The sequence below is a fragment of the Thermobifida cellulosilytica TB100 genome (genome assembly GCF_001517975.1).
In the GTDB taxonomy this organism is placed as follows: domain Bacteria; phylum Actinomycetota; class Actinomycetes; order Streptosporangiales; family Streptosporangiaceae; genus Thermobifida; species Thermobifida cellulosilytica.
In genome coordinates, this window is the sequence record NZ_KQ950183.1 from 83,282 (window position 1) to 140,952 (window position 57,671).

The 57,671-nt window shown below is 71.7% G+C and carries 47 protein-coding genes (1 of these 47 cut by a window edge); 32 read left to right on the top strand and 15 right to left on the bottom strand.

Features of this window, described 5'->3' with window-relative positions; all coding sequences use genetic code 11:
- The 16 genes from AC529_RS13080 to AC529_RS13155 all read left to right on the top strand — a co-directional run.
- Positions 1-1,079, top strand: a 1,079-nt coding sequence (locus AC529_RS13080) for a peptidoglycan D,D-transpeptidase FtsI family protein (RefSeq protein WP_198156416.1), incomplete at its 5' end; no start/stop codon positions are given.
- A 239-nt stretch (positions 1,080-1,318) separates the two neighbouring features.
- Positions 1,319-2,923 (top strand): UDP-N-acetylmuramoyl-L-alanyl-D-glutamate--2,6-diaminopimelate ligase, encoded by a 1,605-nt coding sequence (locus AC529_RS13085; protein WP_068757061.1) that lies wholly within the window; start codon positions 1,319-1,321, stop codon positions 2,921-2,923.
- 362 nt (positions 2,924-3,285) lie between these two features.
- Complete coding sequence (locus tag AC529_RS13090; RefSeq protein ID WP_068757063.1) at positions 3,286-4,698, top strand: UDP-N-acetylmuramoyl-tripeptide--D-alanyl-D-alanine ligase; 1,413 nt, start codon at positions 3,286-3,288, stop codon at positions 4,696-4,698.
- Entirely contained in the window at positions 4,695-5,750 is a 1,056-nt protein-coding gene (mraY, locus tag AC529_RS13095; RefSeq protein ID WP_068757065.1) for a phospho-N-acetylmuramoyl-pentapeptide-transferase, read from the top strand. Before AC529_RS13090 ends, mraY begins: the two co-directional genes overlap by 4 nt.
- A 3-nt stretch (positions 5,751-5,753) precedes the next feature.
- The gene (gene murD, locus AC529_RS13100) at positions 5,754-7,166 is read left to right on the top strand and encodes a UDP-N-acetylmuramoyl-L-alanine--D-glutamate ligase (protein WP_068757067.1); all 1,413 of its coding nucleotides are present in this window, start codon (positions 5,754-5,756) and stop codon (positions 7,164-7,166) included.
- A gap of 205 nt (positions 7,167-7,371) precedes the next feature.
- The gene (gene ftsW / locus AC529_RS13105; RefSeq protein WP_068757069.1) at positions 7,372-8,748 is read left to right on the top strand and encodes a putative lipid II flippase FtsW; all 1,377 of its coding nucleotides are present in this window, start codon (positions 7,372-7,374) and stop codon (positions 8,746-8,748) included.
- Positions 8,745-9,884, top strand: coding sequence for an undecaprenyldiphospho-muramoylpentapeptide beta-N-acetylglucosaminyltransferase (murG, locus tag AC529_RS13110; protein ID WP_068757071.1), 1,140 nt, complete (start codon positions 8,745-8,747; stop codon positions 9,882-9,884). The genes ftsW and murG overlap by 4 nt, the downstream gene beginning before the upstream one ends.
- Positions 9,881-11,299 carry a UDP-N-acetylmuramate--L-alanine ligase gene (murC, locus tag AC529_RS13115; RefSeq protein ID WP_068757073.1) on the top strand — a complete coding sequence of 473 codons (1,419 nt, stop codon included), beginning with the start codon at positions 9,881-9,883 and terminating at the stop codon, positions 11,297-11,299. The genes murG and murC overlap by 4 nt, the downstream gene beginning before the upstream one ends.
- 61 nt (positions 11,300-11,360) lie before the next feature.
- Positions 11,361-12,089 carry a cell division protein FtsQ/DivIB gene (locus AC529_RS13120; protein WP_068757075.1) on the top strand — a complete coding sequence of 243 codons (729 nt, stop codon included), beginning with the start codon at positions 11,361-11,363 and terminating at the stop codon, positions 12,087-12,089.
- Between the two features lie 352 nt (positions 12,090-12,441).
- On the top strand, positions 12,442-13,809 hold the full coding sequence (gene ftsZ / locus AC529_RS13125; RefSeq protein WP_068757077.1) for a cell division protein FtsZ: 1,368 nt from the start codon (positions 12,442-12,444) through the stop codon (positions 13,807-13,809).
- Positions 13,810-13,877: 68 nt separating this feature from the next.
- Positions 13,878-14,600, top strand: coding sequence for a peptidoglycan editing factor PgeF (gene pgeF / locus AC529_RS13130; protein ID WP_068757079.1), 723 nt, complete (start codon positions 13,878-13,880; stop codon positions 14,598-14,600).
- Positions 14,597-15,319 (top strand): YggS family pyridoxal phosphate-dependent enzyme, encoded by a 723-nt coding sequence (locus AC529_RS13135; RefSeq protein ID WP_068757081.1) that lies wholly within the window; start codon positions 14,597-14,599, stop codon positions 15,317-15,319. The genes pgeF and AC529_RS13135 overlap by 4 nt, the downstream gene beginning before the upstream one ends.
- A 119-nt stretch (positions 15,320-15,438) precedes the next feature.
- Positions 15,439-15,951, top strand: coding sequence for a cell division protein SepF (locus AC529_RS13140; RefSeq protein ID WP_068757083.1), 513 nt, complete (start codon positions 15,439-15,441; stop codon positions 15,949-15,951).
- A gap of 39 nt (positions 15,952-15,990) precedes the next feature.
- A complete protein-coding gene (locus AC529_RS13145; RefSeq protein ID WP_068757086.1) occupies positions 15,991-16,296 on the top strand; it encodes a YggT family protein in 306 nt (101 codons plus the stop codon).
- Positions 16,297-16,427: 131 nt separating this feature from the next.
- A complete protein-coding gene (locus AC529_RS13150; RefSeq protein ID WP_068757088.1) occupies positions 16,428-17,279 on the top strand; it encodes a DivIVA domain-containing protein in 852 nt (283 codons plus the stop codon).
- Between the two features lie 62 nt (positions 17,280-17,341).
- Positions 17,342-18,715 carry a hypothetical protein gene (locus AC529_RS13155; RefSeq protein WP_068757090.1) on the top strand — a complete coding sequence of 458 codons (1,374 nt, stop codon included), beginning with the start codon at positions 17,342-17,344 and terminating at the stop codon, positions 18,713-18,715.
- Positions 18,716-19,004: 289 nt separating this feature from the next.
- On the opposite strand, the gene ileS is transcribed toward AC529_RS13155, so the two are convergent.
- Positions 19,005-22,184 carry an isoleucine--tRNA ligase gene (ileS, locus tag AC529_RS13160; protein WP_068757092.1) on the bottom strand — a complete coding sequence of 1,060 codons (3,180 nt, stop codon included), beginning with the start codon at positions 22,182-22,184 and terminating at the stop codon, positions 19,005-19,007.
- Between the two features lie 372 nt (positions 22,185-22,556).
- On the opposite strand from ileS, the gene AC529_RS13165 reads away from it, so the two are divergent.
- The 5 genes from AC529_RS13165 to AC529_RS21180 all read left to right on the top strand — a co-directional run bounded on the left by AC529_RS13165 (position 22,557) and on the right by AC529_RS21180 (position 27,098).
- Complete coding sequence (locus tag AC529_RS13165; protein ID WP_068757093.1) at positions 22,557-22,823, top strand: hypothetical protein; 267 nt, start codon at positions 22,557-22,559, stop codon at positions 22,821-22,823.
- 229 nt (positions 22,824-23,052) lie between these two features.
- Complete coding sequence (locus AC529_RS13170) at positions 23,053-23,622, top strand: signal peptidase II (RefSeq protein WP_232306728.1); 570 nt, start codon at positions 23,053-23,055, stop codon at positions 23,620-23,622.
- On the top strand, positions 23,619-24,548 hold the full coding sequence (locus AC529_RS13175) for an RluA family pseudouridine synthase (protein WP_068757095.1): 930 nt from the start codon (positions 23,619-23,621) through the stop codon (positions 24,546-24,548). Before AC529_RS13170 ends, AC529_RS13175 begins: the two co-directional genes overlap by 4 nt.
- A gap of 92 nt (positions 24,549-24,640) precedes the next feature.
- Entirely contained in the window at positions 24,641-25,216 is a 576-nt protein-coding gene (locus AC529_RS13180; RefSeq protein ID WP_068757097.1) for a TetR/AcrR family transcriptional regulator, read from the top strand.
- Positions 25,217-25,295: 79 nt separating this feature from the next.
- The gene (locus tag AC529_RS21180) at positions 25,296-27,098 is read left to right on the top strand and encodes an alpha/beta fold hydrolase (RefSeq protein ID WP_068757099.1); all 1,803 of its coding nucleotides are present in this window, start codon (positions 25,296-25,298) and stop codon (positions 27,096-27,098) included.
- A gap of 67 nt (positions 27,099-27,165) precedes the next feature.
- On the opposite strand, the gene AC529_RS13190 is transcribed toward AC529_RS21180, so the two are convergent.
- The 6 genes from AC529_RS13190 to AC529_RS13215 form a co-directional block, all read right to left on the bottom strand.
- On the bottom strand, positions 27,166-31,902 hold the full coding sequence (locus AC529_RS13190; RefSeq protein ID WP_068757101.1) for a DEAD/DEAH box helicase: 4,737 nt from the start codon (positions 31,900-31,902) through the stop codon (positions 27,166-27,168).
- Complete coding sequence (locus AC529_RS13195; protein ID WP_068757104.1) at positions 31,899-35,303, bottom strand: hypothetical protein; 3,405 nt, start codon at positions 35,301-35,303, stop codon at positions 31,899-31,901. The genes AC529_RS13190 and AC529_RS13195 overlap by 4 nt, the downstream gene beginning before the upstream one ends.
- A gap of 272 nt (positions 35,304-35,575) precedes the next feature.
- Positions 35,576-35,908 carry a hypothetical protein gene (locus AC529_RS13200; RefSeq protein WP_068757106.1) on the bottom strand — a complete coding sequence of 111 codons (333 nt, stop codon included), beginning with the start codon at positions 35,906-35,908 and terminating at the stop codon, positions 35,576-35,578.
- Positions 35,909-35,978: 70 nt separating this feature from the next.
- A complete protein-coding gene (locus AC529_RS13205) occupies positions 35,979-36,305 on the bottom strand; it encodes a hypothetical protein (protein ID WP_016188499.1) in 327 nt (108 codons plus the stop codon).
- Entirely contained in the window at positions 36,302-36,553 is a 252-nt protein-coding gene (locus tag AC529_RS13210) for a hypothetical protein (RefSeq protein ID WP_068757108.1), read from the bottom strand. Before AC529_RS13210 ends, AC529_RS13205 begins: the two co-directional genes overlap by 4 nt.
- Positions 36,554-37,099: 546 nt before the next feature.
- Complete coding sequence (locus tag AC529_RS13215) at positions 37,100-37,528, bottom strand: ATP-binding protein (protein WP_068757110.1); 429 nt, start codon at positions 37,526-37,528, stop codon at positions 37,100-37,102.
- 224 nt (positions 37,529-37,752) lie between these two features.
- Between AC529_RS13215 and AC529_RS19680 the strand changes: the two genes are divergently transcribed.
- From AC529_RS19680 to AC529_RS13235, 7 genes are all read left to right on the top strand, one after another.
- Positions 37,753-37,998: a GntR family transcriptional regulator gene (locus tag AC529_RS19680; protein WP_083948197.1), complete on the top strand. Its 246-nt coding sequence runs from the start codon at positions 37,753-37,755 to the stop codon at positions 37,996-37,998.
- A 409-nt stretch (positions 37,999-38,407) separates the two neighbouring features.
- Positions 38,408-39,217 carry a helix-turn-helix domain-containing protein gene (locus AC529_RS13220; RefSeq protein WP_068757112.1) on the top strand — a complete coding sequence of 270 codons (810 nt, stop codon included), beginning with the start codon at positions 38,408-38,410 and terminating at the stop codon, positions 39,215-39,217.
- Positions 39,214-39,405 (top strand): DUF397 domain-containing protein, encoded by a 192-nt coding sequence (locus AC529_RS13225; protein ID WP_068757114.1) that lies wholly within the window; start codon positions 39,214-39,216, stop codon positions 39,403-39,405. The genes AC529_RS13220 and AC529_RS13225 overlap by 4 nt, the downstream gene beginning before the upstream one ends.
- Before the next feature lie 94 nt (positions 39,406-39,499).
- Complete coding sequence (locus tag AC529_RS19685; RefSeq protein ID WP_083948199.1) at positions 39,500-39,748, top strand: DUF397 domain-containing protein; 249 nt, start codon at positions 39,500-39,502, stop codon at positions 39,746-39,748.
- A 696-nt stretch (positions 39,749-40,444) separates the two neighbouring features.
- Positions 40,445-42,448, top strand: coding sequence for a type I restriction-modification system subunit M (locus AC529_RS13230; RefSeq protein ID WP_068757116.1), 2,004 nt, complete (start codon positions 40,445-40,447; stop codon positions 42,446-42,448).
- A complete protein-coding gene (locus tag AC529_RS19690) occupies positions 42,445-43,668 on the top strand; it encodes a restriction endonuclease subunit S (RefSeq protein WP_083948201.1) in 1,224 nt (407 codons plus the stop codon). The genes AC529_RS13230 and AC529_RS19690 overlap by 4 nt, the downstream gene beginning before the upstream one ends.
- Positions 43,665-46,829, top strand: a complete 3,165-nt coding sequence (locus AC529_RS13235; RefSeq protein ID WP_068757119.1) for a type I restriction endonuclease subunit R — start codon at positions 43,665-43,667, stop codon at positions 46,827-46,829. The genes AC529_RS19690 and AC529_RS13235 overlap by 4 nt, the downstream gene beginning before the upstream one ends.
- An 84-nt stretch (positions 46,830-46,913) precedes the next feature.
- On the opposite strand, the gene AC529_RS13240 is transcribed toward AC529_RS13235, so the two are convergent.
- The 5 genes from AC529_RS13240 to AC529_RS13260 form a co-directional block, all read right to left on the bottom strand.
- On the bottom strand, positions 46,914-47,468 hold the full coding sequence (locus AC529_RS13240) for an NUDIX hydrolase (protein ID WP_068757122.1): 555 nt from the start codon (positions 47,466-47,468) through the stop codon (positions 46,914-46,916).
- Entirely contained in the window at positions 47,465-48,595 is a 1,131-nt protein-coding gene (locus AC529_RS13245; RefSeq protein WP_198156418.1) for an adenosylhomocysteinase, read from the bottom strand. The genes AC529_RS13240 and AC529_RS13245 overlap by 4 nt, the downstream gene beginning before the upstream one ends.
- A 112-nt stretch (positions 48,596-48,707) precedes the next feature.
- Positions 48,708-49,469, bottom strand: a complete 762-nt coding sequence (locus AC529_RS13250) for a GntR family transcriptional regulator (RefSeq protein WP_068757126.1) — start codon at positions 49,467-49,469, stop codon at positions 48,708-48,710.
- Between the two features lie 3 nt (positions 49,470-49,472).
- Entirely contained in the window at positions 49,473-49,991 is a 519-nt protein-coding gene (locus AC529_RS13255; RefSeq protein ID WP_157080206.1) for a GntR family transcriptional regulator, read from the bottom strand.
- Positions 49,992-50,103: 112 nt separating this feature from the next.
- Positions 50,104-50,682: an NUDIX hydrolase gene (locus AC529_RS13260; protein WP_068757130.1), complete on the bottom strand. Its 579-nt coding sequence runs from the start codon at positions 50,680-50,682 to the stop codon at positions 50,104-50,106.
- Between the two features lie 207 nt (positions 50,683-50,889).
- Here AC529_RS13260 and AC529_RS13265 point away from each other — a divergent pair, with 207 nt between their 5' ends.
- On the top strand, positions 50,890-51,090 hold the full coding sequence (locus AC529_RS13265) for a hypothetical protein (RefSeq protein ID WP_068757133.1): 201 nt from the start codon (positions 50,890-50,892) through the stop codon (positions 51,088-51,090).
- A gap of 179 nt (positions 51,091-51,269) precedes the next feature.
- Here AC529_RS13265 and AC529_RS13270 read toward each other — a convergent pair whose 3' ends face one another.
- Positions 51,270-51,569 carry an NIPSNAP family protein gene (locus AC529_RS13270; RefSeq protein WP_068757135.1) on the bottom strand — a complete coding sequence of 100 codons (300 nt, stop codon included), beginning with the start codon at positions 51,567-51,569 and terminating at the stop codon, positions 51,270-51,272.
- 401 nt (positions 51,570-51,970) lie between these two features.
- On the opposite strand from AC529_RS13270, the gene AC529_RS13275 reads away from it, so the two are divergent.
- Positions 51,971-52,822: an SAM-dependent methyltransferase gene (locus AC529_RS13275; RefSeq protein ID WP_068757137.1), complete on the top strand. Its 852-nt coding sequence runs from the start codon at positions 51,971-51,973 to the stop codon at positions 52,820-52,822.
- 27 nt (positions 52,823-52,849) lie between these two features.
- Here the strand turns inward: AC529_RS13275 and AC529_RS13280 are convergent, their stop codons facing one another.
- Positions 52,850-53,566 carry a DUF5710 domain-containing protein gene (locus AC529_RS13280; RefSeq protein ID WP_068757139.1) on the bottom strand — a complete coding sequence of 239 codons (717 nt, stop codon included), beginning with the start codon at positions 53,564-53,566 and terminating at the stop codon, positions 52,850-52,852.
- A 115-nt stretch (positions 53,567-53,681) separates the two neighbouring features.
- Complete coding sequence (locus AC529_RS13285) at positions 53,682-54,188, bottom strand: DinB family protein (RefSeq protein WP_068757140.1); 507 nt, start codon at positions 54,186-54,188, stop codon at positions 53,682-53,684.
- 205 nt (positions 54,189-54,393) lie between these two features.
- On the opposite strand from AC529_RS13285, the gene AC529_RS13290 reads away from it, so the two are divergent.
- Complete coding sequence (locus AC529_RS13290) at positions 54,394-55,992, top strand: serine/threonine-protein kinase (RefSeq protein ID WP_068757142.1); 1,599 nt, start codon at positions 54,394-54,396, stop codon at positions 55,990-55,992.
- 854 nt (positions 55,993-56,846) lie between these two features.
- Positions 56,847-57,671, top strand: the 5' portion of a protein-coding gene (locus AC529_RS13295; protein ID WP_068757143.1) for a hypothetical protein. Its footprint extends 138 nt past the window's final position; the window shows 825 of its 963 coding nt (coding positions 1-825); its start codon is at positions 56,847-56,849; the stop codon falls past the right edge of the window.

Sequence of the window (57,671 nt, forward strand, 5' to 3'; positions counted from 1 at the left end):
TCCGGCTCACCCTCGACCTGGACTTGCAGTGGTACGCCCAGCAGGCCCTCACCGAGCGGGTCGAGCAACTGGACGCCGAGGCGGGCACGGTCGTCGTGATGACCCGCGACGGCCAGATCAGGGCGATGGCCAACTACCCCACCTACGACCAGGCCGACTTCGCCTCGGTCAGCGCCGAGCAGCGCCGCAACGGCGCGGTCGCCGACGCCTTCGAGCCGGGCAGCACCAGCAAGGTCGTCACCGTCGCCGCGGCGCTGGAGGAGGACCTGGTCACCCCCGACACCGTCTTCACGGTCCCCAGCTCCGTCCGCCGCTACGACCAGGTGTTCCGCGACTCCTCCCCGCACCCGACCCAGCGGCTCACCGTCAACGGGATCATGGCCACCTCCAGCAACGTCGGGGCCATCCAGATCGGCGAGCAGGTGGGCGCCGAGCGGATGTACGACTACCTGCGCCGGTTCGGGTTCGGCCGCCCCACAGGGCTGGACCTGCCCGGCGAGAACACGGGAATCCTCACCGAGCCGCAGGGGTGGTCCGGCACCGACCTGCCGTCCGTCTCCTTCGGCCACAGCCTCTCGGTCAACGCCGTGCAACTGGCCGCCGCCTACGCCGCCATCGCCAACGACGGCGTCCGGGTGGAGCCCACGCTCGTGGCGGGCACGGTGGACGCCGACGGCGAGTTCGAGCCCGCGCCCCGGCCCGCGAGCGAACGGGTGGTCAGCGCCGAGACCGCCGCCGAGATCCGGCTGATGCTGGAGGCCGTCACCGGCGACATGGGCACCGCCGGCCAGGCCCGCATCGACGGCTACCGGGTCGGCGGCAAGACCGGCACCGCCAACCGGATCGACCCCGACACCGGCCGCTACGAGGGCGGCGGCTACGTCAGCTCCTTCGTCGGCCTCGCCCCGGTCGACGACCCCGAGCTGGTCGTCCTGGTGGTGCTGCACGGCCCGCAGGACGAGTACTACGGCGGCGAGGCGGCCACCCCGGTCTTCACCGACGTGATGTCGTTCGCGCTGAAGACCCTCCAGGTGCCGCCGACCGGCACCCGGCCGCCCGCGCTGCGCCTGGTGGAGTGAGCGGCGGGACGGCCGAACCGGTGCCGGACACACCGGCCGGGATCGCTTGCCAGGCGACGGCGCGGTGCCCGATGCTTGCGGACGTCCCCGACGCCTGACGCCGCCGGTCCCGGAGCGGAGCCGGCCGCACCGCGCCCGCGACGGACCGGGCGGGCACGGCGCTCCCCGAGCCGAACGTCTCCGCGGAGAATTGACCTCCACCAGCGGTGAACCGATAACCTCACGAGGTGTCACCCGTAATGCGACCCGAACACGTCCAGCCCCGTCCGCTGTCCGAACTCGTCCCGCTGCTCGGCCCGGACGCCTTCGTCACCTGCGTCGACCCCCTGGAGCCTCCGCTGGGCAGCGCGGCCGCCCCGCAGGCCGCGGAGCCGGAGCAGCCCCACGACGTCGCCTCCGTCCTCGTCAGCGGCATCACGCACGACTCCCGCGCGGTGCGCCCCGGGGACCTCTACGCGGCCCTGCCGGGGCAGCGCGTCCACGGCGCCAAGTTCGCCGAGCAGGCCGCCCGGGCCGGGGCCGTGGCCGTGCTCACCGACCCCGCCGGCTACGACCGCGCCGCGGCCACCAGGCTGCCGGTGATCACCGTGCCCGACCCGCGGGCCCTGCTGGGGGACGTGGCCGCCTGGATCTACGGCCGCCCGGCCGGGGAGCTGCTGCTGATCGGCATCACCGGCACCAGCGGCAAGACCACGGTCAGCTACCTGGTGGAGTCGGGGCTGCGTGCCGCGGGCCTGCGCAGCGGCCTGGTGGGCACCGTGGAGATCCGGGTGGACGACGAGCGCGTCGCCTCCTCCCTCACCACCCCCGAGGCCACCGACCTGCACGGGCTGTTCGCCCTCATGCGCGAACGCGAGGTCGACGGCGTGGCCATGGAGGTCTCCAGCCACGCCCTGGCGCTGGGCCGGGTCGACGGCGTGCGCTACGACGTCGCGGTGTTCACCAACCTCTCCCAGGACCACCTGGACTTCCACTCCGACCTGCGCGACTACTTCGACACCAAGGCGCGGCTGTTCACCCCCGAGTTCGCCAAGGTCGCCGTGGTCAACCGGGACGACACCTTCGGACGGGAGCTCGTCGACCGGATCACCGAACAGGGCGCGATCCCGGTCACCACGTTCTCCGCCGCGGGCGACGCCGAGGCGGACTGGTACGCCACCGACGTCGTGCTCGGACCGGAGGGCAGCCGGTTCCGGGTGGTCGGCCCCGGCGGGATGGAGATGGACGCCTCGGTGCGGCTGCCCGGCCCGTTCAACGTCTCCAACGCCCTGGCCGCGATCGTCGCCCTCATCGAGGCGGGCGTGCAGTTGCCCACCGCCCTGGACGGGGTCGCGGCGGCGCCCGGCGTGCCCGGCCGCATGGAGCGGATCGACGAGGGGCAGAACTTCACCGCCGTCGTCGACTACTCGCACAAGCCCGGCGCCATCGAGGCGGTCCTCACCTCGCTGCGGTCGATCACCAAGGGGCGGCTGACCATCGTGGTGGGCTGCGGCGGGGACCGCGACCGGGGCAAGCGCCCGCTCATGGGGGAGGCGGCGGCCCGGCTCGCCGACGCGGTCGTCCTCACCGACGACAACCCCCGCAGCGAGGACCCGATCACCATCGTCACCAGCATGCTGGAGGGCGTGGCGAAGGTCCCCGTGGACCAGCGCGCCCGCATCACGGTCGAACCGGACCGGCGCACCGCGATCGAGCTGGCGGTGGAGCGCGCCAAGCCCGGAGACGTGCTCGTGGTGGCCGGCAAGGGGCACGAGCGCGGCCAGTACGTGGGCGACCGGGTGCTGCCCTTCGACGACCGCGAGGTGCTGCGCGAGGCGCTGCGCTGGCGGGTGGGCGGGGAGTGACCCGCCGCCCGGCGCCGCCCCGCGGAGGCCGGGCCCGCCCGCTCCCCGGGGCACGGCGGCCGCGGGACGGCGGTCCGGCCACCGGTCCGGGCTGGTAGGGGACAGGTGCATATCCATCGCCCGGAGGGCCGGTTTTCGGACATCGGGTCCACAACGGGTCTCACTCGTGCCACATTCGGGTCTGAGCGCAACCCGGGTCGTCGATCTTGTTCTAAGGTTAGGTGCGGCAATCTCAGCCCGGCACCGTGGCGTCCGCATGCCGCTTCGCGGCTTTTGTGCAGCATCCCCGTTTCTCGCACGCTGTTCACTGTCAATCACGACGCTTCGAGCGTGGTGGACCGGGCCCGACTTGAGGAGTGGATTTGATCGCGCTGACGCTCGATCGGATCGCCGAGATCACCCGATCACGACTATGCGGATCGGCGCAGCCCGCAGCCATCGTCGACGGCCCGGTGGTGGTCGACTCGCGGCAGGCCGCTCCCGGTTCGCTGTTCGTCGCCCTGCGCGGCGCCCGGGTCGACGGCCACGACTTCGCCGAGGCCGCGGTCGCGGCCGGAGCGACAGCCGTCCTGTGCTCCCGCCCGGTGGACGTCCCCCACCTGCTGGTCGACGGCGGCGACGACGAGGTCGTGGCGGCGCTGGCCGAGCTGGCGCGCGCGGTCGTGGCGGAGCTCCCCGGCGCCGACGTCATCGGAGTCACCGGCTCGTCCGGGAAGACCACGACGAAGGACCTGCTGGCCCAGGTGCTGGGACGGATCGGCCCCACCGTCGCTCCCCCGGGGTCGTTCAACAACGAGATCGGCCATCCGCTCACCGTCCTGCGCGCGGACGAGACCACCCGCTTCATCGCGCTGGAGGTCGCCGCGCGCGGCGTGGGGCACATCGCGCACCTGTGCCGGATCGCGCCGCCGCGCATCGGCGTCGTGCTCAACGTCGGCAGCGCCCACATGGGCGAGTTCGGCGACCGCGAGACCATCGCCCGCGCCAAGGGCGAGCTCGTCGAGGCACTGCCCCCCGCCGAGCAGGGCGGCGTGGCCGTCCTCAACGCCGACGACGCCGCGGTGGCCGCCATGGCCGGGCGCACGGCGGCCCGGGTCGTCACCTACGGCCTGGCCGCGACCGCCGACGTCCGGGCCGAGGGAGTCGACCTGGACGAGACGGGGCGCCCCCGCTTCACCCTCGTCGTCGGCGGCGCCTCCGCCCCGGTGCACCTGCGCCTGGTCGGCGCCCACCAGGTGCACAACGCCCTGGCCGCCGCCGCGGTCCTGCACGAACTGGGCAGGGACGCCGCCGACATCGCCGAGGCCCTGGGCGAGGCCGGGCCGGTGAGCCGCTGGCGCATGGAGGTCACCGAGCGGCCGGACGGGGTGACCGTCGTCAACGACGCCTACAACGCCAACCCCGAGTCCATGGCGGCGGCCCTGCGCACGCTGGCCGCGCTGGCCACGGGCCGCCGCTCCTTCGCGGTACTGGGCCACATGGCCGAACTCGGCCCCGCGCACCGCACCGAGCACGAGCGGGTGGGACGCCTGGCGGCCGAGAGCGGAGTGGACGTCCTCGTCACCGTGGGCGACCAGGCGGCGGGCATCGCGGACGGGGCCGCCTCGGTCGCCGACTGGAAAGGGGAGACCGTGGCGGTCGCCGACGTGGCGGAGGCGGTCGCGGTGCTCGGGGAGCGTCTCAGACCCAAGGACATCGTCATGCTGAAGGGATCACGAGTGGCCGGTCTGGAACAGGTAGCCGAGCAGCTCATGGGTGTGGAGGCCGCCGAATGACCGGTATCATCGCGGCCGCGGGGATCTCCCTGCTGGTCTCCTTCCTCCTCATGCCCCCGCTGATCAAGATCCTGTACCGCTTCAAGTTCGGGCAGGAGATCCGCGACGACGGCCCGCAGGGCCACAAGACCAAGCAGGGCACGCCCACCATGGGCGGCATCGCCATCATCTTCGGCTCGGTCGTCGGCTACTTCGGCGCGCACGGGGTGACGATGACCCCGCCGACCGTCTCCGGCGTACTGGTGATCTTCCTGTTCGTCGGACTGGGCTGCGTCGGCTTCCTCGACGACTTCATCAAGATCTACAAGCGCCGCAGCCTGGGCCTGCGCAGCGGCGCGAAGATGCTCGGCCAGGTCATCGTGGGCGTGGGCTTCGCCGTCGGCGTCACGATGTTCCCCAACTCCTACACCTACACGCCGGGCTCCACCCACCTGTCGCTGCTGCGCGATTTCGGCCCGCCCATGGCGGTGTGGCTGTTCGTGATCTGGGCGCTGCTGCTGATCGTGGCCACCTCCAACGCGGTCAACCTCACCGACGGCCTGGACGGACTGGCCACCGGGGCGACCATCCTCTCCCTCGTCGCCTACGTCATCATCGGCAACTGGCAGTTGCGGCAGAGCTGCATCAACGCGCTGGAGCCCAACTGCTACACCGTGCGCGACCCCCTGGACCTGGCCGTCGTGGCCGCCGCCGCGCTGGGCGGCTGTATCGCGTTCCTCTGGTTCAACGCTCCCCCCGCCAAGATCTTCATGGGCGACACCGGGTCCCTGGCGCTGGGCGGCCTGCTGGTGGGCCTGGCCATCACCACCCGCACCCAGTTGCTGCTGCTGGTCATCGGCGGCCTGTTCGTCCTGATCACCGCCTCGGTGATCATCCAGGTCGGCTCGTTCCGCCTCACCGGCAAGCGGGTGTTCCGCATGGCCCCCCTCCAGCACCACTTCGAGCTGAAGGGGTGGGCCGAGACCACCATCGTGATCCGCTTCTGGATCATCCAGGGGCTGTTCGTGGCCGCCGCGATCGCCCTGTTCTACCTGGAATGGATGCCACGGTAAGCGATGACTGACACCACGACGGAGCTGGGAGGACGTCGGGTCTGCGTGACCGGGCTGGGGGTCTCCGGACCCCCGGTCGCCCGGGCGCTGCTGGAGCGGGGCGCCCGCGTCACGGTCGTGGAGGGCCGCGACGACGAGGCGAACCGGGAACGCGCCCGGCAGTTGCGCGACCTCGGCGCCACCGTGGAACTCGGCGAGGTCGGCCTGCCCGAGGGCACCGAGCTCGTGGTCACCTCGCCCGGCTGGCGGCCCGACGCGCCCGTGCTGGCCGCGGCCGCCGACGCCGGGATCGAGGTGATCGGCGACGTCGAACTGGCCTGGCGGCTGCGCCCCGCCGACCAGGTCTGGCTCGCCGTGACCGGCACCAACGGCAAGACCACCACGGTCCGCATGCTGGAGGCGATGCTGCGCGCCGACGGGCGCCGCGCCCTGGCCGTCGGCAACGTCGGCACCCCCGTCATCGAGGCGGTGCTCGCCACCGGCGAGGAGCGCTACGACGTGCTCGCCGTGGAACTGTCCAGCTTCCAGTTGCACTGGTCGTCCACGCTGCGCCCGCACGCCGCCGCGATCCTCAACATCGCCCCCGACCACCTGGACTGGCACGGCGGCATGGAGGCCTACGCCGCGGCCAAGGCCAGGATCTACGGTCCGGGGACCGTGCGCGTGGTCAACGCCGCCGACCCGCTCATCCGCACGCTCGCCGAGACCCACGGCGACCCCGCGGCCCCGCTGGTCGGCTTCGGCACGGGCGTGCCGCGCGCGGGCGAGCTCGGCCTGGTCGAGGACCTGCTGGTGGACCGCGCCTTCGTGCCCGACCCGCGCACCGGCGCGGTGGAGCTGGCCACGCTGGCCGACGTGGTCCCGGCCGCGCCGCACAACGTCGCCAACGCGCTGGCCGCCGCCGCGCTGGCCCGCTCGGCCGGAGCGGCCCCCGAGGCGGTCCGCGCGGGCCTGCACGCCTTCCGCCCCGAACCGCACCGCATCGCCCACGTGGCCACCGTCGACGGCGTCGACTACGTCGACGACTCCAAGGCCACCAACGCGCACGCCGCCGCCGCGTCCCTGGCCGCCTACCCCTCCGTGGTGTGGGTGGCCGGCGGGCTGCTCAAGGGCGCCGACGTCACCGACCTGGTGCGGGACGCGGCCGGGCGGCTGCGCGGCGTGGTGCTGCTGGGCGCGGACCGCGAGCAGTTGCGCGAGGCGCTGGAGAAGTACGCGCCGCACGTGCCCGTCGTGGACGTGGCGCGCACCGACGAGGGCGCGATGGCCGAGGTGGTCGCCGCGGCGGCACGGCTCGCGCAGAAGGGCGACACGGTGCTGCTCGCCCCCGCGGCGGCCTCCATGGACATGTTCCCCAACTACTCCGAGCGCGGCAACGCGTTCGCCCGGGAGGTCCGCGCACTGGCCTCCTCCTGAACCGGACCGCGACCGAATCGGTGCCGTATCGACGCCGGGGGCGCGTGAACCTTCTGGCGAGTTGCGCGTCCCCCGCCCGGTCCTGTCAGAAAAAACCCCAACACGCCGGTTATGTGCGCGTCCCCGCCGCCCTCAGCCGTCAGACTGGTGCACCGGGTGCACTGTGCACCGAGGGTCACCAGCAGGCGTGGGCGGGAGGAAGTACATGGCGGCCACGACATCGGTCCCCCCTGCCGCCGGGGGCGGCGCAGCCCGGGCGCGGCGCGCGCCGCGGACCGGGACGGCCGACAGAGCCGTGCTCGGCCGCGCCCGCGAGTTCACCCGGCTCCTGGACCGTCCGCTGACCTCCTACTACCTGCTGTTCGGCAGCGGCGCCCTGCTCATCGGGTTCGGCCTGGTCATGGTGCTGTCCTCCTCCATGGTCGACTCCTACACCGAGACCGGGTCGGCGTTCTCCCTCTTCCTCAAGCAGGCGTTCGCCGCGCTCATCGGCATCCCGCTGATGCTGCTCGCCTCCCGCCTGCCGGTGCGGGCGCTGCGGCAACTGGGCGGGCCGCTGATGCTGGTCTCCGTCCTGCTGCTGGTCCTCACCGTCTTCCAGGGGGTCGAGTACTACGGCGCCAGCCGGTGGCTGGAGATCGGCGGGATCACCGTCCAGGCGTCCGAGCCCGCCAAGCTCGCCTTCGCGCTGTGGGGCGCCAACGTGCTCGCCCGCAAGGAGGAGCTGCGGGAGCTGAGCGAGTGGCGGCACCTGCTGGTGCCGCTGCTGCCCGGCTGCGGCGTCCTGGTGCTGCTCGTCCTCATGGGCAGCGACCTGGGCACCTCGTTCGTCCTCATGGCGGTGCTGGTGGCGCTGCTGTGGATCATCGGCGTGCCGGGACGCCTGTTCCTCGGCGTGGTCGGCCTGGTCGGGCTGCTGGTCGTCATCATGATCGCCGTCGAGCCCTACCGGCTCAAGCGCCTGACCGCCTTCCTCAACCCCGAGGCCGACCCGTTCAACAGCGGCTACCAACTGCTGCACGGCCTCTACGCGATGGGCACCGGCGGACTGCTGGGGCTGGGCATCGGCGCGAGCCGGGAGAAGTGGGGGCACCTGCCGCACCCGGAGAGCGACTTCATCTTCGCGATCATCGGCGAGGAGTTCGGCCTGCTCGGCACTCTCCTGGTGATCGGGCTGTTCGGGGTGCTCGGCTACTCGGGGCTGCGCGTGGCCGCCCGGGCCGCCGACCCCTTCGTGCGGCTGACCGCGGTGGCGGTCACCACGTGGATCTGCGTCCAGGCGATGGTCAACATCGGCACCGTCATCGGAGTGCTCCCGGTCACCGGCATTCCGCTGCCCTTCGTCTCGGCCGGGGGCTCCGCCCTCATCCCCACGATGCTGGGCATGGGCGTGCTGCTGACGCTGGCCAGGAACGAGCCCGCCGCACGCCAGGCGTTGGCGGCTCGGGGTCCGACATATACGCAAAGGGCTCTAAGCTGGCTGGGCCTGGGTAACGGCGCGGGCCGTGAGTCCGCACGCGCCGACCGGGCTCCCAAGACACGCCCGACGCAGGTTCAAGCGAGGAGGAATCGGCGACGATGAGGGTAGTCCTCGCCGGAGGCGGCACGGCCGGACACGTGGAACCCGCACTGGCCCTGGCCGATGCACTGCGGCGCATCAACCCTGACACCCAGGTGCTGTGCCTGGGCACCGAGCGGGGACTGGAGCAGCGCCTCGTCCCCATGCGGGGCTACGAACTGGCGCTGATCCCCGCGGTGCCGCTGCCCCGCAAGCTCACCCCCCAGTTGCTGTCGGTCCCCGGTCGGCTGGCCAACGCGATCAGCACCGCGGCCAAGCACCTGGAGCGCATCCAGGCCGACGTCCTCGTCGGCTTCGGCGGCTACGTGGCCACCCCCGGCTACCTGGCAGCGCGCAGCCGCCGCATCCCGATCGTGGTGCACGAGGCCAACCCGCTGCCCGGTCTGGCCAACCGGCTCGGCGCGCGGCTCACCCCGCACGTGTTCACCGGGCACCCCCACACCGAGATCCGCAACGGCCGCTACATCGGCATCCCCCTGCGCACCCGGATCTCCACCCTGGACCGGCTGGCCGCGGGCGACCGGGCCCGCGCCAAGCTCGGCCTCCGCCCCGACCTGCCGACCCTGCTGATCTTCGGCGGCTCCCAGGGAGCCCAGGTCATCAACCAGACCGCCTTCGAGTGCGCCGAGGACTTCCACCAGGCCGGCATCCAGGTGCTGCACGTGGTCGGCCCCAAGAACGCCGACGGCCCCGAGGACCGCACCCGCGGCGGAGTCCCCTACGTGGTGGTGCCCTACGTCGACGAGATGGAGCTGGCCTACGCCGCCGCCGACGTGGCCATGTGCCGCTCCGGCGCGCTCACCTGCGCCGAGCTGACCGCGGTGGGCCTGCCCGGCGCGTTCGTCCCGCTGGCCATCGGCAACGGCGAGCAGCGGCTCAACGCCGAGCCGATCGTGCAGGCCGGGGGCGGCATCATGGTGGCCAACTCGGAGCTGAGCCCGCAGTGGATCCGCGAGCAGCTGATCCCGCTGCTCCTCGACACCGACCGGCTCGTGGCGATGTCGGAGGCCGCGTCGCGGCTGGGCCGCCGCGACGCCGACATGGCGCTGGCCCGCGAGGTCATCGCGGTGGCCAACGGCGACCGGTCCGGGGTGGACATGCCCATCGACTACTCAGAGGAACCGGGAGACGCCCGATGAGCCTGGTCGAACCGACCGAGCCGGTCGAGGTCGACAAACTGGGACGGGTCCACTTCGTCGGGATCGGCGGGGCCGGCATGTCCGGGATCGCCCGCGTGCTGCTGCAACGCGGCGTCGAGGTGTCCGGCAGCGACGCGCGCGACAGCGCCCTGCTGCGCGAGCTGGAGGAGCTGGGCGCGACCGTGCACGTCGGCCACGCCGCCGAGCACGTGGGCACCGCCGACACCGTGGTGGTCTCCTCCGCGGTCCGCGACACCAACCCGGAGCTGGTCGAGGCGCGCTCCCGCGGCCTGCGCGTGCTGCCGCGCGCCGCCGCGCTCGGCGCGCTGCTGCTGGACCGGCACGGGGTGGCGGTCGCGGGCACCCACGGCAAGACCACCACCACGTCCATGATCACCGTGGTGCTGCAACACCTGGGCGCCGAGCCCGGCTACGTCATCGGCGGGCAGTTGGTGACCACCGGGCTGGGCGCCGACGCGGGCGCGGGCGACGTCATCGTGGTGGAGGCCGACGAGAGCGACGGCTCCTTCCTCATGCTGTCGCCCAGGATCGCGGTGGTCACCAACGTCGAGGCCGACCACCTGGACAACTACGGCGGCCTGGAGGAGATCCACGCCAACTTCGCCGCGTTCGTCGACCGGGTCTCCGACACCCTCGTGGTGGGCGTGGACGACCCGGGGGCGCGCCGGGTCGCCGACGTCGCCCGCGAACGCGGCCGCAAGGTGCTCACCTACGGCGAGTCCGAGACCGCCGACTACCGGGTCTCCGACATCGCGGCCGCCGGGTTCACCACCGAGTTCACCCTGCACCCGCCCTCCGGCGACCCGGTGCACTGCACCCTCGCCGTGCCCGGGCGGCACAACGTGCTCAACGCCGCGGCGGCCGTCGCCGTCGCCGACGAGCTCGGCCACGACCCCGAGGTCGCGGTCGAAGGGCTCGCCGAGTTCGCGGGCACGGCGCGCCGCTTCGAGTTCAAGGGCGAGGCGGGCGGGGTGCGCGTCTACGACAGCTACGCCCACCACCCCACCGAGATCGCCGCGGACCTGGACGCCGCGCGCGCCGCACTCCGGTCGCGCGCCGCGGCCGGCGGCCCGGAGGGACGGGTCGTGGTGCTGTTCCAGCCCCACCTGTTCAGCCGCACCCGCATCTTCGCCGCCGAGTTCGCCGCGGCGCTCACCAAGGCCGACGAGGTCGTCGTCCTGGGGATCTACGCCGCCCGCGAGGACCCCGAGCCCGGGGTCACCTCCGAGCTGATCACCGACCGCGTCGGCCACGACCGGGTCTGCTACCAGCCCGACCGGGCGGAGGCCGTCCGGCGCGTGGCGTCGGTGGCGCGACCGGGCGACATCGTGCTGACGATGGGCGCCGGGGACGTCACCGAGCTCGGTCCGGAGATCGTCGCCGCACTGGGGTGAGGCGGTGCGCCGCGGACGGCCTCGCGGTGCACCGCCGACCGCAGGCACCGGAAGGAGGAGGGTGACGGCCGAGGAGCAGCGGGAGACGGACGCCCCCGTCGCGCGCCGCCAGTCCGACCCCTGGCAGGTCGCCTTCGTCGTCCTGCTCCTGGCGGGCCTGGTCGGCGCCGTGCTCTGGCTGCTGTTCGGCTCGCGGCTGCTCGTCGTCCGCCAGATCGAGGTCAGCGGAGTGGAGCGGCTCACCGAGGCCGAGGTGGCGGCCGCGGCGGACGTGGCCACCGGCACCCCGCTGGCCCGGGTCGACACCGAGGAGGTCGCGGCGCGCGTGGCCGCACTGCGCCTGGTCGAGTCCGTGGAGGTCCACCGCGGCTGGCCCGCCACGCTCCGCCTGGAGGTGACCGAGCGCGTCCCCGTGCTCGGCATCGCGGTGGAGGGCGGCTACCTCCTGGTGGACCGCGAGGGGGTGCGGATCACGGAGTCCGACGCCCGCCCCGAGGACTACCCCCTGGTCCGGGTCGCCGGAGAGGTCCACGGCAACCCCGCGGTCACGGAGAGCGCCGACATCGTCGGCCACCTGCCCCGGGAGCTGGCCGAGCGGGTCGACACCGTGGTGGCCACCGACCGCGCCCGCATCACCCTGGAGCTGGCCGACGGCACCACGGTGATGTGGGGCGACGCGGAGCGGGGCGCGGACAAGGCCCGGACGCTGGAGGTGCTCATGGCCCAGCACCCGCCCGAGCCGGGCCGCCACTACGACGTGAGCGCCGAGGGCGTCGCCGTCGTCCGGTAGCCGCGCTGTTGCGGCGGTGCCTGGCATTCGGCCGTGCGACACGCCGATAGGCTGAGGACGGTGGTTAGTTGCCCCTCACCAGGGTGGCGGCTTACTGTCGGAAAGCACAGTCTTTAGTTGACATAACTACGAGTACTGCCGTGTCACCCTGTGGCACGGACGGGGAGCGGACGTGCCCGCACGGTCCGTCCCCCGGCCCCCGGACGCCTCCCCGGAGACGCCCGGAACCACCGAAGCAAGCAGAACCGGACAGCTTTCGCGTCGATCCGGTCCCGGGAGGGACGCCCCCCACGGTCGCTCTTCCCGGGGGATCGGCGGAGTTGGCAAGAAGCGAGCGGAAAGGCCCCTCGTCGTGGCAGCACCGCAGAACTACCTCGCGGTCATCAAAGTCGTCGGAATCGGCGGCGGCGGCGTCAACGCCGTCAACCGCATGATCGAAGAGGGTCTCAAGGGCGTCGAATTCATCGCCATCAACACCGACGCTCAGGCGCTGCTCATGAGCGACGCCGACGTCAAGCTCGACGTCGGCCGCGAACTCACCCGCGGTCTGGGCGCGGGCGCCAACCCCGACGTGGGACGCAAGGCGGCCGAGGACCACCGCGAGGAGATCGAGGAGGTCCTCAAGGGCGCCGACATGGTCTTCGTGACCGCGGGCGAGGGCGGCGGCACGGGAACCGGGGGCGCCCCGGTGGTCGCCAACATCGCCCGCTCGCTGGGGGCGCTCACCATCGGCGTGGTCACCCGACCCTTCAGCTTCGAGGGCAAGCGGCGCGCCACCCAGGCCGAGTCGGGCATCGCGATGCTGCGTGAGGAGGTCGACACGCTCATCGTCATCCCCAACGACCGGCTCCTGTCGATCTCGGACCGCCAGGTCAGCGTCCTGGACGCGTTCAAGGCCGCCGACCAGGTGCTGCTGTCCGGTGTGCAGGGCATCACCGACCTGATCACCACTCCCGGCCTGATCAACCTCGACTTCGCCGACGTCAAGTCGGTCATGTCCGGCGCAGGGTCGGCGCTCATGGGGATCGGCTCGGCCCGGGGCGACGACCGCGCCGTCGCGGCGGCCGAGATGGCGATCTCCTCGCCGCTGCTGGAGGCCAGCATCGACGGCGCCCACGGGGTGCTGCTGTCCATCCAGGGCGGCTCCGACCTGGGCCTGTTCGAGATCAACGAAGCCGCCCAACTGGTGGCCAACTCCGCGGCCCCGGAGGCCAACATCATCTTCGGCGCGGTCATCGACGACGCGCTCGGCGACGAGGTGCGGGTCACGGTCATCGCGGCCGGGTTCGACGAGCCCCAGGTGGAGGCGCCGCCCCCGGCCCGCACGACGGCCGCGCCGACCCCGCCGCAGCCGGAGCGGCGGCCCGAACCGTCCGCCGCGGCCCGCACCGCGGAGCCTCCCCGGCCCGTGAAGCCCTCCCTGCCGGAGGCCGTGACGCGCCCCGATCCGGAACCGGGCCGCGAGGCCGGGGCCTCCGCCGAGACGCCGAAGACGGAGCAGGCCAAGTCCGAGGACCCGGCGTCCGGGGAGGCCAAGGAGTCCCGGGACGAGGACCGCCCCTACCGCCCGGGCGCCATCCACCCGGTGGGCGACAGCAGCTACAGCCGTCCCCGCCCCTCCGACAGCCCGTTCTCCCGAACCAGCGAGATCCCCACGCCGCGGCGCCGGGTGGTCTTCGACGAGGGCGACGATCTCGACGTCCCGGACTTCCTCAAGTAGCCGTCCCCCTGGCCCCTCCGCCCGGAGCGGCCAGGCTGCCCCCCGAACGATGAGGAGGTGCTCGCGTCATGGGCGCCGTGGTCGAGTTGGCCCCGGGTGTGCGCGCCGGGTTCACCGGGCGCGCCGGCGGGGTCAGCCGGGAGCCGTACGCGACCCTGAACCTGGGCGACCACGTCGGGGACGATCCCGAGGCGGTCGCCGAGAACCGAAGACGGGCCGCGGCCGGTTTCGGCCTCTCGCCGGACCGTGTGGTGTGGATGAACCAGGTCCACGGCGCCGACGCGGTGACCGTGACCGCTTCCGGCCGGGCCGGGGACGTCGACGCCGTGGTCACCACGGAGCCCGGGCTCGCCCTGGCGGTGCTGGTGGCCGACTGCCTGCCGCTGCTGGTGGCCGACCCCGAGGCCGGGGTCGTCGGCGCGGCCCACTCGGGCCGTCCGGGCATGGTGGCCGGGGTGGTGTCCTCCCTGCTCGCGGAGATGGAGCGCAACGGCGCCCGCCCGGAGCGGTGCACCGCGCTGCTCGGCCCGGTGATCTGCGGACGCTGCTACGAGGTGCCCCGGCAGATGCAGGACGAGGTGGCCCGCGCCGTGCCGGAGGCGAGATGCACCACACAGGAGGGCACTCCGGGGGTGGACATCCGGGCGGGTGTCACGGCACAGTTGAAACGCCTGGGTGTGGCGAATGTCACCCATGATGCTCGGTGCACCCGGGAGAGCCCCGACCTGTTCTCGTACCGTCGCGACTCGACCACCGGCCGGTTCGCCGGGTACATCTGGAGGCTCCCGTGAGCGGGGACGCGCGGCGCGCCCAGCTCGCCGCGAACCTGGAACGGGTCCGGGAACGGGTGGCCGCCGCCTGCGCGGCGGCCGGGCGCGCGGTCGAGGAGGTCCGGGTGATCGCGGTGACGAAGCACTTTCCGGCCTCTGACGTGCGCATTCTCGCCGAGCTGGGCCTGCGCGACGTGGGCGAGAACCGGGACCAGGAGGCCGCCCCGAAGGCCGCCGAATGCCGTGATCTCGATCTCACCTGGCACTTCGTCGGACAGTTGCAGACCAACAAGGCCCGTTCGGTGGTGCGCTACGCCGACGTGGTCCACTCCGTGGACCGCGCCCGGCTGGTCACGGAGCTGGGCCGCAGGGTCCGCGCCGCGGGGCGCACCCTGACCTGCCTGGTGCAGGTCAACCTCGATCCCGACTCCGAGAAGGGGGTGATCGGCCCCCGTGGCGGAGCCGACCCCGCGGACGTCCCGGCCCTGGCAGAGGCGGTCGAGGCGGAGGAGGGGCTCACTCTGGGCGGTGTGATGGCCGTCGCACCCCGCGAGGGGGATCCGAGAGCCGCGTTCGACCAGCTTAAAGCAGTCGCCGACGACCTTCGGGCTCGCTACCCTCATGCCACGACGATCTCCGCCGGCATGAGCGGGGACCTGGAGGCCGCGGTGGAGCGGGGAACGACACATCTGAGAATAGGTGCGGCGTTGCTTGGCGATCGGAGGTTGATCGTGGGGTAATGTCCCCAGATGGACCCTGGGGGCACACGCTGTTCCCTCCGCTCAGGGGGTGGATGGGGACCGAATCCATCGACAAGTCATCTGCGGTGAATCACCACAGGGACGACGGAGGACAAGAGATGGCCGGCGCGATGCGCAAGATGGCGGTCTACCTCGGCCTCGTGGAGGACGACCGTTACGATCACCGTTATGCCGACGACTACGATGACTTCGAGGACTTCGACGAGGCCGTCGACGAGCGGCCCGTCCGGAAGCGCGGTCCCCGTGACGAAGCCCGAGACGACTCCGTAGCGGATTCGGTTGATCACCCCTCGTCGCGAAACGAGCGTCGTTCCGCCCCGGCCACCGCAGATCTCGCCCGAATCACGACACTCCATCCCCGGACCTACAACGAAGCGCGTACTATCGGAGAGCATTTCCGTGAAGGCATCCCGGTGATCATGAACCTCACCGAGATGGTTGACAGTGACGCCAAGCGGCTGGTCGACTTCGCGGCGGGGTTGATCTTCGGCCTCCACGGGAGCATCGAACGGGTGACCAACAAGGTGTTCCTGTTGTCTCCGGCTAATGTTGAGGTGACCGCTGAAGACAAAGCACGTATCGCTGAGCGAGGGTTCTTCAATCAGAGTTAGAGCAGCAGACACGTTGAGCGAGGCAGCCGGAGTACGGGAGTGAACATCGTCCAAGTCGTGCTCGGCAACGTTCTGATCTTCGTCCTATACCTCTTCCTGTTCGCGCTGATCGGACGGTTGGTGTTCGACCTGGTTCAGATGTATGCCAGATCATGGCGGCCCGCCGGATTGGTCCTGGTTCTGGCCGAGACGACCTACACGATCACGGACCCGCCGCTCAAGTTCCTGCGTCGCTTCATCAAACCCATCAGGTTGGGGAGTGTCGCGCTCGACTTGAGCTTCATGATCCTGTTCCTTGTGGTGTCGATCCTCCTCCAGGTCGTGACGTCTGTCCTGACCATGTAGCGAGACCCGAGACGGCAGAAAGGTAGGCTCCGGTTCCGATACATGAGTCTTGGTCATGATCTGGAGTGCCATAAGGTCACGATCAGGTAGCGTCCCTACGGACGGAGTCCAAGCGCGCCAAGGAGACGAACATGCCGCTGACACCTGCGGATGTACGCAATAAACAGTTCAGTACGACCCGGTTGCGTCCGGGATACGACGAAGAAGAGGTCGACGCCTTCCTCGACGAGGTCGAAGCCGAGCTCGATCGTCTGATCCAGGAGAACGAGGAGCTGCGCGGCAAGCTCGCAGAGTGCCTGCGCGGCAAGGTTCCCCCCGCGGGAATGAACGACTTCCAGCCCCAGGAGCCCCCCGTTCCCCAGGAAGCCCCCAAGGCCGAGATGCCCATGCGGCAGCCCGAGCCGATGCGTCCGCCCGAGCCGGCCCCCGCTCCCACCATGGGACTGCCCGGCGGCGAGGACAACATGGACACCGCCGCCCGGGTGCTGGCCCTCGCCCAGCAGACCGCCGACCAGGCCATCTCCGACGCCCGTCGCGAGGCCGACGAGACGCTGGGCCGCGCCCGCCACGAGGCCGAGGACATCCTCGGCAAGGCGCGCCGCCAGGCCGAGCAGATCATCAACGAGGCCCGTGCCCGGTCGGAGAACCTGGACCGCGACGCCCAGGAGCGGCACCGCCAGGTCATGGGGTCGCTCGTGCAGCAGCGCGACGAGCTGGAGCACAAGGTCGCCGCTCTCAAGGACTTCGAGCGCGAGTACCGCAGCCGTCTCAAGGACTACTTCGAGCGCCAACTGCGTGAGCTCAACGAGGGAGCGCCCGACTACGGCAACCCGAACACCACGGGTGGCTTCCAGACCATGTCGCCTCCCACCGGGGGCAGCCCGTCGCTCCAGCACACCAGCCCGGGGACCCCGAACCCGTTCGCTTCGCCCGAGCCGGCGCCGCACGGCTACCACCCGGGTGATCCGCACGACCGTCACTGAGCGGACGGTCCGCAGAACACACGGTCCAACTCGCCCCTGAACCCTGAGAAGGCATTCACCCGGTGATCATCGTCTGCCTGGTGCTGGTCGTAGCGGCCTTCGTCGTGATCGGCGTGGCACTGGCGCTCGCAGAGCTGACTCTGGTCAACATCGCGCTGGCGCTCGGCGGCCTGTCCGCCGTGCTGCTCGCGGTGGAGTTCGTCCGCAACAGGAAGACCCTGTTCGGGCCGGGCCGTGCAGCGGCACTGCCCGATCACCGGAATGCCCGACTCCACGGGGCCATGACGGGACAGGCACGGACGGACGGTTTGGGGAAGGCGTCCGTCCCGCCTCCGAGCATGGTGGCGGCCACCGGCCAGGTGGCTCCGGTCGCCGACGTCGGCGGCCTCCCCGTGGCGGTCCAGGGGACCGGGGACCCCGACACCACCGTCCCCGCGCCGGTCGCCGAACCGGTGCGGGAGGCGTTCTCCCCGGCCTCTCCCGGGGCCTCCGGCGCGGTCGGGTCCGATGCGGCGGAGCCGCACGGATCGACCGCGGCCGACGGCCCCGAGGCCGACCACTCCGACGACGCCATTCCGCAGCGCACCGCGGCCGCGGCCGAGGACGCCGGAACCGACGGCTCCGGTGCGCCCGACGAGGCCGCGGAGCACTCCCGGGACGGGGACGTCGACGACACGGGCGCCGCGGAGGCGGACACCGAGGCCGAGGAGGCCGCGGACGACGACGCGGATCCCGACGCCACGATGACGATGCCGGTTCCCGTGGGCCTGCACGGGGCCACCGCCGTCAGGACCGAGGAGGCCGCGGACGACGAGGCCGCGGAGGCCGCCGCGGAACCGGACGGCGGCGCGGACACCGCGCCCTCCGCCGACACCGGCTCCTCCGAGGCGGACCGCCCCGACGGCTCCGACGGCGACAGCGGGGCCGCGCGCGACTCTGCCGACACCGACTCTGCCGACACCGACTCTGCCGACGAGGGCTCCAACGACACGGGCGCCGCGGAGGCGGACACCGGGGCCGAGGAGGCCGCGGACGACGACGCGGATCCCGACGCCACGATGACGATGCCGGTTCCCGTGGGCCTGCACGGGGCCACCGCCGTCGACGCCGACGAGACCGCCTCCGCAGACGACGACACCGACCCCGGCAGCTCCGACGACGCGGAGGACCTCGGCGAGATCACCTTCCGGGAACCCGCCGAGTGGAGCCCGCCCTTCGCCCTGCCCACCCGGGAGCAGAGCGAGAGCAAGAACGTCTCCGCCGCGGCGATCGCCGCGCTCGCCGCCCGCTGGACCCCCACCGGCGCGGACCTGGACTCCCCCGGCACGGACGCCGACGCGGCCGAGGAGCCCGACGGCGGCCGGCCCACCGGCTCCGCCGGGACCGACACCTCCCGCGACGGCACCGCGGCCAAGGACCCCGACGCCGCGGACTGACGACGCCCGCGCGCCCCGCCCGCTTCCCAGGGCGCAGCATCCGCCCCTCACGGGGGCGTCCCGGCCCCCTCCTCGCGCCGCCGCACGCCCGCCGCTGCGGGCGGACCCGCGGGACGCACCAGCCGCCGTGTCCCGCACCCCGGGCGCGGCCCGACGGCCGCAGACCACCCCCGGAACCGTCCTGCTGTCCTCCGGACCGGGCCCCGCAGCGGCTCCGCCGTCCCGGACAGCCCGACAACAGCGGCGGGGCCGCGGACCGGTCCCGGTCCGCGGCCCCGCTCCGGTCGGATCAGGCCTTGCGCAGCCGCAGGGTGATGCCGAACTCCTCCGAGACCACCTCGTAGGCGTCGTCGGCGCCGGGACCCTCGGTGAGGGAGACCGCCAGCACCTCGCCGCCGATCGTCTCGGCGTGCTCGGCCATCGCCTGCGCCACCGTCTCGTCGGCGGACGACCACCACAGCTCGATGCGGTCGGAGATGTCCAGCCCGCTGGACTTGCGGGCGTCCTGCACCAGGCGGACGACCTCGCGGGCCAGCCCGGCGCGGCGCAGCTCCGGCGTCAGCTCCAGGTCCAGCGCCACCGTCTCACCGGACTCCGAGGCCACCGCCCAGCCCTCCCGGGGCTGCTCGGTGACCAGCACCTCGTCGGCGGAGAGCACGACCTGCTCGCCGTCGACCTCCACGGTCGCCGAGCCCTCGGCGCGCAGCCGCTCCACCAGCGCCTTGGCGTCGGCGCCCTGGATGGCCTGGGCGACCCGCGGGGTGCCCTTGCCGAACCGCTTGCCCAGCGCGCGGAAGTTCGGCTTGACCGAGTAGTCCACCAGGTCGCCGACCACCGACAGCGGGTCGAGCTGCACCACGTTCAGCTCTTCGGAGATCTGCGCCCGCAACTGCTCCGGCAGCGCCTCGAAGCCCCTGGCGCCCACGAGCGCCCGCGCCAGCGGCTGGCGGACCCGCTGTCCGGAGTCCACGCGGGCGGCCCGCCCCAGCTCCACCAGGCGGCGCACCAGCGCCATCTGCTCCGACAGCTCCGGGTCGATCAGCGACTCGTCGGCCTTCGGCCAGGAGGCCAGGTGCACCGACTCCGGGGCGTCGGGGCGGCGCAGCGCCTGCCAGACGTGGTCGGTGATGAACGGCACGATCGGAGCCATCAGCAGGGTGAGGGTCTCCAGGCACTCGAACAGCGTCGCGAACGCCGACGCCCCCTCGGGGGTGTCGGGGCCCGCCCAGAAGCGGCGGCGCGACCGGCGCACGTACCAGTTCGACAGGTCGTCGATGAACGCGGTGAGCGCGCGGCCCGCGATCGCCGGGTCGAACCGCTCCAGCGCGTCGTCGACCGTCTTGACCAGCGAGTTCAGCTCCGACAGCAGCCAGCGGTCCAGCAGCGGCCGGTCCTTGGGGGCGGGGGCGTCGGCGAGCCGGTCGTGGCTCCACCCCTGGCCCGCGCCCGCGTACAGGGTGAAGAAGGACGCCGAGTTGTAGTAGGTCAGCAGGACCTTGCGGACGATCTCCTCCAGCACGGTGTGCCCGACCCGGCGCGGCATCCACGGGGAGCCGCTGGCCGCCATGAACCAGCGCAGGGCGTCGGCGCCGTGCCGGTCCATCACCGGGATCGGCTCCAGGATGTTGCCCAGGTGCTTGCTCATCTTGCGGCCGTCCTCGGCGAGGATGTGGCCCAGGCAGACCACGTTCTCGTAGGAGGACCTGCCGAACACCAGGGTGCTGACCGCCATCAGCGAGTAGAACCAGCCGCGGGTCTGGTCGATGGCCTCGCAGATGTACTGGGCGGGGAAGTTCGCCTCGAACTTCTCCTGGTTGCGGTGCGGGGCGCCCCACTGCGCGAACGGCATCGCGCCCGAGTCGAACCACACGTCGATGACCTCCGGCACCCGGCGGGCCACCCGCTGCTCCAGCGGCAGCGACGGGTCGGCGTCGGGGTCGGGGATGACGATGTCGTCCACGTAGGGGCGGTGCGGGTCCAGGTCGGACAGGTCCTGCCCGCTCAGCTCGCTCAGCTCCTTGAGGGAGCCCACGCAGATCCGCCGCCCGTCGGGGAACTCCCAGATCGGCAGCGGGGTGCCCCAGTAGCGGCTGCGCGACAGCGCCCAGTCGACGTTGTTGCGCAGCCACTCGCCGTAGCGGCCGTCCTTGACGTTGCCGGGCACCCAGTTCGTCTTCTCGTTCTCGGCGAGCAACTGGTCCTTGATCGCGGTGGTCCGGATGTACCAGGACGGCACCGCGTAGTACAGCAGCGGCGTGTGGCAGCGCCAGCAGTGCGGGTAGCTGTGCTCGTAGGCCAGGTGCGCGAAGAGCAGGCCGCGCTCCTTCAGGTCGGCGACGAGCGCCTTGTCCGCGGTCTTGAAGAACACGCCGCCCACGAGGTCCAGGTGCTCCTCGAAGGTGCCGTCGGCGCGCACCGGGTTGACCACGGGCAGCCCGTAGGCGCGGCAGACCTGCATGTCGTCGGCGCCGAAGGCGGGCGCCTGGTGGACCAGGCCGGTGCCGTCCTCGACGGTGACGTAGTCGCCGAGCACCACGAAGTGCGCGGGCGTGTCGAACTCCACCAGCTCGAAGGGGCGCCGGTAGGTCCAGCGCTCCATCTCGGCGCCGGTGAACCGCTGCCCGGTGGGCTCCCAGCCCTCGCCGAGCGCGGCGCCCAGCAGCGGCTCGGCCACGACCAGCCGCTCGGAGCCGTCGGTGGCCACCACGTACTCCACCTCCGGGTGCACCGCCACGGCGGTGTTGGACACCAGCGTCCACGGGGTGGTGGTCCACACCAGCAGCGCCGCCTCGCCGGCCAGCGGGCCGGAGGTCAGCGGGAAGCGCACGTACACCGACGGGTCGGTGACGGTCTCGTAGCCCTGCGCCAGCTCGTGGTCGGACAGCGTGGTGCCGCAGCGCGGGCAGTAGGGGCTGATCCGGTAGTCCTGCACCAGCAGGCCCTTGTCCCAGATCTGCTTGAGCGCCCACCACACCGACTCCACGTACTCGCGGTCCATGGTGCGGTAGGCCTCGTCCATGTTCACCCAGTAGCCCATGCGCCGCGTCATCTCGGTGAACGCGTCCACGTTGCGCAGCACCGACTCGCGGCAGCGGGCGTTGAACTCGGCGACGCCGAAAGCCTCGATGTCCTTCTTGCCGGAGAGCCCCAGCTCCTTCTCCACGGCGACCTCGACGGGCAGGCCGTGGCAGTCCCACCCGGCCTTGCGGTCGACGTGGAAGCCCTTCATCGTCTTGAAGCGGGGAAAGACGTCCTTGAACACGCGCGCCTCGACGTGGTGCACGCCGGGGGTGCCGTTCGCGGTGGGGGGACCCTCGTAGAACACCCAGCTCGGGCCGCCCTGTGTCTGCTCCAGGGACCGTTCGAAGATCTTCTGCTCCGTCCAGCGCCGCAGCACCTCGTGCTCCATCGAGGGCAGGTCGATCTGGGCGGGCAGCGCGGGGAACGGTCGGGTCGACTCCTTCGACACGTGGCGTACCTTTCCATCAGGGGTGTCGGTCACCTGACGGAGGGACGAGGCGGCAGGCCCCGCGGTACCACCCTCCTTGGCCGCGCGGCCGGGCGCCGCGCGTCCCACTTCGTTCCTGACGCTGCCGGTTCTACTGGGCGCCTTCGGGCGCCGTTCTTCCGGCGGCTCCGGGGTGATCTTCCCGTGCGGGCATACCCCCGGGCTTCCACCGTCCCCGGGTCGCTCACGGCTGTGTCCGCCGGTACTCGTCCCCATCAACGCCTTGCTGGCTCGAGGATAACCCACCCCGGGAGGGCCGCCCGCGCCGTTTTCCGACCGTGACGCGGCCGGTGCATACTGACGCGGAAACCCACGAGACCGAGGAGGAAACAGGTGACACGAGCGTCCCACGAGGGGGCCGTGCTGGTGACGCTGGCGGAGCGCGACGCCGCCGAGGAGCTGGCCGGCCAACTGCTGGAGCAGGGCTACGCGCCGTGCACGGTGCACCGGGACATGTACGCGGGCGAGGACGACGCCGAGGACGTCGACTGGGTGGTGGAGGTCCGCACCGGGCCGGGCGGCGCCCCCGCGGCCCTGGACGAGGACGGCCTGGCCGCGCTGGCCGAGGAGTACGGCGGGTTCGCGCACGTCGAGCGGTAGCGGGCGGCGCGCGGCCCCGCAGGGGGCGGGCGCGCGGGTGCATACAATGAGGCAGGCCCGCACGCCGTGCGGACGGACCGACAACGGCCGCGAGAGTACGGGAGCGGCGCCGCACCGCACCCCACGTTGAGGAGTTCCGCTGAGCGACGTCGACCCCGCCCGGGGCACCCAGGACACCCAGGACGTTTCCCCGCCGGTCCGGCCGCGCCGGATCGGCCTGCTGCTGGCCGTGGCGGCCCTCCCCCTGGTCGCCGACTTCGCCACCAAGGAGCTGGCGCTGGCGTACTTCTCGCCGCAGGACCCGGTGGTGCTGCTGGGCGGCCTGCTCAAGCTGACCCTGGTGTTCAACCCCGGCGCGGCGTTCTCCATCGGCACCGGCATGACCTGGGTGTTCAGCCTGATCATGGTGGGCGTCATCGGCTACATCCTGTGGACGGCGCCCCGGCTGCGCAGCGTCGGCTGGGCGGTGGCGCTCGGACTGATCCTCAGCGGCGCCGCCGGCAACTTCATCGACCGCGTGTGGCGGCCCGCCACCCGCGAGATCCCCTCGGCGCTGGTGGGACCGGACGCGCCGGGCACGTGGGCGGAGCGGCTGTTCCAGCCGCCGTCCCCGCTCCACGGCCACGTGGTGGACTGGATCCAACTGCCCTACTGGCCGGTGTTCAACATCGCCGACTCGGCGATCGTCTGCGGCGGCGTGCTCGCCGTGCTGCTGGCCTTCCGCGGGGTCAACATCGACGGCACCCGCGAGACGAAGGCCGACCGGACGGAGAACACCGAGCGAGGAGGGGGAGCGTGAGCGACCACCGGAGCATGCCGGTGCCCGACGGGCTGGAGGGCGAGCGGCTGGACGCGGCGATCGCCCGCCTGTTCGGCCTGTCGCGCACCCGCGCCGCCGACCTGATCGCCGAGGGCAACGTGCTGGTCGACGGCGCGACCGCCGCCAAGTCCGACCGGGTGAGCGCGGGCGCGTGGCTGGACGTCACGCTGCCCCCGCCGCCCAGCGCGCCCGCGCCGCGCCCCGAGCCGGTGCCGGGCATGACCCTCGTGTACGAGGACGCCGACATCGTCGTGGTGGACAAGCCGACCGGCGTGGTCGCCCACCCCACGGTCGGCTGGACCGGGCCGACCGTGCTGGACGGCCTGCTGGCGGCCGGCGTCACGGTCGCCACCAGCGGCGCGGCCGAGCGGCAGGGCATCGTGCACCGCCTGGACGCCAACACCACCGGGCTGATGGTGGTGGCCAAGAGCGAGGTGGCCTACAGCGTCCTCAAGCGCGCCTTCAAGGAGCGCACGGTGCACAAGACCTACCACGCGCTGGTGCAGGGGCACCCCGACCCGCTGCGCGGCACGATCGACGCGCCCATCGACCGGCACCCCTCCGGCGACGGCCGCTTCGCGGTGGTGTCGGGCGGGCGCCCGTCGGTGACCCACTACGACACGCTGGAGGCGTTCCGCGCGGCCAGCCTGCTGGAGATCGACCTGGAGACGGGCCGCACCCACCAGATCCGGGTGCACATGTCGGCGATCCGCCACCCGTGCGTGGGCGACCTGCTGTACGGCGCCGACCCCACCCTGGCGCAGCGCCTGGGGGTGCGCCGCCAGTGGCTGCACGCGGTCCGGCTGTCCTTCGAGCACCCCACCGAGCACCGCCCGGTGGAGTTCGAGAGCCCCTACCCGGAGGACCTGGACAAGGCGCTGGAGATCCTGCGCGCCGAGACCTGACGGCGGCTGCGCCTCCCCGCGCGTGGCCGACGGGGAGGCGGCGGCGCCGCGGCCGCTGGAAAAAAATATGTAGATTGGTCTACTGTTTCGGCGTGGGCACCAAGGGAGCGGCGACACGGGAGCGCCTCGTCGACGGCGCTCGGGAGCTGATCGAGACGCACGGCTACTCGGGTACGGGACTCAACCAGGTCCTCGCGGTCAGCGGGGCGCCGCGCGGGTCCCTGTACTTCCACTTCCCCGGCGGCAAGGACGAGCTCGTCGCCGCCGCGCTGGAGAAGGCGGCCGAGGAGACGGCCGCGCTGCTGCGGGAGCTGTCGCAGCAGCGCGCGGACCTGGCCGACTACGCCCGCAGCCTAGTCGGGGCCTTCGCGGCCCGGATGGAGGAGTCGCGCTTCACCAAGGGCTGCCCGCTGGCCACCGTGGCGCTCGACGTCGCGGCCACTAACGACCGCGTCCACGCCGTCTGCCGGAAGGGCTACCGCTCCTGGCAGGCGGTCGTCGCCGAACGCCTGCTGGCCGAGGGGTGGGAGCCCGCCCGGGCCGAGGCCGACGCGTGGTCGGTGCTCTCCCTGGTGGAGGGGGCGCTGCTGCTGGCGCGCGCCACCCGCAGCAGGGAGCCGCTGGACCGGGCGGGCGAAGCGGTCGTGCGGCTGCTGGAGCGCCCCTGACCCGGGACCGGGACGGCCGCGTCCGGTCCCGGCTGTTCGTCACCACAGAATATGTAGATCGGTCTACCGAGGAGGAAGCATGTCCCCACCCCCCGACAGCCTCGTGCTCGGCGCGACCGGGTTCATCGGCCGCTGGCTGCTCGCCGAACTGCTGCGGCGTGGCCACAGCGTCGCAGCCGGGGTACGCGGCGGCCCGGACCGCGAGCCGTACCTGCGCGACTGGCTGCGCGCCCACGACGCCCCCGTGGACCGCCTCAGCGTCGTCCACGTCGACATCACCCGCCCCGGCCTCGACCTCGACGGCGCCGCCGCGCGCCACCTGGCGCAGGTGCGCGACGTCCACAACTGCGCCTCGCTGTTCCGCTTCGGCCTGGCCCGCCAGGAGGCGCGGGCCGTCAACGTCGACGGCGCACGCAACGTGCTCGCCTGGGCGGCCGGGCTGTCCGGCCTGCGGCGCGTGGTCCACATCACCGGCTACCGGGTGGCGGCACACCCCGGGGACCCGGCCGGGATCGCCCGCCTCTACCGCAAGGCCGGCGCCTACGAGGCGTCCAAGGTCGAGGCCGACGCGACGGTCCGCGCCCTCGCCGAACGGGACGGCCTGCCGCTGAGCATCGTCAACCCCAGCACGGTCATCGGCCACTCCGCCACCGGGGAGGCCGGACAGTACCTCGGCCTGGCCGAGACCGTCCGGACCCTGTGGCAGGGCAGGCTGCGGCTGCTGCCCGGCGGGGAGGCGACCTTCGTGCCGGTGGTGGCCGTCGACCACCTCGCCCGCTTCCTCGCCGAGGTGCCCGGCCGCGACACCGGGGGCGTGCGCGCCCACTGGGTGCTCGACGAGACCACCCCCAACCTGCCCGAACTCGTCGCCCACCTCGCCGACCACCTGGGCGTGCCCGCGCCGCGCCGCAGCGTCCCGACCGCGCTGCTGCGCCGCCTGCCCCGCGCGGTGACCCGCGTCGAACCCGAGACCCTGCCCTTCCTGGCCGCCGACCGCTACGACACCGCCTCCGCCCACGCCCTGGCCCGCACGGCGGGTCTGCGGCACCCGCCGGTGCGCGACGCCCTGTCCCGGTGGGCGGACCGGCTCGTCGCCGACGGCTTCGGCGCGCTGCCCCCGGGCCGCCCCGGAGGGCTGCACCCGGTCGCCGGGAGCCGCACCTACCTGGTGGGGGAGCGGGCCGCGCCCGACTACGTGCTGCTGCACGGACTGCCCCTGGACGGGGAGTCCTGGCAGGACGTGGCCGACCGGCTCGACGGGAGCACCCTGGTGCCCGACCTCCCCGGGCTGGGCCGCTCGGCGCCCGCGCGCGTGCCCGCCGAGGTGTGGCTGGCCGAGCTGCTCGCCCCGGCGGCGACCCGGCCGGTCCTGGTGGGGCACTCGGCGGGGTGCGCCCCGGCACTGCGCCACGCCCACGCCCACCCCGACCGGGTCGCCGCGCTCGTACTGGTGGCCCCGGCGTTCCTCCAGCCGCACGCCTCCCCGCTCCTGCGGATACGGCCCCTGGCCCGCAGGGCGCTGGCGCGCATGACACCCGGGCGGCTCGCCGCGTTCACCGGGCTGGGCGAGGAGGCCGCCGGGCACCGGGCCGTGGCCAGCGCGGCGCTGAACCTGCGCCGCTCCGGCGCCGCGGCACGCGCCGCGGCGCACCTGGCCGCCGCCCGCCGTCCGGCGGAGCGCGCCGCGCTGCGCAACCTGCTCGCCGCCTGCCCGGTCCCGGTCACCCTCGTGGTGGGGGAGCACGACCCGGTGGACGCCTCCGGGCTGGACGTCCCCGTGGTCACGGTCCCCGCAGCCGGGCACTACCCCCAGCTCACCGCGGCGCAGGCGGTCGCCGAGCAGATCACGCGCGCCGCCGCGGAGGCGCGCGCGGCGGCCTGACCGGCGGCGGAGCGACGGCGTCCCGCGGGGCGGCCTCCGCCCGCGGGACGCCGGGCGGCTCGGCGCCTCAGACGAGCAGGCGCAGCGCCTCCAGGGCCTTGCCGCGCACCAGCAGCTCGTGCCGGGTCTGGTTGCGGTAGGTGCGCAGGCAGCCGTAGCAGGACGTCTCCTCGCCGCAGTCGCAGTTCTCCAGCCGCTTCACCGCCGCCAGCAGCACCTCGGAGAAGTGCTCGGTGATCCGGGTGCCCCCGCCCGCACCGCCGGGCACCGTGTCGAACAGCACCAGGCTGGTGCCGCGCTCGCGGCGGTGGTACAGGGTGCCGTCGATGTCGTCGCGACTGATCTCCAGCGCGGCCGAGGCCCCCTCCAACAGCGCGTACAGCAGCGAGTAGCGGGTCTCGGGCGAGATGTCGTCGCGGTCGAGCTGGAAGCTGCCGGTGAAGGTGATGTCCACGAGGTCGGTCTCGTACTGGTGGGCGAGCGCGAGGCGCTTCAGCGGTCCGGCGCAGGTGCGGTCCCGTAGCGGGGAGGAATGCTTGCTGGGTTTGCGCGAGGCGAAGCGGTCGCCCCAGCCGCACTGCTCACAGATCCAGAATCCCTGACCGCCCGGCCCTTCGGAGAGCGCCACCAGTTGGCCGCGGCTTCCCGCCCGGCAGAGCATCTCGCCTCCCGGATATGAATAGCTACGCTGTGTGGTTAGCTCGGCGGCCAGGCGCAGCACGTGGGTGGTGCCGTGCCAGGAGCGCTGCGGGGGGACCAGGCCGGCCGCAGCGGTTTGGGGATCGGCCACGAAACCGAACTCCGGAACGCAGTACCTGGCAGGGGTGCGGGAGTTCTTGGCCGGTTCTTCCCCGCAGGACGAGCAGACCGGGGGGAGGGGAGCCTTGTCCTCCTCGTAGTACCTGCAGTTGTCGCACACCCGGTAGTAGGAGAGGGGCAGCCTTCGCTTGGGCAGCAGGTACACGCCGCGCGACGTCCACTTCCTGCCGCCCGCGACGACCTCGCTGCCCGGCGCGTACTCGTAGATCGCGGAGGTGAGGTCGCGGGACAGTTCCAGGTGCCTGCCCACCGAGTCCTCGGCGTGGCTGGTGCGCAGCTCCACGGTGTCCACCGGGAAGCCGTACTTGGGGAGCACGTTGCGGGTGGCCAGGAAGCCGATCAGGGAGCGGTGCTTGATGGTGTTGATGGTTCTCTCGAAGTGTTCGGCCTTGCGGTACTGGCGTTGCTCGGAGGCTTCCTGGCGGCGGCGCTCGAAGTAGGCCACGTCCTCGGCGACCTCTTCGTGAAGCTTCTCCAGGCGCTGGCACAGCTTCGCGGCCCACCGGCCGTCGTCCACGCCGAGCTCGCCAGCTATCCGATCGGGAAGGATGCGCCGCAGCGCCGCGCTGATCTCCTCGGGGACCGGGGTGAGGAAGGCGGGGACCCGGGTGACCGGCGCGGGGGAGCCGTCGTCGCCGGGCAGGAAGAACGCGCCGACGGTGCGCCAGATCTCCCGGGAATCGCGGTCCGTGGAGGAGGTCTCCCCGGTGGCGCGGTGCCAGTGCCGGAAGAACGCGGCCAGCGCCACCGAGTGGGCGTGGCGGCGGGCGATACGCTCGTTGTCCAGCGGCACGTAGGGAGCGCGCACCTGTCCGGCGATCATCTGCTCGGGCTCCTGGTAGCGGGACAGGTCGTGGGAGCGGCGCTGGGCGTACGTGACCACCAGGGCGGCCGAGTCGGTGCGCCGTCCGGCGCGTCCGGCGCGCTGCACGTAGTTGGCGGTGGTGGGCGGCATGTTGCGCAGCAGCACCGCCTGGAGTTCGCCCACGTCCACGCCGAGTTCGAAGGTGGTGGAGCAGGACAGCACGTTGACTTGGCCCTCGATGAAGTTCTCCTGGACGCGGGAGGCTTCCTCGGTGGACCACTGCGCGGTGTGCTCCCTGGCGTGCAGCACCACCGGGTTGAGGCTGCGGTAGAGGCGCCGGTAGTGGTCGTCGTCCTCCTCGGGGGCGGGCGGCGTGAACGGGTGGAGCGTGCCCGGGCAGTTGAGGGTGGGGCACACCCCGCGCACCGACACCGGGTGCAGGCGGCGGCAACTGTCGCACTGGTAGAGCCGGGTGGCAGGCGTGACCGGACTCAGTGACAGGAAAGTGTGGTCGACCTGCCAGAGCACGCCGAGGGAACGGTCGGAGACGGGGACCAGCCAGCTTTCCGAGTCGCGGTGGTGGGCCGCGTCGGTGAGCAGTTGCCACACTCCGCGCAGGATCTTCTCGCCGCGGTGTTTCCGCTCGGTGGCGTCGAGCGTGGGGTCCATTCTGCCGAGCAGCCTGTCCAGGTAGTTGAGACGGCGGTTGTTCCCCTGGCCGGGCAGCCAGGAGATGACTTTGCGCTTGCGGTCGGGGCCGCTGAGACGTACGTAGATCGGTCCACGGCGGGGCGCGAACGCCTCGTCGTCGGGGGCCACCCTCTCGGGCATGGTCAGCGCGCCCTGCTGGCGCAGGCTGCGCACGAGTTCGCCGAGCAGGTCCCACACCTCGTCCTCGTCCAGGCCGAGCTCTCGGGGCAGCGCCGGGGGCAGCCGCGTGCCCTCGGGGCGTTCCATGCGGACGTGCAGCAGGCCGCGCCCCTCCAGGGACTGCCGGTCGTCGGTGGCGACGAGCTCCCGCATCACCCACAGGCCGGCGGCGTGCTCCCGGCGCTGGCGGGAGACGCGCCGCTCGAAGTTCCCGGCGCGCGCGGCCCGCTGCGCGGTGTGGCCGATCAGGTCGTCGACCCAGAAGTCGTCGTCGGGGACGTAGCCGTGCTCCAGCCCTTCGAGGATGAGCCGCCGCTGCTGCAGCAGCGAGTAGCTGTGCTCCAGGTAGGGCGCGAAGAACGCGGCGGCCTGGCGGCTGTCGCTGAACGTGAGGAGTTTGCGGCCCCCGCCGGGGCGGTCGGCGCGCTGGGCGTCGGGGTCCTCGGGCAGCGCCTGGTAGAGCGCGGTCGCCACCACGGCCGCCGCGGCCTCGTTGCCGCTCTCCAGGCGGCGCACCGTGTCAGGGCCGCGTGCCCCGCACGACAGGCAGCCGCTGGGGCGGCCGTTGTTGCTACGCAGCTCCTGCACCGCGCGCGCGGCGCGGCCCGGACAGCCGGGCAGGCAGGCGCGCGCCGCGGTGCCGAGCGCGCCGCAGCCGACGCACAGGTGGTTGCCCTTTGCGGTGGGCTGTGCGGCGGGCTCCTCCAGGGTGTCGTCATCCTCGTCGACGGTGATCGGGGTGTTGCCCAGGTGCAGCCACAGGATCTGGTCCTGGGTGCGGCGCTGGGGCAGGAAGCGGACCGCGCCGTCCTCAGCCGCCGTGGTGCCCACCAGGTAGGTGTCGCCGCAGCGTTTGCAGGCGGCGAGCTCGAAGGCGGGCGCGTGGCAGTCGGGGCAGTGCTCGTGGCGGGAGAGCCAGACGTGCGGCCCCTTCTCGGACAGGCAGGTGAACGCGCCCTCGGTGGCGCGGGTGAACAGGTGGTAGCGCGCGGAGAGCAGTGGGCTGCCGTCGGGGTCGCGCACCCGGCTGCCCAGGGCGACCATGGCGGCCAGCGCGGCGGGCTGTACCGCGCCGTCGTCCTCTTCGGTGAAGATTCGCGCGGCCAGGTCCTCCAGCGGCTGCGGGCCGCCGTCGGCGAGCAGGGTGCGCAGCGTGCGCATGCGCTGTTCGGTGGCGAGCAGCCGGTAGGCGCCGCCGTCGGGGACGCCGTGCCGCCGGGCCGCGGCACGGAGCTCGGTCTCCGGGGCGGCGGCGTTGCCGATCGCCGCGTAGTCGGCGGCCGACAGCGGCCCCCACGGTTGCCCCGGAGGATCGGTGCGGTGGGTGGCGGTCACCAGGCCCTGCCGGTCGGGGTCGGTCGCGTCCCACTCGAAGTCCGACTTGAAGAACAGCCGGGACGCGAACTCCGTGACCTTCTTCGGGTCGTCGCCGACGGTGGCGCTGGTGGCGATGTACTGCAGGCGGCGGCCGGGGGCGACCCGGTCGCGCAGGCGGCGCAGCAGCATCGCCAGTTCGGCGGCTTTGGCCCCGTCGTAGACGTGCGCCTCGTCCAGGGCGACGAACCGCCAGTGCCCGGCGTGCTCGCCCTCGAACAGGTCGAGGTCGTCGGGGCGCAGCAGCAGGTACTCCAGCATCGCGTAGTTGGTGAGCAGCAGGTGCGGCGGCCTGCGCTGCATCTGCTCGCGGCTGATGAGCTCGTTGGGCAGCGGGTCGCGTCGGTGCAGGGTACGGAAGAGTTCCCGGGCATCCCGCTCGCTCTCCTTGGTCTCGCCGGTGTAGCGGCCGAAGGTGATGTGCGGGCTGCCGGAGAGCAGTTCCCGCAGCCGTTTGAGCTGGTCGTTGGCGAGCGCGTTCATCGGGTACAGCAGCAGCGCCCGCACGCCCGGCCCGAGCTCGCCGCGCCGGTGCTGCTCCTCCAGCTCGTTGAGGACGGGCAGCAGGAAGCTCTCGGTCTTGCCCGACCCGGTGCCGGTGGCCACCACCAGGTCGCGTCCGGCGCGGGCCTTGCGGATCGCCTGCTCCTGGTGCAGGTAGAGGGGCCGGTCCAGGTGGATCGCGGGGCCGCCGGGCGCGGCGAAGGAGGGCGACAGCACGCCTTCGGCGACCAGTTGGCGCGGGGTGGCGCCGGTCCGGTAGGGCGGGGTGGCCTCCAGCAGCGGCCCCTTGGTCAGCAGCGGGCTGGTGCGGATCTGCCGGTCCAGGGCGTCGGCGAGTCCGCGGTCGCGCAGCGGCAGCAGGGAGCGCAGGTAGCGGCGGTAGCTGTCGCTGATCAGGGCGCTGACGCCGAGGGGGTCCAGGGTGGTGGTCACGCGGTCGGCTCCTTGAACAGTCGGGCGCGTTCGATTCCGGCGAGGGTGAGTTCGGCGAGGACGAGGTCGACGGCGGCGAGGTCGGGGGCCGCGGCGGCCAGTTCCGCCCACTCCCGCTGGTAGCGGTCCACCAGCCGTCGGCAGTCGTCCACGTTCCGGGCGGCCAGGCGGGCGGCGGCGGCCAGCGCGACGGACAGGGCGGGCAGGTCGCGCCAGGACCCGGGTCGGTCGGGGCGGCGGCTGTCGATCAGGGCGCGTGCCGCCGTCCGGTAGGCGTCGGGGAGCCGGTCGCACACCGCGGCGGTCAGCTTCAGGACGGTGGCCGCCTGGGAGCGCACCCCGTGCAGCGCGGTGCTGTTGCGCACTTTGAACAGGTCGAGGACGGCCTGGGAGCGGCTGTCGGCGTCCAGCAGCGCCCGGGGCATCACCCGGGCGGCCCGCCACACGGCCCTGAACTGCGCCTCGGGCATGCGGGCGAGGTGTTCGGCGGAGGCGCCGAAGCGGCCGACGCGGGCGTGCGGGTCGTCCCGGCCCGCCAGCAGCTCCGCGGCGGCGGTCCCGCAACTGTGCTCCAGCTCCTCCAGCAGTTCGGCGTGCTCGGGCGGCTGCCGGGCTGGGTCGGTGGGGATGCGGGGCAGCAGGTCGCTGGTGGCCAGGGCGGCCGCGGCGGGCAGCCGCTGCCACAGCCGGACCGCCTCGTCCACGGTGACTCTGTCGTGCTGGGGTGCGGCGGCCAGGCCGCTGGCGATGAGGGCGCGGACGCTGTCGGCGGGGGCCAGCCCGGCGGAGCCGTGGGCGAGCAGCGCGGTGACGGGGTGTTCGCCGAGGACGCGGGCGCAGGCGTCGACGGCGGCGGGGTCCACGCCGACGGCGGTGAGCCGGTCGGCCAGGCCCACGACCCGCCACAGCCGGGCCGCGGTCTCGTCGGTGACGCGCAGCCGGGCGGCGTCGGCCTCTCCGGCGAGGACCCGGGAGAGCAGTTCCTCGTCGGGGTCGTCGGAGGCGGGGACGCCGGGCGCGGGGCAGGTGAGCCGGTTGGCGTCGCGCCGGTCGGGCCAGTCGGGCCACTCCGCCGCCGACCACGGGTCGTCCACGGCCAGCAGCACCTCCAGCGGGCCGCCGTCGCGCAGGTCCTCGGGCAGTTCGACCCGGCCGTCCTCGGACACCGGCACGACCCGGGGCGTCCGCCACGGCGCCCGGTGCGGGTAGAGGGCGGCGTCGATTCCGGGCAGGCCGGGGAAGTCCGCCAGGACGACGGCGCCGTCCTCCTGGTGCGCCCCGGTGGCCAGGCGGCGCGGGCTGACCACGGCGACGGGCAGGACCCGGCCCCGGTAGGGGGCGACGATCCGCAGGTGCCGGTGGACGGCGGCGGTGTCGCCGATCTGGGCGATCGGGTAGCGGACGGTGGCACCGCCCCGGTAGGCGGCGGGTTCGACCCGCTGCACCGGCTCCTCGCCGGAGAGCACGGTCAGCGGCCCGGGCAGCTCCCCGCCCTCCTCGCCCTCGGGGAGGCGCAGCAGCAGGTCGCCGATCTCGGTCACGGTCTCGGTGGCCAGCCGCAGCGGCTGGGGGCGCCACTGGGGGCTGGGGTCGCCGGTGCACAGCACGGCCAGGTGGGGCGGGCGGACGGCGACGGCCAGCTCGGCGGCGGCGGTGCGCAGTTGCGCCGCCAGCACGGCCTCGCCGAACCCGAGCCGCTGCGCCTCCGGTTCGACGTCCATCCCGTCGGGGCCGGACAGGACGGCGTCGGCCGGTTCCAGCCCGGCGGGGGCGAGTGCCCGGAAGGCGGGGTCGTAGCGGACGGCGAGCCCTTCGGCGACGGTGAGGTGGCGGCGCAGCCCGCGGCCGAGGGGGCCGCGCACGGTGAGCAGGAACGAGCCGAGCACGGGGCGGGGCAGGCCCTCCAGCGGGCTGACGCGCTGCCCGCTGCGGCCGGTGGTGCCGGCCAGCAGCTTCCCGGTGTCGGCGTGCAGCACGTCGATCCGCCAGTCCACGGCCTCGCCCTCGGCCTCGGGCAGCACCACGACGGGCAGGTCGGCGTGGACGGGCGAGCCCGCCGCGGTGGTCACGCCCCGCACGGGGGCGGACTGGTCGAGGTGGGGGCGGGCGCGGCCGTGCACGGGGCGTTCGGGGCAGCCCTCCAGGCCGATCCGGTCGCCGCGGCGCAGGGTCACCCGCAGCAGCGTCCACCCCTCCCACCCGTAGGGGGTGTCGCCGGGCACGTCCTCGTCGGTGCCGCCGTCGGGGCGCAGCAGCGCGCGGTCGGCGGGGTGCAGCAGCCACAGGCGGCCGGGCGGCAGGGCGAGCCGCGGGTCGAGCAGGTCGCCGTCGTCGGTGAAGACGAGCAGCGGGTCCTCGGGGTCGACCAGCGGCAGGAGCTCGGTGAACCCGGTGTCGCCGAGGGTCACGCGCACGGTGCGGCTGGGCTCGGGCAGCGGGAACAGGGTGGGGGAGGCGGCGCCCGTGGCGGCGGCCCACCGGCCGTGGCCGCGCACCTGGTGGGTCCCGTGGTCGGTGGTGATGTGCCAGCGCACGATCTGGTCGTCGCTGTCGCCGATGACGGGCAGGACGACGTGGACGCCGTGCGCGTGGGGGTCGAGGCGCAGCCGGGGCCGGGCGGGCTGCTGCCGCCGGGGGCCGCCGGCGCGGCGGGCGGGGGCCACGCCCCTGGCGGCGGCCTGTTCCAGGGCCTCGCGGGCGGGGGCGAGGAAGCGCGCGGGCAGGCCCACGGAGCGGCAGTCGGTGTCGGGGTCGTCGCGGAGCCGGTCGAGCAGGTCAAGGCAGCGGTCGACGACCTCCAGGGCGTAGTCGCCGCCCTGGGCGATGAACCGGCGCGCGGGCACGTCGAGGCTGTTGAGGCGGTGCCGCCCGGACACGGCCCAGTGGTGGAAGGCGGGCGCGTCCAGTCCGGGGGTGCGTGCGCTGCGCTCCAGCAGCAGCGCGAACACGTCGCGCAGGCAGTAGGTGGGGATGCCCGCGTGCATGAGGATCGGCGTGACGTAGGGCAGGTGCTCGTCGGGGAAGGCGTCCAGGCCGAGGTCGTGCAGGGCGTCCAGGAAGGCCCGGCCCCAGGCGGCGTAGTCCTGCCGGGGCGCGGGCACCTGGGCGGTCTCCCACAGGGCGGGCCAGAACGCGCCGTGGGAGTAGCGGGCGGTGGCGACGCCCGCGGTGACGGCGGCCATGCAGGCGGGCCAGCGGGACAGGTTGGGGGCGCGTCCCCGGTCCAGGGCCCTGGTGAAGAGGCGGCCGAGCGCGACCGCGGCCTGGTCCAGGTGTTTCTGGGGCAGCACGGCCTCGCTGACGAGGGAGCGCGACTCCAGGCGGGGCCGCCACTCGGCTTCGCGGATGTCGAGCAGTTCGGTGGGGGTGACCTGGCGGGGCTTTCGGTCAGGGGAGGGCATGGGGGCTCCAACACGCGGGGGGCGGACGCGAGCGGGGGCGGGGCCGGAACGGGGGAGTTGCGGAGGGGGCGTTCCGTTGCTGCGAACTTAGATGATGTACGAAAACTATGTCAATCCCCTTCTGCTCCGTCTGTTGTTGTTTGGCGCTCGGTGTACACGGACCGGCTGGAACGTGCCGCCGTGTCCGGTTCTCCGAGGTCGCGGAGGAAGAACACCGCCGGGCCGGGAGGGCGTCCCGGCCCGGCGGCGTACTCTCCGCTCCCCGCCCCTGTTCACAGGGGGCAGACGGAGACGGTCACGGCGAGGCAGGCGTACCCGCCGAGGAGCGCGCCGAGCAGCGCGGCCAGCACGATCAGCTCCCGCTGCTCTGCAGAGCACTCTCGGACACGCCGGTGCCGGGCGTGCCGGCCGCGGGACCGCCGCGGCCGGACCGGCTCCGACTGCGGGGGAGCGTCGGGGCGGACCACGCGGTGCGGCGGGTGCGGCTCCCGGCAGGCGTACATCCAGGCGGGCAGCACGGTCTCGGGCGGGTCGTCGGGCACCCAGGGGCGCGGCGGGCGCATCCGGGGGCGGGGCGGCGGCGACGGCGGAACGGACACGGGCATGGTGCGGCTCCGTGGGGGTCGGGACGGCCGGGCGGCCGTCGGGCGGAAAGAAGGTCGTGGTGTGCCCGGGTCAGGTCGGGGGGTTGCGGGTGACCTGGCGAGGGCGGGCGATGGTGTGGCCGGACAGGCGCAGCGAGGGCGGAAGGCCCGGGGAGTCGGTGTAGCCGGTGACGGTGCGGGGCGTCGGGTCGCCTCTCAGCCACACCCGGGTGCCGACGGGGTAGGCGGCGCGCAGTTCGGCCTCGCGGCGGGCGCGGGCCACGGCGGCCAGGCGGGCGGCCAGGGCCTCGATGCGGCGGGTGGACAGCTCGGCGCCGTCGCGCCAGACCCGCTGGCCGCGCACCCGGTAGACCTCGTCGGTCTCCTGCCCGTCCGGGGTCTTGGGGGTGGGGGTCATGCGGGCTCCTCGGGCTGGTCGGTGGACTGGTCGGGGGCGGCCGGCAGGTGCGGGGTGGCGTAGACCCAGCGGCCGTCGACCTCCTGGTAGAGGCCGGTGACGCCGCGGTTGGTCAGCAGGCAGTAGCGTTCGCTGCCGTGGTCCTGGGCCATGCGGTCCAGGTGGGCGGCGGTGAGCACCAGGCCGTCCAGCGGCCCGGCGTACAGGGTCACGAACCCCTCGCCGGAGGGGGTGGTGTCGTGGTCCATGGGTGCGGTTTCTCCACTGGTCGGGCGCCGCGCAGGGGGTGGTCCCCTGCGGTCAGCGCGGCGGACAGGTGAGTGCGGGTCGGGCGCTGCGAGGGGCGGGCTGGCCGGGGGACAGCCCGAGGGCAGCGCTGCGGGTGAGTGAGTGCGGATCGGGTGCCGTGTGAGGGGCGGCCCCCGGGGGGCAACCCCCCGGAGGGTCCAGCGCTGCGGGGACGACCCCTCCGGCAGGAGAGCGGTCCTGGAGGCTGCCGGGCCTTCCGGCCGAAGCCGACCGGCCGCTTGCCTGCCTTGGCCCCGGTGGGTGCGGGGCTGGTGTGGGATTCCGCCGCCTCGGTCTGCTTCGGCCGGAAGGCCCGGCAGCCTTGACCGCCCCCGGGGGTGCGGGAGGGGTTGGTGCGTGCGGGTGGGCTGCGGGCCGGGGCCGGGGAAGGAGCGGCCCTGGCCCGCAGGTCCGGGCAGGCCGCCGACAGCGCGTCGGCCATGCCCCCAGTGCCGTCACGGCGGCCGGGCATGGCCCTGGGGGCATGGCCGTCGGCGGCCCTGCGGTCAGGGTGCGGGCCGCAGGCCGTCGCGGGCCAGGTGGAAGTAGACGCCCTCGGACCAGGGGGCCAGGGTGCCCCACGCGGTGGCCAGCCGGTCGACCAGCAGCAGGCCGCGGCCGTGCTCGGCCCACGGGTCCCGGCAGGAAACGGCCCGGGGCACGGAGTGCCCGTGGCGCGGGGCCAGGGTGTGCACCTGGACGTGCAGGCCGCGCGCGTCGGTGTACACGTGGACCCGGAAGGTCTGGCCGGGCTCGCCGGAGCGGGTGTGGCGGATGGCGTTGGTGGCCAGCTCGGAGACGATCAGCTCGGCCCGGTCCACCATCTCCTCGGTGGCGTCGGCCTGCGGGCAGGCCCGCAGCACCCCGGCGACGAACCGGCGGGCGGCGGCCACGCTGTCGGGCGTACCGGGAAAGGACGTGAGCGAGAGCGTCACCGGGCCGCCTCCTGTCCCCAAGGGTGGAGCGGTTCGCCGGGGTAGTGGCCGCAACCTCCGCATCCCAATAGGCTTCTCAATGTCGGCACTCCCTTGCAGTGCTCGGCCACGCTCCCGGACCGTTGCCGCGGTCGCGGGAGCTTTTAGCTACCCATCGATGTTACAAGACGTCACATGACTTCATGTGACAACAGATAAACACGCACGTCAACCACTATGAACACATGGTGATTGACCTAGACGGACCGGAGTTTCTCCGGGATCAGGTTGCTGCGGTGCTGCGAGAGCGCATTGCTCGCGGCGAGTACCAGCCAAATCGGCGCATTCCACCCGAAACAGACCTGATCGAGGAGTTCAACGTCTCCCGTCCCACGGTTCGTGCAGCGCTGTCGATTCTTGAACAAGAGGGATTGATCATCACCCTTCGAGGCAAGGGGCGCTACGTCAAAGCTCGGGAAGAGTCCGACTAGCGCGCCCTGTCCCGGACATCTCGCGGTTTGCGCACAACAGATCGCACTACTCGGGAAGCCCAAGGGGGACCTCGTGGGGCTGACCTCATCTGGTTCAAGCCCAGCCACAGCAACCAGACCGGCAGGGCGCGTACTCGGGGAGCCGGGCGAGGTGGGGGTGTGGGGCGGGCAGCAGCCTTGGGCATGAGTCCTCGACCTGCTTTCTCCAGGTTGGGGGCTAAGGCCCTGTTCGGTGTGCCAGCACCGGGCAGGGCCGCTTGCATGTGAGAGACAGAAGCGCGGCCAGCTCTGTACTCTCGATGTACACCCTGACAACACCTAGATTTCCCCGCTACTCCTTTGACTTTAATCCACAGAAAAGTCGATTCCGGTGGTAGAGGGAGCACACTCTGTGCTCAACTGAGGAAGTATGGCGCACACAGTCAAAGGACGCTGGGTCAAAATTGGCCGTCAGATCAAAGGCTGCCGGGAACGAGCAGGACTCTCGCAACGAGAGTTGGCGCGAAGGGTGGCACTGTCGCCCACCATGTTCAGTGCCATGGAGCGCGGAGCACGGGGGATCAAAAGGGAACACTTGGAACGAATCGACAAGGTGCTCGGCACCGGCGGTGTGCTCGTGGACGCCTGGGACCGTTCCTCCGACTCAGGACTTCCTGAGTGGTATCAGGACGGCGCGGAACGCGAGCGAATGGCCTTCGAGATCCGCCAGTACCATCCGCTGGTCGTGCCGGGACTGCTCCAGACCGAAGAGTACGCGCGCACACTGCTGCGCGTGGGACTGCCGCACAGCACCCCCGCCGAGATCGAAGACCTGGTACGCTGCCGAATGGATCGGCAGGCCATTCTCACTTCGGACCGACCCCCGCGACTACTGGTGGTGGTTGACGAAGGTGTGCTCCGCCGACCACTGGGAGGCCGTGGGATTATGAAGCGACAGCTCGCCCGACTCCTGGAGGCATCCGACGAACAGCACATCTCCATCCAGGTGGTTCCCTACGACACCGAGCACCACCCTGGCCTGTCCAATGCGTTCACCCTGTACGAGATCTCTGGCCGGGGAAGCGTGCTGTACGTGGAGACACGAGGCTCGGGTACGGCTACGGACGACACCGAGAAGGTGAATGACCACATACGGCTGTTCGGGGACCTCCTCGGGGTCGCACTGCCCCCAGTCGCTTCCCGGAAGCTGATCGAGCAGATCCTAGGAGAATTCTCATGACCGTCCGAGATCTGAACTGGCGCAAGTCCAGCTACAGCAATGACACCGGCGGTGAATGCGTCGAGGTCGCTGAGACCCCCTCCGCTGTCTTGGTTCGTGACACCCAGAACCGTCACCTCGGCCACTTGGACTTCGCTCCGGCTGAGTGGGTGGCGTTCCTGGCTGACCTGAGGGCGGGGCGGTTGTAGTCAGTAGGTTCTCACCGGTTTGGCCGTCAGGGTGCGTTCGTTTGCGGGCATGACTCTGGCGGCCTAGTCGTCGAAGCGGTGAGGAGAGCTACCGGTGAGTGGTCTCGAAGAAACTTGGCGTAAGTCCAGCTACAGCGGTAACGCAGGGAACTGCGTCGAGGTTGCCGTCTCTTGGCGCAAGTCCAGCTACAGCAACGACACAGGAGGCGAGTGCGTCGAGGTTGCCGAGACCCCCTCCGCTGTCCTGGTTCGTGACACCCAAAACCGTCACCTCGGCCACTTGGGCTTCTCCCCGGGCGAGTGGACGGCGTTCCTCTCCAGTCTCAAGAACGACCGGCTGTAGCTGGACGGCAGGGCGCCCGTGGGGCTGGGGTGCGGCGTGTGTTCTGCCTGGCGGTTTGCTTCGGCCGGGAGGCCCGGCAGCCTTGAGGTCTGCTTTGGTGCTTGAGGGGTTGTTGGCTTTCCGTAGCGCTTCGCGTCCGGGTGCTGGTCCTTGCTGGTCTGCTGCCTGCCCCTGCCGGTCTGCTCCCTGCCGGGTTCTCCGGTGTGTGGTCGGTGGTGGGGGTGGTGGGTGTCCTGGCTGAAGCACGTGCCCGTGCCAGGGCTTGGCTTGTCTGTCTGAATCGGTGCTCGACCTGAAAGGGACGCCCGTCTTGCGGAGGGCTCAGCGTCCGGGAACCTGTCACCTGACAATCCCTCCGACAGGGGAGCGGGCCTGAAGGCTGCCGGGCCTTCCGGCCGAAGCAGACCTGGGGTTTGACGCCTCGGCCCGCCCAAGGCCCGTCCCCAGCATCCAGGAAGGCTCAGAGCACACAGACGAGCGCGGACTGAGGACAACGTCACTGTTTTGTGAAAACCTTGTCAACACCAACATGGTGTGCTGTAATTCTCTCGCCCCTGAGGCGTGGGCGTTCCCGGACCGGCCTCAACTCAGGCCGTTCGATTCGGTGATTCTCCCGCAAGGCAGTGCCCGTTCTGCCAGAATCGCCCCATCCTCGAACCCCTCAGCCAGACCGCCTGACCGGCGTGGAAGGACACCGTGGACAACAGCAAGCACCAAGAGCTGGTGAGCTTCATCTGGTCGGTCGCCGACCTGCTGCGCGGCGACTACAAGCAGTCCGAGTACGGCAAGGTCATCCTGCCGTTCACGGTGCTGCGACGCCTGGACTGCGTCCTGGAGCCGACCAAGGAAGCGGTCCGCGAGGCCCACGAGAAGTGGAAGGACAAGCCCGTCCACCACAGGATGCTGCTGAAGGCCGCGGGGCAGAGCTTCTACAACACCAGCCCGCTCACCCTGGAACGGATTGCCGCCGACCCCTCCCAAGTCGCCAAGAACCTCACCACCTACATCGGCTCCTTCTCCGCCAACGCCGCCGAGGTGCTGGAGAAGTACGACTTCCTCAACCAGATCAAGCGGCTGGACGAGGCCGGGCTCCTCTACCAGGTGGTGGGCAGGTTCGCCGAGCTGGACCTGCACCCCGACCGGGTGTCCAACCTCCAGATGGGCTACGCCTTCGAGGAGCTGATCCGCAGGTTCTCCGAGATCTCCAACGAGACCGCCGGTGAGCACTTCACCCCGCGCGAAGTCATCCGCCTCATGGTGAACCTGCTGCTCGCCCCCGACGAGGAACGTCTGAGCAGGCCGGGCATCGTCCGCAGAGTCCTCGACCCGGCCTGCGGCACCGGCGGCATGCTCACCGAGGCCCACGACCACATCCGCGCCCACAACCCGCAGGCCAACGTGGAGGTGTTCGGGCAGGAGCTCAATGCCGAGTCCTGGGCGATCTGCCGTTCCGACCTCATGATCAAGGGGCAGGACCCGGAGAACATCGGGTTCGGCAACTCCTTCAGCCACGACCGGCACTACGGCAAGTTCTTCGACTACATGCTTGCCAACCCGCCGTTCGGCGTGGAGTGGAAGAAGGTCAAGGCAGAGGTGGAGGACGAGCACGAACGCCTCGGCTACTCCGGCCGCTTCGGTGCCGGGCTGCCGCGCATCAACGACGGGTCGCTGCTGTTCCTCCAGCACATGATTGCCAAAATGAAGCCGGTCCAGACGGACGCGGACGGGCAGACCGACGGCGGCAGCCGCATCGCGATCGTCTTCAACGGCTCGCCGCTGTTCACCGGGGCCGCCGGATCGGGCGAGTCGAACATCCGCCAGTGGATTCTGGAGAACGACTGGCTGGAGGCGATCGTCGCCCTCCCCGACCAGTTGTTCTACAACACCGGCATCTCCACCTACTTCTGGATTCTCACCAACCGCAAGGACGCGGCGCACAGGGGCAAGGTCGTGCTGATCGACGCCCGCGAGCACTTCGTGAAGATGCGCAAGTCCCTCGGTGAGAAGCGCAAGGAGATCTCCGCCGAGCAGATCGAGGAGCTGACCCGCCTCTACGCGGACGCGCTCGCCGTCGCCGAAGACCCCGAACACCCGCTGCACGACAAGGTCAAGGTGTTCGACAACGAGGACTTCGGCTACCAGCGCATCACCGTGGAACGGCCGCTGAGGCTGCGGTTCGAGGTCACCGAAGAGGCACTGGACGCGCTCAAGGCGGCCAAGCCGCTGGCGAAGTACGACTACCGAGACCAGTTGATCGAGGCGCTTCGCCCGCTGGTCGGCCAGGAGCCGTGCTACGCCAAGGCCGAGTTCGCCAACCGGCTCCGCGGGGCGCTCGCCGAGGGAGGCGTGCCCAAGCCTCCGGCGAGCGTGGACAAGGCGATCTGGGCCGCGGTTTCTGTCCGAGACCCCAAGGGTGAGGTGCAGACCAAGCGCGGGGGAGCGATCGAGCCCGACCCGGAGCTGCGGGACTACGAGAACGTGCCGCTCAAGGAAGACGTCGACGCCTATATGGAGCGTGAAGTCCTGCCGCACGTCCCGGACGCCTGGGTGGACCACGACAAGACCAAGATCGGCTACGAGATCCCGTTCACCCGGTACTTCTACAGGTACGTTCCGCCGAGGCCGCTTGAGGAGATCGACGCCGAGTTGGACGCGCTTGAGACAGAGGTTCAGGACCTGCTGCGGAAGGTGAAGAAGTGAACTGGCCCAGGATCCCTTTGCGTAGGTTGTTTCGGGTTGTCAACGGAGGGACACCGACCTCTGATCCTGAAAACTGGAACGGCAGCATCCCGTGGGCCACGCCAGTCGACTTGGGATCGGTTTCGGGGAAGCTGAACTCTACAAGGCGTACAATCACAGAGAAAGGGGCCAGGACGGGATCTACGGTCGTTCCTGCTGGCTCGATCCTGATTTCGACAAGGGCACCCATAGGATATACGGCTATTACTGGTGTCCCTCTGGCGTTTAACCAGGGTTGTAGAGCGCTTGTTCCGACTGGTGAAGTTGATGCCAGGTTCTTTTGTTATCAGTTGGAAAGTATGAAAAATGCTCTGCAATCGCAGGGTTTGGGTTCCACTTTCTTGGAGCTCTCCTCGGAGGCTTTGGCGGCGCTTCCTATTGTTAATCCTCCGCTGGATGTTCAGGGGAATATTGCTAATTTTCTTGATTCTGAGACAAGGGGTATCGATCGTCTTAGTGGCCTGATATCTCGTCAGCTTGATCTGCTCGAAGAGCGGAGACAGTGGACGCTTGACGAAGTTTGGCGTCGTGCTGGTAGGGCTCAGTGGAAAAAGCTTGGATATGCAACTCTTCTGGTTACAAGCGGACCTCGTGGCTGGGGTGGATATCTTGATGATGATGGGGAGATTTTCTTCCGCAGTGCTAATCTGAATAGAAGGTCCCTTGTGCCTGATCTGTCTGATGTGGCTTATGTCCGACTTCCTGCTGAGGCCAGAGTTGAGGCTGTCAGGTCGAGAATATCTTCCGGTGATGTTCTTGTGGGTATCACCGGGGCAAACTCCGGATGGGTTGCCTTGGCCGATGCATCGGTCTCTGGTGGTTATGTGAGTCAACATGTCAGCCTGGTCAGGCCCGACTCCAGGATTCTTGACGGTCGCTGGCTCGGCTACATGATTGCGTCCTCCGTGGTTCAGAGTGAACTCATGGGAAGCCAGTATGGGGGAACTAAAACCCAGTTGTCGCTTCCAGACATCCGCAACATCAGGATTCCCGATATTCCTCTGGAAGAACAGAGGAGGCTGGTACGTGAGGTTGAACGAACAGAAGAACTGATTAACCGGCAGAAGAGCCTGCGTAAGAAACAACTCTCCCTCCTCGCCGAACGCCGCCAGGCCCTCATCACCGCCGCCGTCACCGGTCAGATCGACGTCACCACCGCCCGGGGAGCCGACCTGTCATGAGTCCTGTCCACGATGAACGCTCTTTCGAGGAGGCCGTCGTCGCCGCGATGACCGCCTCCGGTGGCTGGCGGCTGGGGTCCGCCGCCCACTACGACGCCGAGCTTGCGCTCGACACCGCCGAACTGTTCGCGTTCATCGGGGACACCCAGGGCGACGCCTGGGAGCGCCTCGTCCCCTACTACGGCGGCGACCAGGCCGCCGCCCAGCAGGGCTTCCTCAAGCAGCTCACCAAGGAGGTCGACCGGCGCGGCACGCTGTCCGTGCTCCGCGAGGGGTTCAAGGACCGGGGGGTGCGGTTCCGGCTCGCCTACTTCAAGCCGTCGCTGGCCGCCGCCGCGGACTCCTTCGCCGAGTACGACGCCAACCGGCTCACCGTGGTCCGGCAGCTCCGCTACTCCGCGGACGGCTCCGACCGGGGCAACGCGCTCGACCTCGTGCTGTTCGTCAACGGGCTGCCGGTGGCCACCGCCGAACTGAAGAACCCGATGACCGGGCAGACCGTCGAGGACGCCAAACGACAGTACCGCTTCGACCGCAACCCGATGGAGGCGCTGTTCGCCCGCCGCGCCTTCGTCCACTTCGCCGTCGACCCCGACCAGGTGTTCCTCACCACCCAGTTGCGCGGCAGGGACACCCGCTTCCTGCCGTTCAACACCGGCTCGGCCGGGCCCGGCCGGCCCGGCGGTGCGGGCAACCCGCCCGCCCCCGACGGCGGCTACCGCACCTCCTACCTGTGGGAGCGGGTGTGGCGGCGCGACGAGTGGCTGGACCTCCTCGAACGGTTCCTGCACGTCGAGGAGAAGAAGACCGACCGGGGCCGCACCTCCCGGACGCTGATCTTCCCCCGGTTCCACCAGTGGGACGCGGTGCGGCGGGTGACCGCGCACGCCGCCCGGTACGGCGCCGGGCACAACTACCTCGTCATGCACTCGGCCGGGTCCGGCAAGTCCAACACCATCGCCTGGCTGGCGCACCGGCTGTCGTCCCTGCACACCCCCGCCGACCCCGCCGAGCTCGACCCGGAGGCCCGCGCGCGCGGCCTGGAGCCCAACACGCCCGTCTTCGACAAGACGATCATCATCACCGACCGGACCGTCCTGGACCGCCAGCTCCAGGACACCGTGGGCGGCTTCCAGCAGACCGAGGGCCTGGTGGTGCGGGTCGACGGCCGCCACGGCTCCAAGTCCGAACAGCTCGCCCGGGCGCTGTCCGGCCGCACCGGGCGCATCGTCGTGGTCACCCTCCAGACGTTCCCCGCCCTCCTCGACTACCTGCGGCGCGAGCCCGCCGAGATCCGCGGCGGCCGGTTCGCGGTCATCGTGGACGAGGCGCACTCCTCCCAGTCCGGCGACGCCGCCGCCGACGTCAAACGGGTGCTGCGCGGCCTCGGCCTGGACGCCGACGACGACACCGACATCGCCGAGGGCGCCGACCCCACCGAGCGGGCGCTCACCGAGTCCGCGAAGGCGCGGGGCCGCAGCCGCAACCTGTCCTACTTCGCGTTCACCGCCACCCCCAAGCACAAGACCCTGGAACTGTTCGGGGAGTGGGACGCCGAGGCACAGCAGTACCGGCCGTTCCACACCTACTCGATGCGCCAGGCCATCGAGGAGGGCTTCATCCTCGACCCGCTGCGCAACTACGTCACCTACAAGTCCTACTTCCGGTTGGTGCGCCAGGACCCCCACGACCCCGAGGTGGACCCGGACAAGGCGAGCTCGCTGCTGGCCCGCTTCGCCTACCTCAACCCGGCCATGCTTGCCCAGCACGCCGAGATCATCGTGGAGCACTTCCGCGCGCACACCGCCGGGCTGCTGGGCGGGCGCGCCAAGGCCATGGTCGTCACCCGGTCCCGGGAGAACGCGGTGCGGCTGTACCGGGCGCTGCGTAGCTACATCGCCGACCGCGGCTACCCCGACCCGGGCGTGCTCGTCGCGTTCTCCGGCTCCCTGAAGCTCGCGGGCGAGGCCGAGGAGCTCACCGAGTCCGCGGTCAACGGGTTCCCCGAGGGGGAGCTGCCCGGACGGTTCGCCTACACCGCCGCCGACGACCGCAACGCCGCCGCGCGCCGCGCCGCCGGGAAGCGCGAGTACCGCATCCTCGTGGTGGCCGAGAAGTACCAGACCGGCTTCGACCAGCCGCTGCTCACCACCATGTACGTGGAGAAGCCGCTCAAGGGCATCGCGGCCGTGCAGACCCTGTCCCGGCTCAACCGCACCCACCCCCTCAAGGCGCAGGAGGACCTGTTCGTCCTCGACTTCGTCAACGAGGCCGAGGACATCCAGGCCGCGTTCCGCCCCTTCCACGAGGAGGCGGTCACCGCCGGCACCGACCCCAACCTGCTCTACGAGGCGCAGGGCCGGGTCATGGAGCCGCCGATCCTGCTGCCCGGGGAGATGGCCGAGTTCGCCGCCGCCTACCTGGACGCGCGCCGGGAGGACGGGCGCTCCGGGAAGCACGCCGAGCTGCACACCCTCACCACCCCGGCGGTGGAGCGCTACTGGGAGCTGTACCACGGCGACGAGGCCGACCGGGCCACGGCCGAGCGGTTCCGCGCCGACCTGACCGACTACATCCGCAAGTACGGGTTCCTCGCCCAGGTCGTGCCCTACACCGACCCCGAACTGGAACAGCTCTACCTGTTCGCCAAGCACCTCGCGCCCCGGTTGCGCGGCAGCGGTGACGGGAGCGTGGACATCGGCGAGGTCGACCTGAGCCACCTGCGGGTCACCAAGACCGGCGAGCACAACCTCAGCCTGGACGCCGAGGGCGAGCAGGCGCTGCCCGGATTCTCCGACCAGGCCGGGGCGGGACCCGACGAGCCGGAGAAGATGCTGCTGTCGGAGATCATCGCCGCGCTCAACGAGCGCTTCGGCCAGTGCCTCTCGGAGGCCGACCGGCTCATGGTCGAGGAGCGGCTGGCCGCCGCCATGGGCAACCCCGACGTGCAGTTGGCGGCCGTCGCCAACTCCGACGAGGAGGCGTTCGCGCACGTCTTCGACCCGGTGATGGAAGACGTGATGCTGGAGCGCGCCGAGGCCAACAGCACGTTCACCGACCGCTACTTCGGCGACGACGAGTTCCGCAGCTCCCTCAACAACAGCATGCGCCGCGCCGCGTTCCGCCTGCTGCGCCGCCAGCACGGCGTCACCGACCGCTAGCCCGCCGGGCGCGACTCCGCCCGGCCCCGGTGCCACGGCCGCCGCCTGCCGGTGCCGGGACCGGCAGACGACGGGGAGGCCGGGTCAGCCGGTGGCCGCCGCGAGTCTGGCGGCCAGTCGCGGTGCGGGAAGCTCCGCCGGGCTGCGCCACGCGTGGCCGGTGACCTCCTCCGTCTGGAGGTGCACCCCGTGGGCGGAGGCCCGGTGCAGGTAGCGGAAGTCGAAGTGCCAGTGTTCGGGCTCGCCCCTGGCCGGGTTGGCGGGAATCCGGTGGATGTCGAGGTCGATGGGGGCCGGGTCTGTTCCGTCGTGGGGGTGGACGTGTTGGGGGTGCAGGCCGGTCTCCTCGGCCAGTTCGCGCAGGGAGGCGGCGAGCAGGTCGGTGTCTTCGGGCTCCAGGTGGCCGCCGGGCAGCAGCCAGGCGTTCAGTGCTCTGTGGCGGATCAGCAGCACCCGGTTGTCGGGGTCGACCACCACCGCTCCGGCGGTGGCGTGGCCGATGCGGAACTCCGTGCGCGAGGACAGGTCGTGGCCCTCGGCGAGGGCCTGCTCCAGCAGTCCGACCCGGTCGCGCTCATCGGGGAAGCGGGCGAGGTAGCGGTCCAGGGCGGCGCGGATCTGCGCGTTGGTGACGGTCATGGTGCTCCAGTGAAGTGGTCCAGCCAGGTGGCCGCAATCGATTCGCGGATATCTGCGGGAAGTTCGTGGTGTCCGGGCTCGTGTTCCTGGTCGGCCAGCAACGCGACAGCAGCGAGTATTTCGGCCTGGACCAGGAAGATGAAGGCACCCACGCTGGCTCCGTGCAGGAAGTTGACGGCATTGCCGTCGTTGAGGACGTAGAAGTAGTGACCGGTGCGGGAGTAGCGGGTGACATGGGGGGCGACGTGCTCGCTGGTGTAGCTCCGGTGGAGTACGTCGAGCTCGAGTTCGTCGTCGGACGAGGTGACCGATGCGATGTAGGCCCCGTTGGCGACACGGTCGAAATCCCCCTGCCTGAGCGCCAGGTTGCCGGTCGCGCATACGATGATGCCCGCGTCGGTGAGGGCTTCACGCAGGGAACAGGTTGTGCGGAACCCCTGGGCGAGTGCGTGGGTGCGTTTGACTGGATCGGTATCGAATACCGTTACTTGTACGTTTCTGGTGTGCAGCATGTGAGCCACCGAGGAACCCAGTTTCCCGAACCCGATCACTGTTGCGCCGCGGCCGTAGAGGATTTCCCCCCGGGAACGGATCAGCGCTTCGGTGGAGAACACGACTGACTGGCCCACGAGATAGTCCTCGGGGGTTTTGAGCGGGGAACGGGCCACGCTGTACACCGGGCACGGTGGTTTGTCGTAGGCCAGGTAACGACGGTGCCCGTTCTCGGTGTCCTCGACCAACCCCAGGATCTGTCCGGAGAACCTGTCGCAGATCTGCGGGAGAGCTGGAGCAAAGTACCCGCCGACGTCCAGCAGCACCAGACGTTGCCCGGGGGCGCGATTCTCCAGGTAGGACAGGGCTTGTTCGGGGCAGGCGAAGCGGTTCCGGTCGAGTTGGTCGCATCTCCAGTGCTGGGAGGCTTCCTGGTGCGCTGTGGGGTCGATGCTCTTGGGCTTGGGAAGCAGGGCGCACACCTGCGTCAGTTGAGCGAGTGCGTGAAGGAAGAGCGGGCGTTCTGCGAGCAAGTGGGTGACCGCGATGGAGGACACACGTCGAGTGGGGGCGAACGGGCTTGTGACCTTGGTGAAGTAAGCAGTGATCCGGTCGCGTTCGAAGTCTTCCAGCACGGAGGGCTCCTGGCTGCGAGGAGGGGTCAAAGCATCACAACCTTAATGCTTTGATGATTGATGCATCAAGGTAATAGCTGTGATTCCTCTCTGAGGCACAGGTGTCCCGCAGTTACCCGATGACGTCCCGGTACAGAAGTTCGTACCGGTGGGCGCCCTTGACCAGGATGGAAACCTCAATGGGGCGGGACTGGTCGGTGTAGACGGTGCGCAGGGTGCGCAGCACGGGGACGTCGTCGGGTAGCTCCAATGCTTCGAACTCCTCGGTGGTGGCCAGCCGGGCCGATACCCGGTCGACGTGCTCACGCGCCGGATACCCGAGGTCAGCGAGAAGACGCGGGGAGCCTCCGCGGATTTTCTTCTTTTCCAGGAGGGGGGTGCCGCGCGCGATCTCCATCGGAAAGTAGTTCCACACCAGTTCAGCGGGTTCGTCGTCCAGAAGCAGCATCTGGTGGCGCAGTGCCGCACTCTGCCCCGCTTCGAGCCCCAGTTCCCGGGCCACCTCGGGCGGAGGAACCGTCTCCCCCACGGTGATCAGGCGTGCGGAGCCTCGCTGGGAGCGGCGCTTCGCCTCACTGATCCACCGGTAGGGCTGCTGCTCTGCGGCTGGGGGAAAGTAGGAGGCAGGTTGAAGAGCCAGAGGCGTCTCGTTCCGCACGTACACTCCGACTCCGGCCCGGCCGATGACGAATCCCTCTTCTTTGAGGACCTTCAGTGTGCGTTGTACGGTCTGGCCGGTCACCTGGTAGCGCGATGCCAATTCCTGGGTGGTGGGCAACTGCTGGCCGGGGGCCAGCTCTCCGGACATGATGGCGGCGCGCAGTTCGGCCGCGATCTGCTGGTGTCGGGGACGGGAGTCTTTCTTGTGCGCCACCGCTCAGCCCACCATGATCCGGTAACGCAGGTGGCGGCCTTCCGGGCGCATGATCATCATCGACGCCTCGAACGCCGTGCCGTCAAAGGCGCGGGTGACCCGAAACAGGACGAGTACGGGGTGCCCTTCCGTGATCTCCAGTTCGGCAGCCTCGACAGCGGTGGCTTGGCGGACGCTGATGTCCTCGACCACCTCGTGGGGTGGGTATCCCAGTCGGGCCAGCAGTGTGGGTGCGCCTCCGGGGATCTTGCGTGGTTCTGCCAACTCGGTACCTGACGCGATCGGTGTCGGGTAGTAGGAGTGGGTCAACTCCACCGGCCGACCGTCGAACAGCATGATCCGGCGGCGCAGTACGACTGGGCTGCCCTCCGCGAGAGCGAACGCCTCGGCCACCGGTTCGGGAGCGGGCACCTCGGCCACCTCGACCAGGCGCTGTGAAGTCCTTCCACCACCCTGCGCAGACCACGGGTCGGGCACTCCCGCGGCACGGGGCGTCACGTAGTCCACGGAGTCGTCGTTCACGCGCGGTAGATCCACGTTTCCTCCCCGGTGTGATGGTTGTGGTGGCACAGTAGCAAGCACCGCCTTCACCCTACGTCCGGCTTGGAGTGCCGGAATTTGGACGGCCCCGGTGTCACGGCCGCCGGGCGCCGTCGGGCTCTCCGAGGACGGCCGCGAGTCTGGCGGCCAGTCGCGGTGCGGGAAGCTCCGCCGGGCTGCGCCACGCGTGGCCGGTGACCTCCTCCGTCTGGAGGTGCACCCCGTGGGCGGAGGCCCGGTGCAGGTAGCGGAAGTCGAAGTGCCAGTGTTCGGGCTCGCCCCTGGCCGGGTTGGCGGGAATCCGGTGGATGTCGAGGTCGATGGGGGCCGGGTCTGTTCCGTCGTGGGGGTGGACGTGTTGGGGGTGCAGGCCGGTCTCCTCGGCCAGTTCGCGCAGGGAGGCGGCGAGCAGGTCGGTGTCTTCGGGCTCCAGGTGGCCGCCGGGCAGCAGCCAGGCGTTCAGTGCTCTGTGGCGGATCAGCAGCACCCGGTTGTCGGGGTCGACCACCACCGCTCCGGCGGTGGCGTGGCCGATGCGGAACTCTTTGCGCGAGGACAGGTCGTGGCCCTCGGCGAGGGCCTGCTCCAGCAGTCCGACCCGGTCGCGCTCGTCGGGGAAGCGGGCGAGGTAGCGGTCCAGGGCGGCGCGGATCTGCGCGTTGGTGACGGTCATGGTGCTCCGGTCAACCGGCCCGGCCGGGGGCCCGCAATCGATTCGCGCACACCGGAGGACACCCATGAAGATGACGTTAAGTAGCGAAAGCGTCACCCATTTCGCTGATGTGTGATGTAATCACTTCAGCGTCCCCCGAGACTCGCACCTCAGGGTGAGACGTCTCCCCGGCCCCCGCCGCGCCGTCCCTCGATTCTGAGGAGAGCCATGCTCTGTCACTGCGGTGAGCCCGTCTCTGTCAGCTACGACCACTACCCCAGCCCGTTCTGCGGCAATTGCAGTCTCGTCAGCGCGTCGCGGGACTCGGCGTCCAGCTCTTCCGGCGGGGCCGTCTGGCTGATGCTCTACGGAGCGCTCGGCCTGGGCCTGGCCGTGCTGCTGGCGTTCGAGCTCCTCACAGGCTGGTAGGACCGCCAGCCCGGTCCGCCGGCGGTCCCGCGCCCGATCGGGGGGAGGCGCGGGGCCGTGCGGCCGCCCTCGTCGGTGAGGGGGAGGGCAGAGGCGGTCGCCGCCCCGGAGACGGCTGCCGCCTCCGGCCCGGTGCCCGCGGGCCGCGACGGCCGCGCCCGGCCGTCGCGGCGACCGGGTCAGTAGACGCGGGTGACCGTGGTCTTCTCGGTGGAGAGGAGGTAGTCCTCGGGGTCGAGGTTCATCGCCGCGCGCCTGGGGGAGGCCCAGTAGCGGCGGTTGGCCTCGGCGAAGCCCTCGGGGCCGTCGTAGCCGAGGGTCCAGATGAACCTGTTGTTCTCGCGGTCGATCCACGCGCCTTCGATGGTGAACCCGAGTTCCAGGCGCAGCGGGACGATCTCCTCGCGCCAACGCCGCACCCACTCGTCCAGCAGTCCCTCGCGGACCGTGTAGACGCGGTGCTCGACGGTACCGGCCATGCAACCTGCTCCAATCCTCGGTCGGGGGCGTCGGCGGGCGACACACACACGGTAGTGTGCCCCGAGCCGCCGGAACAGCCGACACGGAACGTGCTTCCCGTCCGCTGTCGAGAGGCGGACCCGAAATGGCCGGATCCGGCCACGGCGGTCGGTGGCGCCGGTGGGAGGCGGCACGGCCGCTCCGGCGCGGCTCCCCTCCCGGCGGGCCGCTCACGTGGGCCCTGTCCGAATTTCCCGCCGGGGAGGAACCGCCGTTCTCCCCGTGGTGGCCGGGGGCGCGTCCGCAGCGAACGGCACCGGGCCCGGGAGGATTCCGGCGAAAACCCCGTGAGGATTTTCCGTGGAGATTAGTATCGTCGCGGACGCGATCGGTATACGGCCCAGCAAGGAGTGTGCGCCAGGTGTCTTCCCCGGCTTCGTCCCAGATCCCGGAGATCCGTACCGACCAGCCCACGGTCGCGCGTGTCTACGACTACGGAATGGGCGGCAAGGACAATTTCGAGGTCGACCGCCAGGCGGCGCTCGCTCTGGTCCAGGTCTCGCCCGAAATGCTCGACGTCGCGCGGGAGAACCGCCTCTTCCTCTACCGCGCGGTGCGCTACCTGGCGCGCGAGGCCGGAATCCGCCAGTTCATCGACATGGGCAGCGGAATGCCCACCCGCAACAACGTGCACCAGGTGGCCCAGGAGTTCCAGCCGGAGGCCCGTGTCGTCTACATCGACATCGACCCGATCGTGCTGGCGCACGGGCGCGCGCTCCTCGCCGACGACCACAGCACCACGGTGATCACGGCGGACATGGCCCAGCCCGAGCAGATCCTCGCCAACGAGGACCTGAGGGCCCTCATCGACTTCGACCAGCCGGTCGGTCTGCTGTACTTCTCCGTCCTGCACTGCCTGCCGGACAGCGCCGACCCCGCGGGCGCGCTGCGGACCATGCTCGACGCGGTGCCGTCCGGCAGCTACCTCGCCATCTCCCACCTGTGCAGCGACGACGTGGAGGCGGGCGACGCCTTCACCGAGGAGATGCTCGCCCTGGGGCCGTGGGGGCGGGTGCGCCGCCCCGCGGAGCTGCACGAGTTCGTCGCCGGTCTGGAGCCCGTCGAGCCCGGCATCGTCGACGTCTCCCAGTGGCGGCCCGACCCGAACCAGCCGTCGCTCGGCCCCGTCCCCGAGCCGCTGCGCCCCTACGTCGGCCGCTCCTCCGAGACCAAGAAGATCTGGGAGCTCGGCGGCGTCCTGCGCAAGCCCTGACCCGTCCGCCCGGTCCTCCGGGCGGGCTCACCGCCGGTCCGCTCCGCGTTCCTCGCCCCACTGCCGCGCGGCGACCGCCGCGCGCTCGACGGCCCGCGGAGGCGGGGCCAGCCGGACACCGGCGTCGGTGAGCATGCTCAGGTCCAGCGTCCACGCCACCCGCGACCGCGCCTCCCACACGGCGAACGCCTCGTCGACGTGGCGGCGGGCCTGGGCCTCGGTCATCCCCGTGACCTCGCGCAGGTGGGCGAAGGCCCGTCCGGCCAGGCCGCGCACCTGCGCGAGGCCGAAGTGGGTGACGGTGTGGCAGTCGGTGCACAGGCAGATCAGGCGGCGCAGCGCCTGCACGCGGGTCCGCTCGTCGTAGACCCAGCGTTCGTGCACCTCCAGCCACCGCCGGGCCGCGCGGTCCTCCGCCGCGCCGCAGACCTCGCAGCGCCGTCCCGCCCGGCGGGTGACCATCCGCCGCAGCCGCTCCCAGTCGCGGGCGTCCACGCACGAGCGGACGTTGGTGAACCAGCACGTGCTGGGCACCAGGTCGACGAACAGCCCCGAGCCCAACGACCGGTCCTCGCCGGGCAGCAGGTCGGGAACCTCGGGAGCGGCGGCCCACCGCGCCAGCGCGTCCATGCCCGGCCGGGGCGCGTACCACCGCTTCTCGGCCGGGTCCCAGCGCGCGCCCGCTGCCTTGGCCTCGTCCTTCTCCGCGAACGGCACGTCCAGCCAGATCCGTCGGCCCGTCATGGGCGTCCTCCTCCACCTCGGCGGGGACCATTCTCCCCTCCCGGCGCAGCGGAGGAACCGGCCGGCCCGGCGGCGGGCGCGCCCGCCGCCGGGCCGGTCCGCGGGGTGCGGAGGGCTAGCGTCCCACCGCGCCGTCGATCTGCTCCCGCAGGATGTCGGCGTGGCCGGCGTGGCGGGCGGTCTCCTCCACCATGTGGACCAGCACCCAGCGCAGCGACGGCGCGGGCTCGTGCTCCCGCAGCGACCGCACGCCCGGGCGGTCCAGGTCGTCGCAGGCCAGCGCGATCTCGTTGGAGCGCTGTGCCGCCTCCCGGTAGGCGGCCAGCACGCTCTCCACGGTGTCCTCCTCGGCGGGCCGCAGCCGGTAGTCGCGGAACGGGCCCGGGTCCCCGGCGTAGGCCCAGGCGAACCAGTCGTACTCCACCGCCGCCAGGTGCTTGACCAGCCACAGCAGGCTGGTGCCCGAGGGCACTCCGGGGGTGCGGGCCTGCTCGTCGGTCAGCCCCGACAGCTTCGCGGCCACCGACTCGCGCAGGTAGTCGAGGAAGGTGAGCAGGGTAGTCTTCTCGTCGGCGTTGATCTTCGGAGGGCGCACGTCGCCGCGCGGTCGGGAGTTCGTCACGCCGCGACACTACTCCCGCACGCCCGGACAGAAGAGTGCGGGGGTCGCGGTGGGGGAGCGCGCGCCGCCGGGGCGGATGTCCGCTGCCGCCGAATCCGGCCGACCGAATGGGTGGAAAAGGGGGCAAAGCATCCCGCTGTGGGGTTGAATGCCGGTGAGCGCGCCCGTCGAACGTCGTCCGCAGCACCGAGGAGGCCAGCACGCCGTGCCGACGCAGGGAGACCGCATCCGGGGACGGTACGAACTCACCAGGCCGATCAGCAGCGGCGGCATGGGGCAGGTGTGGCAGGGCTACGACATCGTGCTCGACCGGCAGGTGGCGGTCAAGGTCATCCGCCCCGGCGTCGCCGCCGACCGGCTGGAGGCCGAGGAGCTGGCCGCCCGGTTCCGCCGCGAGGCCAGGATCACCGCGCGGATCGAGCACCCGGGCGTGCCCGCCGTCTTCGACGCCGACATCGACGGCGACCACGAACAGCTCTACCTCGTCATGCAACTGGTGCGCGGCGTGCCGCTGGGCGACCTCATCGAGGAGGAGGGGCCGCTGCCCGTGGCGACCGCGGTGGCCGTCGCCGCGCAGATCTGCACGGTGCTGTCCTACGCCCACGCGGTGCCCGTCATCCACCGCGACCTCAAACCCGGCAACGTCATGGTCGCCGAGGACGGCTCCGTCAAGGTCCTCGACTTCGGCATCGCCGCGGTGCTGCGCACCGACACCACCCGGCTCACCGCCACCGGCAGACGCCTCGGCACCTGCGCCTACATGCCGCCCGAACAGGTGCGCGGCGGCGTCGCCGGACCCGCCAGCGACCTGTACTCGCTCGGCTGCATGCTCTACGAGCTGCTCACCGGGCACCGGGTGTTCCCCGGCGACAGCGACTACGAGGTCATGGACCACCACGTCCGCACCGCGCCCCAGCCGGTACGGGACCTGCGCCCCGACGTGCCCGCCGCACTCGACGACCTGGTGCTGCACCTGCTGGCCAAGAACCCCGAGGAGCGCCCGGCCGGCGCCCAGGACGTCCACGACCGCCTCGTGCCCTTCCTGCCCGCCCCCGATCCCGCCGCCGCGGACGCCCTTCCGCCCCCCGGGGGCCTGCCCGACCCCACCCGCCCCTACCGGCGTCCCCTGGCCCCGCGGCCCCGGCCGGACGGCGCCGCACCCCGCCGCCCCGCGCCCGCCCGGCCCGCGCAGCCCGACCACCAGGCCCCGTCGCTGCCCACCCTCCCCTCCGTCGAGGAGCTGGAGGACGAGCTCGCCGAGGTCGCCGAGCACGTCGAGATCCTCATCGAGGAGGAGCGCTACGCCCAGGCCGCCGGAGTGCTCGACGAGGTCCTCGACCGGGCCGTGCCCTGCCTGGGCGCCGCCCACCGGGACGTGGTGGAGCTGCGGCTGAGCCGCGCCGTCGCGCTCAGCCTCGGCGGCGACCACCGGCGCGCCCTGCCCGAGTACCGGGAGCTGGCCGACCACTTCGCCGCAGCAGAGGGGCCGGACAGCGAACGCGCCCTGCTCTGCCGCCAGCAGGCCGCCCTGTGCCGGGCGCAACTGGGCGAGTCCACGGTCGCGCTGCGCGAGTTCCAGGAGCTCCTCACCCGCGTCGCGCCGGTGCGCGGCGACCGCGACCAGATGGCCCTGGAACTGCGCCTGGAGATCGGCAGGCTGCTGCTGTACACCGGGCGCGTCGCCGAGGCCCGCCGCCGTCTCGGCGCGGTGCACGCCGACCTGGCCGCGGCCCTCGGCCCCGGCGACCCCCTCACCCGGGAGGCCGCCGACCTGCTGGCCCGGCTCGGCCGCGACCGCGCCTGACCCCCTCCCCAGGAGGACGGCCCCAGTAGCCGGGCCGCGCCGACATCACCGCCGTCGACTTCCAGGCCGACCGGGGCCCCACCGGGGCACGGGAGGGCGCGGGCCGCGCTTCCTCGACGGCTCCGAGGAACAGCAGCGCCGGGAGGAGGCCGCCGAACGGTCCGCGCTTCCGGGAGCGGACGGTTCCTGGGCCAGGAGCAGGCACGTCGTCGACGAGGCCCGGGACCTGCGCCCGGCCCGGTGGCGCCTGCTGCGCGCGGCCGTGCCGGTCGCCCCGACGGCCGCTTCGCCGTCGCAGACCCGCACCAGTGAATCTACGACATAAAGGCGGCGCTGCGGGCACTGGGCCGACCGGTGGGAGGCGTCGCCCGGCTGCACCGCAACCACCGCAGCGCCCAGGAGATCCTCTCCCGGGCGGGAGGACTGCCGGACGGGCAGTCCGCGGCGAGGGCCGGGCCGCGGGGAGGTCAGCGCGCTCACCGGGTGCCGCTCCGCGCTCCACGGCGAGCCTTCCGAGACCCGCGCGGCCGCCGACCGGGAGGCGGAGACCGGGGAGCGCGTTCCTGGTGGAGGCGGACATCGCGTGAGCCCGGCCCCGCTCCCGATCCGCGGGGGAGGGGGCATACCGAATGGTCGGCAGTCTGCGGGGACGCCTGTCGGGTCGGACTGGTTGACACCGCAACCGGAACTGCTGTCGCGCCAGGGCTGCCCCGGAGGGCTTTGTCCAGGTCAGGAAAGTGGTCTGAAGACTGCTGAAAATGTCACATTCGATACAGGCTCGATTGCGCAGTGTTTCCAACTGGAGTGGTCTAGATTTTGGGAGCGCTCCCAAAACGTCGGATTGGACTGCATCCATGACCGCTCCCCTGTCCGCATCCTCCGCCGAAGCCGACCGCTCGGACCGTCCTCCGGTGTCGGGGCAGCGCCGGGCGCTGGGCGCGCTGCTGTTCGCCGTCTGCTCTGCGGTGCTGGCGGCGGCGGCACTGGCGGTCGTCTCCGCCCCGATCAGCCTGCTGCTGCCGAGCGAGGCCAGCATGCTGGCCCCCGGCGCCGTCGCGACCCTCGGACTGGCCGGGCTCCTGGTCCTGCTGTCCCTGTGGGCGTTGCTGGGCCGTGTCCTGCGCGGCCTCGGCGTCCAGAACCCCCTCGCGACCGCCTCGCTCGCCCTGATCGTCCCGGTGGGGTACGCGATCTCGCGGGTCGGCTGGTACGGACCGGTCGACGCCCTGTGGTGGGCGTCGGGCCTCTCCGCGCTCGCCGGCCTGCTGGTCTGCGTGGCGGCCACCGGTCGGCGCGGCAGCTACCGCAAGCCCGTGCTCGCCGTCACCGCCGCCCTCGTCGTGCTCGTGGGGGGCGTGCTGACCGAGAACGAGGTGATCCGGCTCGCCCCGCGCTCCGAGTTCGACCGGCACCCCGCCATCCCGGTGCTGCGCCACCCCGACTGGGACCTGGAGGACGTCGAGGCCTCCCCGGAGCGGGCCGAGGTGCTCGTGGAGTACCGCAACATCAAGCGCGAGGACGCGGAACCGCTCTACCTCCACGTCTACCGCCGCGAGGCGGAGAACTGGGAGTCGCTGAGTCTCGTGGAGGGCACGCAGGGGCAGGAGGTCGTCAAGCGCGACGGGACCACCGTGGTGCTCGACGTCTCCAACGGTCCGAGCCTCTACCTCAACCTCGAC

Coding starts and splice junctions, on each gene's coding strand:
- AC529_RS21180 (WP_068757099.1), top strand. CDS start 25,296: ATGTCCCCACCCCCCGACAGCCTCGTGCTCGGCGCGACCGGGTTCATC.
- AC529_RS13085 (WP_068757061.1), top strand. CDS start 1,319: ATGCGACCCGAACACGTCCAGCCCCGTCCGCTGTCCGAACTCGTCCCG.
- AC529_RS13280 (WP_068757139.1), bottom strand. CDS start 53,566: ATGACGGGCCGACGGATCTGGCTGGACGTGCCGTTCGCGGAGAAGGAC.
- AC529_RS13225 (WP_068757114.1), top strand. CDS start 39,214: ATGACCGTCCGAGATCTGAACTGGCGCAAGTCCAGCTACAGCAATGAC.
- pgeF (WP_068757079.1), top strand. CDS start 13,878: ATGGGCGCCGTGGTCGAGTTGGCCCCGGGTGTGCGCGCCGGGTTCACC.
- AC529_RS13140 (WP_068757083.1), top strand. CDS start 15,439: ATGGCCGGCGCGATGCGCAAGATGGCGGTCTACCTCGGCCTCGTGGAG.
- AC529_RS13240 (WP_068757122.1), bottom strand. CDS start 47,468: ATGACCGTCACCAACGCGCAGATCCGCGCCGCCCTGGACCGCTACCTC.
- ftsW (WP_068757069.1), top strand. CDS start 7,372: ATGGCGGCCACGACATCGGTCCCCCCTGCCGCCGGGGGCGGCGCAGCC.
- AC529_RS13270 (WP_068757135.1), bottom strand. CDS start 51,569: ATGGCCGGTACCGTCGAGCACCGCGTCTACACGGTCCGCGAGGGACTG.
- AC529_RS19680 (WP_083948197.1), top strand. CDS start 37,753: ATGGTGATTGACCTAGACGGACCGGAGTTTCTCCGGGATCAGGTTGCT.
- AC529_RS13210 (WP_068757108.1), bottom strand. CDS start 36,553: ATGGACCACGACACCACCCCCTCCGGCGAGGGGTTCGTGACCCTGTAC.
- AC529_RS13205 (WP_016188499.1), bottom strand. CDS start 36,305: ATGACCCCCACCCCCAAGACCCCGGACGGGCAGGAGACCGACGAGGTC.
- AC529_RS13260 (WP_068757130.1), bottom strand. CDS start 50,682: ATGACCGTCACCAACGCGCAGATCCGCGCCGCCCTGGACCGCTACCTC.
- AC529_RS13220 (WP_068757112.1), top strand. CDS start 38,408: ATGGCGCACACAGTCAAAGGACGCTGGGTCAAAATTGGCCGTCAGATC.
- mraY (WP_068757065.1), top strand. CDS start 4,695: ATGACCGGTATCATCGCGGCCGCGGGGATCTCCCTGCTGGTCTCCTTC.
- murC (WP_068757073.1), top strand. CDS start 9,881: ATGAGCCTGGTCGAACCGACCGAGCCGGTCGAGGTCGACAAACTGGGA.
- AC529_RS13150 (WP_068757088.1), top strand. CDS start 16,428: ATGCCGCTGACACCTGCGGATGTACGCAATAAACAGTTCAGTACGACC.
- AC529_RS13235 (WP_068757119.1), top strand. CDS start 43,665: ATGAGTCCTGTCCACGATGAACGCTCTTTCGAGGAGGCCGTCGTCGCC.
- murD (WP_068757067.1), top strand. CDS start 5,754: ATGACTGACACCACGACGGAGCTGGGAGGACGTCGGGTCTGCGTGACC.
- murG (WP_068757071.1), top strand. CDS start 8,745: ATGAGGGTAGTCCTCGCCGGAGGCGGCACGGCCGGACACGTGGAACCC.
- AC529_RS13200 (WP_068757106.1), bottom strand. CDS start 35,908: ATGCCCGTGTCCGTTCCGCCGTCGCCGCCGCCCCGCCCCCGGATGCGC.
- AC529_RS13265 (WP_068757133.1), top strand. CDS start 50,890: ATGCTCTGTCACTGCGGTGAGCCCGTCTCTGTCAGCTACGACCACTAC.
- AC529_RS13195 (WP_068757104.1), bottom strand. CDS start 35,303: ATGCCCTCCCCTGACCGAAAGCCCCGCCAGGTCACCCCCACCGAACTG.